The organism is Parafrankia irregularis, assembly GCF_001536285.1.
Classification (GTDB): Bacteria; Actinomycetota; Actinomycetes; order Frankiales; family Frankiaceae; genus Parafrankia; species Parafrankia irregularis.
Window position 1 is genome coordinate 57,672 of the sequence record NZ_FAOZ01000029.1, and the last position, 55,606, is coordinate 113,277.

At 71.6% G+C, this 55,606-nt stretch carries 47 protein-coding genes, 1 tRNA gene and 1 pseudogene (1 of these 49 running past the window's edge); 31 read left to right on the forward strand and 18 right to left on the reverse strand.

Going from position 1 to position 55,606, the window contains the following annotated elements:
- The 12 genes from AWX74_RS30220 to AWX74_RS30280 form a co-directional block, all read left to right on the forward strand.
- Positions 1-55 carry the 3' end of a hypothetical protein gene (locus tag AWX74_RS30220; RefSeq protein ID WP_131799571.1) on the forward strand. It extends 2,522 nt beyond the left edge of the window, so only the last 55 of its 2,577 coding nucleotides appear in the window; its start codon lies off the left edge, out of view; the stop codon is at positions 53-55.
- A 116-nt stretch (positions 56-171) separates the two neighbouring features.
- Positions 172-1,806 carry a phage tail sheath family protein gene (locus AWX74_RS30225; RefSeq protein WP_091283751.1) on the forward strand — a complete coding sequence of 545 codons (1,635 nt, stop codon included), beginning with the start codon at positions 172-174 and terminating at the stop codon, positions 1,804-1,806.
- Between the two features lie 65 nt (positions 1,807-1,871).
- Positions 1,872-2,312: a phage tail protein gene (locus tag AWX74_RS30230; protein WP_006539663.1), complete on the forward strand. Its 441-nt coding sequence runs from the start codon at positions 1,872-1,874 to the stop codon at positions 2,310-2,312.
- The gene (locus AWX74_RS30235; RefSeq protein WP_054564461.1) at positions 2,309-2,698 is read left to right on the forward strand and encodes a hypothetical protein; all 390 of its coding nucleotides are present in this window, start codon (positions 2,309-2,311) and stop codon (positions 2,696-2,698) included. The genes AWX74_RS30230 and AWX74_RS30235 overlap by 4 nt, the downstream gene beginning before the upstream one ends.
- Positions 2,699-5,262: 2,564 nt before the next feature.
- Positions 5,263-5,616 carry a hypothetical protein gene (locus AWX74_RS40280; protein WP_165615836.1) on the forward strand — a complete coding sequence of 118 codons (354 nt, stop codon included), beginning with the start codon at positions 5,263-5,265 and terminating at the stop codon, positions 5,614-5,616.
- Positions 5,617-5,654: 38 nt separating this feature from the next.
- Positions 5,655-6,137: a phage tail protein gene (locus AWX74_RS30250; protein ID WP_054564459.1), complete on the forward strand. Its 483-nt coding sequence runs from the start codon at positions 5,655-5,657 to the stop codon at positions 6,135-6,137.
- Between the two features lie 7 nt (positions 6,138-6,144).
- The gene (locus tag AWX74_RS30255; protein ID WP_242666482.1) at positions 6,145-6,855 is read left to right on the forward strand and encodes a CIS tube protein; all 711 of its coding nucleotides are present in this window, start codon (positions 6,145-6,147) and stop codon (positions 6,853-6,855) included.
- Complete coding sequence (locus AWX74_RS30260; RefSeq protein WP_091283756.1) at positions 6,855-8,591, forward strand: VgrG-related protein; 1,737 nt, start codon at positions 6,855-6,857, stop codon at positions 8,589-8,591. Before AWX74_RS30255 ends, AWX74_RS30260 begins: the two co-directional genes overlap by 1 nt.
- 65 nt (positions 8,592-8,656) lie before the next feature.
- Entirely contained in the window at positions 8,657-9,049 is a 393-nt protein-coding gene (locus AWX74_RS30265) for a PAAR domain-containing protein (protein WP_091283758.1), read from the forward strand.
- Positions 9,046-9,480: a GPW/gp25 family protein gene (locus tag AWX74_RS30270; protein WP_054564456.1), complete on the forward strand. Its 435-nt coding sequence runs from the start codon at positions 9,046-9,048 to the stop codon at positions 9,478-9,480. Before AWX74_RS30265 ends, AWX74_RS30270 begins: the two co-directional genes overlap by 4 nt.
- Entirely contained in the window at positions 9,477-11,495 is a 2,019-nt protein-coding gene (locus AWX74_RS30275; RefSeq protein ID WP_091283760.1) for a putative baseplate assembly protein, read from the forward strand. The genes AWX74_RS30270 and AWX74_RS30275 overlap by 4 nt, the downstream gene beginning before the upstream one ends.
- Positions 11,492-12,010, forward strand: coding sequence for a phage tail protein (locus AWX74_RS30280; RefSeq protein WP_091283762.1), 519 nt, complete (start codon positions 11,492-11,494; stop codon positions 12,008-12,010). Before AWX74_RS30275 ends, AWX74_RS30280 begins: the two co-directional genes overlap by 4 nt.
- A 9-nt stretch (positions 12,011-12,019) precedes the next feature.
- On the opposite strand, the gene AWX74_RS30285 is transcribed toward AWX74_RS30280, so the two are convergent.
- Positions 12,020-15,403 (reverse strand): AfsR/SARP family transcriptional regulator, encoded by a 3,384-nt coding sequence (locus AWX74_RS30285; RefSeq protein ID WP_242666483.1) that lies wholly within the window; start codon positions 15,401-15,403, stop codon positions 12,020-12,022.
- 1,188 nt (positions 15,404-16,591) lie between these two features.
- Between AWX74_RS30285 and AWX74_RS30290 the strand changes: the two genes are divergently transcribed.
- Positions 16,592-16,981 carry a hypothetical protein gene (locus tag AWX74_RS30290; RefSeq protein ID WP_131799572.1) on the forward strand — a complete coding sequence of 130 codons (390 nt, stop codon included), beginning with the start codon at positions 16,592-16,594 and terminating at the stop codon, positions 16,979-16,981.
- A 335-nt stretch (positions 16,982-17,316) separates the two neighbouring features.
- Positions 17,317-18,450 carry a hypothetical protein gene (locus AWX74_RS30295; protein ID WP_091283766.1) on the forward strand — a complete coding sequence of 378 codons (1,134 nt, stop codon included), beginning with the start codon at positions 17,317-17,319 and terminating at the stop codon, positions 18,448-18,450.
- 40 nt (positions 18,451-18,490) lie between these two features.
- Here AWX74_RS30295 and AWX74_RS30300 read toward each other — a convergent pair whose 3' ends face one another.
- Entirely contained in the window at positions 18,491-20,539 is a 2,049-nt protein-coding gene (locus AWX74_RS30300; RefSeq protein WP_091283768.1) for a phosphatase PAP2 family protein, read from the reverse strand.
- 335 nt (positions 20,540-20,874) lie between these two features.
- Between AWX74_RS30300 and AWX74_RS40285 the strand changes: the two genes are divergently transcribed.
- From AWX74_RS40285 to AWX74_RS30320, 4 genes are all read left to right on the forward strand, one after another.
- Entirely contained in the window at positions 20,875-22,722 is a 1,848-nt protein-coding gene (locus AWX74_RS40285; RefSeq protein WP_091283770.1) for a protein kinase family protein, read from the forward strand.
- A 439-nt stretch (positions 22,723-23,161) separates the two neighbouring features.
- Positions 23,162-24,601, forward strand: coding sequence for a PP2C family protein-serine/threonine phosphatase (locus AWX74_RS30310; RefSeq protein ID WP_226931012.1), 1,440 nt, complete (start codon positions 23,162-23,164; stop codon positions 24,599-24,601).
- A 39-nt stretch (positions 24,602-24,640) separates the two neighbouring features.
- The gene (locus AWX74_RS30315; protein WP_311983874.1) at positions 24,641-24,793 is read left to right on the forward strand and encodes a TauD/TfdA family dioxygenase; all 153 of its coding nucleotides are present in this window, start codon (positions 24,641-24,643) and stop codon (positions 24,791-24,793) included.
- A 160-nt stretch (positions 24,794-24,953) separates the two neighbouring features.
- Positions 24,954-25,769, forward strand: a complete 816-nt coding sequence (locus AWX74_RS30320; protein WP_091283775.1) for a DUF3710 domain-containing protein — start codon at positions 24,954-24,956, stop codon at positions 25,767-25,769.
- A gap of 105 nt (positions 25,770-25,874) precedes the next feature.
- Here the strand turns inward: AWX74_RS30320 and AWX74_RS30325 are convergent, their stop codons facing one another.
- Both AWX74_RS30325 and AWX74_RS30330 read right to left on the reverse strand, forming a co-directional pair.
- On the reverse strand, positions 25,875-26,801 hold the full coding sequence (locus tag AWX74_RS30325) for a YihY/virulence factor BrkB family protein (RefSeq protein ID WP_226931011.1): 927 nt from the start codon (positions 26,799-26,801) through the stop codon (positions 25,875-25,877).
- Positions 26,802-26,855: 54 nt separating this feature from the next.
- Positions 26,856-27,329, reverse strand: a complete 474-nt coding sequence (locus tag AWX74_RS30330; protein ID WP_054564445.1) for a PPOX class F420-dependent oxidoreductase — start codon at positions 27,327-27,329, stop codon at positions 26,856-26,858.
- Positions 27,330-27,635: 306 nt separating this feature from the next.
- Here AWX74_RS30330 and AWX74_RS30335 point away from each other — a divergent pair.
- Positions 27,636-27,708, forward strand: a tRNA-Lys gene (locus tag AWX74_RS30335).
- Positions 27,709-28,104: 396 nt separating this feature from the next.
- Here the strand turns inward: AWX74_RS30335 and AWX74_RS30340 are convergent.
- Positions 28,105-28,536: a hypothetical protein gene (locus tag AWX74_RS30340; protein ID WP_207550447.1), complete on the reverse strand. Its 432-nt coding sequence runs from the start codon at positions 28,534-28,536 to the stop codon at positions 28,105-28,107.
- 184 nt (positions 28,537-28,720) lie between these two features.
- Positions 28,721-29,059, reverse strand: a complete 339-nt coding sequence (locus AWX74_RS42695) for an effector-associated domain EAD1-containing protein (protein WP_226931009.1) — start codon at positions 29,057-29,059, stop codon at positions 28,721-28,723.
- Between the two features lie 15 nt (positions 29,060-29,074).
- Between AWX74_RS42695 and AWX74_RS30345 the strand changes: the two genes are divergently transcribed.
- Positions 29,075-29,671 (forward strand): hypothetical protein, encoded by a 597-nt coding sequence (locus AWX74_RS30345; protein WP_165615837.1) that lies wholly within the window; start codon positions 29,075-29,077, stop codon positions 29,669-29,671.
- Between the two features lie 224 nt (positions 29,672-29,895).
- Here the strand turns inward: AWX74_RS30345 and AWX74_RS30350 are convergent, their stop codons facing one another.
- Positions 29,896-30,177 carry a DUF7660 family protein gene (locus AWX74_RS30350; protein WP_091283779.1) on the reverse strand — a complete coding sequence of 94 codons (282 nt, stop codon included), beginning with the start codon at positions 30,175-30,177 and terminating at the stop codon, positions 29,896-29,898.
- A gap of 300 nt (positions 30,178-30,477) precedes the next feature.
- Here AWX74_RS30350 and AWX74_RS30355 point away from each other — a divergent pair, with 300 nt between their 5' ends.
- Positions 30,478-30,963 (forward strand): YxiG-like protein, encoded by a 486-nt coding sequence (locus tag AWX74_RS30355; protein WP_091283781.1) that lies wholly within the window; start codon positions 30,478-30,480, stop codon positions 30,961-30,963.
- A complete protein-coding gene (locus tag AWX74_RS30360; RefSeq protein WP_091283783.1) occupies positions 30,960-31,775 on the forward strand; it encodes a class I SAM-dependent methyltransferase in 816 nt (271 codons plus the stop codon). Before AWX74_RS30355 ends, AWX74_RS30360 begins: the two co-directional genes overlap by 4 nt.
- Before the next feature lie 33 nt (positions 31,776-31,808).
- Here AWX74_RS30360 and AWX74_RS30365 read toward each other — a convergent pair whose 3' ends face one another.
- The 3 genes from AWX74_RS30365 to AWX74_RS30375 all read right to left on the reverse strand — a co-directional run bounded on the left by AWX74_RS30365 (position 31,809) and on the right by AWX74_RS30375 (position 34,985).
- Positions 31,809-33,059: a vWA domain-containing protein gene (locus AWX74_RS30365; protein ID WP_091283785.1), complete on the reverse strand. Its 1,251-nt coding sequence runs from the start codon at positions 33,057-33,059 to the stop codon at positions 31,809-31,811.
- The gene (locus tag AWX74_RS30370; RefSeq protein WP_165615838.1) at positions 33,056-34,381 is read right to left on the reverse strand and encodes an AAA family ATPase; all 1,326 of its coding nucleotides are present in this window, start codon (positions 34,379-34,381) and stop codon (positions 33,056-33,058) included. Before AWX74_RS30370 ends, AWX74_RS30365 begins: the two co-directional genes overlap by 4 nt.
- Positions 34,382-34,475: 94 nt before the next feature.
- Complete coding sequence (locus tag AWX74_RS30375) at positions 34,476-34,985, reverse strand: hypothetical protein (RefSeq protein WP_131799574.1); 510 nt, start codon at positions 34,983-34,985, stop codon at positions 34,476-34,478.
- A 283-nt stretch (positions 34,986-35,268) separates the two neighbouring features.
- On the opposite strand from AWX74_RS30375, the gene AWX74_RS40290 reads away from it, so the two are divergent.
- Together AWX74_RS40290 and AWX74_RS30380 are read left to right on the forward strand one after the other, a co-directional pair.
- Positions 35,269-35,430, forward strand: coding sequence for a hypothetical protein (locus AWX74_RS40290; protein ID WP_165615839.1), 162 nt, complete (start codon positions 35,269-35,271; stop codon positions 35,428-35,430).
- On the forward strand, positions 35,417-36,265 hold the full coding sequence (locus AWX74_RS30380; protein WP_091283791.1) for a DNA polymerase beta superfamily protein: 849 nt from the start codon (positions 35,417-35,419) through the stop codon (positions 36,263-36,265). Before AWX74_RS40290 ends, AWX74_RS30380 begins: the two co-directional genes overlap by 14 nt.
- 29 nt (positions 36,266-36,294) lie before the next feature.
- Here AWX74_RS30380 and AWX74_RS30385 read toward each other — a convergent pair whose 3' ends face one another.
- Complete coding sequence (locus AWX74_RS30385; protein ID WP_091283828.1) at positions 36,295-37,524, reverse strand: YibE/F family protein; 1,230 nt, start codon at positions 37,522-37,524, stop codon at positions 36,295-36,297.
- Positions 37,525-37,958: 434 nt separating this feature from the next.
- Between AWX74_RS30385 and AWX74_RS30390 the strand changes: the two genes are divergently transcribed.
- Complete coding sequence (locus tag AWX74_RS30390) at positions 37,959-38,849, forward strand: hypothetical protein (RefSeq protein ID WP_091283793.1); 891 nt, start codon at positions 37,959-37,961, stop codon at positions 38,847-38,849.
- A gap of 78 nt (positions 38,850-38,927) precedes the next feature.
- Here AWX74_RS30390 and AWX74_RS30395 read toward each other — a convergent pair whose 3' ends face one another.
- Together AWX74_RS30395 and AWX74_RS30400 are read right to left on the reverse strand one after the other, a co-directional pair.
- Positions 38,928-39,227 (reverse strand): hypothetical protein, encoded by a 300-nt coding sequence (locus AWX74_RS30395; RefSeq protein WP_091283795.1) that lies wholly within the window; start codon positions 39,225-39,227, stop codon positions 38,928-38,930.
- Between the two features lie 232 nt (positions 39,228-39,459).
- Complete coding sequence (locus tag AWX74_RS30400) at positions 39,460-40,338, reverse strand: hypothetical protein (protein ID WP_091283797.1); 879 nt, start codon at positions 40,336-40,338, stop codon at positions 39,460-39,462.
- Positions 40,339-40,544: 206 nt separating this feature from the next.
- On the opposite strand from AWX74_RS30400, the gene AWX74_RS30405 reads away from it, so the two are divergent.
- Both AWX74_RS30405 and AWX74_RS30410 read left to right on the forward strand, forming a co-directional pair.
- The gene (locus AWX74_RS30405) at positions 40,545-41,213 is read left to right on the forward strand and encodes a class I SAM-dependent methyltransferase (protein ID WP_091283800.1); all 669 of its coding nucleotides are present in this window, start codon (positions 40,545-40,547) and stop codon (positions 41,211-41,213) included.
- A gap of 149 nt (positions 41,214-41,362) precedes the next feature.
- Positions 41,363-42,940: a P-loop NTPase family protein gene (locus tag AWX74_RS30410; RefSeq protein WP_091283802.1), complete on the forward strand. Its 1,578-nt coding sequence runs from the start codon at positions 41,363-41,365 to the stop codon at positions 42,938-42,940.
- 95 nt (positions 42,941-43,035) lie between these two features.
- Here AWX74_RS30410 and AWX74_RS30415 read toward each other — a convergent pair whose 3' ends face one another.
- A complete protein-coding gene (locus AWX74_RS30415) occupies positions 43,036-43,338 on the reverse strand; it encodes a helix-turn-helix transcriptional regulator (protein ID WP_091283804.1) in 303 nt (100 codons plus the stop codon).
- 70 nt (positions 43,339-43,408) lie between these two features.
- Between AWX74_RS30415 and map the strand changes: the two genes are divergently transcribed.
- Positions 43,409-44,206: a type I methionyl aminopeptidase gene (gene map / locus AWX74_RS30420; RefSeq protein ID WP_091283830.1), complete on the forward strand. Its 798-nt coding sequence runs from the start codon at positions 43,409-43,411 to the stop codon at positions 44,204-44,206.
- Positions 44,207-44,260: 54 nt separating this feature from the next.
- On the opposite strand, the gene AWX74_RS30425 is transcribed toward map, so the two are convergent.
- From AWX74_RS30425 to AWX74_RS30440, 4 genes are all read right to left on the reverse strand, one after another.
- Positions 44,261-45,049, reverse strand: a complete 789-nt coding sequence (locus AWX74_RS30425) for an SDR family NAD(P)-dependent oxidoreductase (protein ID WP_091283806.1) — start codon at positions 45,047-45,049, stop codon at positions 44,261-44,263.
- The gene (locus AWX74_RS30430) at positions 45,046-45,837 is read right to left on the reverse strand and encodes an alpha/beta hydrolase (RefSeq protein WP_091283808.1); all 792 of its coding nucleotides are present in this window, start codon (positions 45,835-45,837) and stop codon (positions 45,046-45,048) included. Before AWX74_RS30430 ends, AWX74_RS30425 begins: the two co-directional genes overlap by 4 nt.
- A gap of 53 nt (positions 45,838-45,890) precedes the next feature.
- A complete protein-coding gene (locus AWX74_RS30435; RefSeq protein WP_165615840.1) occupies positions 45,891-48,824 on the reverse strand; it encodes an ATP-binding protein in 2,934 nt (977 codons plus the stop codon).
- 142 nt (positions 48,825-48,966) lie between these two features.
- Positions 48,967-51,666 (reverse strand): efflux RND transporter permease subunit, encoded by a 2,700-nt coding sequence (locus AWX74_RS30440; protein ID WP_091283832.1) that lies wholly within the window; start codon positions 51,664-51,666, stop codon positions 48,967-48,969.
- Positions 51,667-52,087: 421 nt separating this feature from the next.
- Here AWX74_RS30440 and AWX74_RS30445 point away from each other — a divergent pair, with 421 nt between their 5' ends.
- The 3 genes and pseudogenes from AWX74_RS30445 to AWX74_RS30455 form a co-directional block, all read left to right on the forward strand.
- Positions 52,088-53,431 carry a PucR family transcriptional regulator gene (locus tag AWX74_RS30445; RefSeq protein ID WP_091283812.1) on the forward strand — a complete coding sequence of 448 codons (1,344 nt, stop codon included), beginning with the start codon at positions 52,088-52,090 and terminating at the stop codon, positions 53,429-53,431.
- A gap of 112 nt (positions 53,432-53,543) precedes the next feature.
- Positions 53,544-55,121 (forward strand): long-chain-fatty-acid--CoA ligase, encoded by a 1,578-nt coding sequence (locus AWX74_RS30450; RefSeq protein WP_091283834.1) that lies wholly within the window; start codon positions 53,544-53,546, stop codon positions 55,119-55,121.
- Between the two features lie 117 nt (positions 55,122-55,238).
- Positions 55,239-55,606, forward strand: a pseudogene (locus AWX74_RS30455) (crotonyl-CoA carboxylase/reductase); the annotation flags it as partial.

Sequence of the window (55,606 nt, forward strand, 5' to 3'; positions counted from 1 at the left end):
GTCACTGCCGGTCCCGCCCGAGCCTGCTGCCGAAGGCCTGATAGCTGCGCCATGAGGGCTGCACGATCGGGCGGATTCTGGTTCCCCTGACGGTGCGCCGTCGGACGTTGGCGCAGTCCCCTCCACGGCGGACGATCTATGCATTCCCGGTCAGGTCGAGGAGGGCATGGCATGCCGAACTACCGGTCGCCCGGCGTCTACGTTCAGGAGGTCGAGGCGGGGTCCCGGCCGATCGAGGGCGTCGGCACGGCGGTGGCGGCATTCGTCGGCTTCACCGCGCGCGGGCCGCGTAACACCGCGATCCGCCTGGCCAACTGGGGGCAGTACGTCGAGAACTTCGGCGACTTCGTGCCCGGTGCGTACCTGCCGCTGGCGGTCTTCCAGTACTTCAACAACGGCGGTGGCGCCTGCTACGTGGTGAGCGTCGGCTCGGGCGGCGAGGGCGCCGCCGCCGGGCCGGTCGCGGAGCTGACCAGCGCGAGCAGGCCCGGGGTGGGTGTCTACCGGATCGAGGCGGTCGACCCGGATGTGCGTGGCAGCCTGTCCGTGCAGATCACTCCGGCTGGCCGGCCTGCGCAGGAGACGTCCGCCGGGCCTGACGGTGGCGCGTCCGACGGTGGCGGGAGCGCGGAGGCATCCGGTGCGAACGGCCCCACGGGAGCCGGCTCCAGCGGCAGTGCCGGGGACGCCGGCCGGCATCTCACCGTCACGGTCATCCGGGACGGTGAGCACGTCGAGGTCTTCGAGGACGTCACCACCCGGCGCGGGCGACGCAACCTGGCGACCATCGTCAACGAGGGGTCGGAACTCGTCCGGGTGACCGAGCTCGAAGGCGTCACGGCGCTCGACCGGGCGCCGACGTCCGGTGTGGTGGCGTTGCAGGCGCCCGCACCGTCGCCCGTGCCGCGGGCCGGCGCCGACGACTTCATCGGGAAGGTCGCCGAGCGTACCGGCGTCGCCGGCCTCGCCGCCTGCGACGACGTGACCATGGTGCTGGTGCCGGACCTGTGGTTCGCCTTCCAGCAGCAACAGATCAGCCTGGACGTGGTGCAGGCCGTCCAGCGGGCGGTCATCGACCACTGCGAGAGCGCCGGTGACCGGATGGCCATCCTCGACCCGCCCCCGGGCCTGAACGCCCAGGCCATCCGGGACTGGCGGCGGGAGCAGGCCAACTTCGACTCCAAGTACGCCACCCTGTACTGGCCCTGGGTTTCCGTCTTCGACCCGGTGGAGGGCCGCAGCCGGTTCGTTCCGCCGTCCGGTTCGGCGGCCGGCATCTGGAGCCGCAGCGATGACACCCGCGGTGTGCACAAGGCGCCGGCCAACGAGGTGGTGCGCGGCGCGCTCGGCCTGGAGCTGAACATCACCAAGGTGGAGCACGACGAGCTCAACCCGGTGGGCGTCAACGTGATCCGGGCGTTCCCGGGCCGAGGCATCCGGGTGTGGGGGGCGCGCACCCTCTCCTCGGACCCGGCCTGGCGCTATGTCAACGTCCGGAGGCTGTTCAACTACCTGGAGGCGTCGATTCTCGGCGGCACCCAGTGGGCGGTGTTCGAGCCGAACGACCTCGATCTGTGGCAGCGGCTGCGGCGCACGGTGTCGGCCTTCCTGCTCGGCCTCTGGCGGGACGGTGCGCTCTTCGGAGTCACTCCGGACGAGGCGTTCTACGTCAAGTGCGACGAGGAGACGAACCCGCCGGGAGTCGTCGACTCCGGCCAGGTGATCATCGAGATCGGGGTCGCGCCGGTGAAGCCGGCCGAGTTCGTCGTGTTCAAGGTCGCCCAGATCACCCTCGGCGCCGAATAACCGGCCGCCGCCCGGCCACCTGACCACCCGACGAGTTCACCGGAAACCCGGACAGGAGAGACGTCGTGCCCATCGGCGAGGACGCGCTCGGCAACTACGCCTACCAGATCGAGATCGACGGTGTGGCGATCGCCCAGTTCAAGGAGGTCTCCGGGCTCAGTGCGGAGATCCAGGTGATCGAGCACAAGGAGAACAAGAAGGGCGGTATCCCGGTCATCAAGAAACTGCCCGGGGCCCGCAAATGGGGCGACATCCAGCTCAAGCGCGGCAAGACCGATGACCCGGGCTGGTGGAAGTGGATCAAGCAGGTGCAGGAAGGGAAGATCGACGAGGCGCGCAAGAACGGCTCGGTGGTCCTCTACGACTACACCCGCGGTGAGAAGGCCCGTTTCAACTTCATCAACGCCTGGCCGTCCAAGGTGAGCATCGGCAGCCTGCAGGCCGGCGGCAGCGAGATCACCATCGAGGAGGTCACGCTCGTCCACGAAGGCCTGGAGCTGGCGTGACCACAGGCGCCGCCGGGCTGGTCACCGAGTTCGCCTTCGCGCTGCCGCGCGGCTATCTGGACGCCGACGGCCAGCTACACCGCGAGGGCGTCATGCGGCTCGCGACGGCGCGGGACGAGATCCTCCCGCTGCGTGATCCGCGGGTGCGGGACAACGAGGCGTACCTGACCGTGCTCCTGCTGTCCCGGGTGATCACCCGCCTCGGATCGCTCACCACGATCACCCCGGCGGTCGTCGAGGGGCTGTTCGCCCCTGATCTCGCGTTCCTGCAGGACCTCTACCGCCGGATCAACCAGGAGGGGCACACCCACGCCGCGGTGAGCTGCCCCTCCTGCGAGCACGCCTTCACGGTCGACGTGGCAGGTGGTGCGCCGGGGGAATCCTGACGTACGCGGCCGAGGACCTGCTCGAGGAGGTCGCGTACCTGGCCGCCGGCTACCACTGGTCACTCGCGGACATTCTCGATCTCGAGCATCCCGACCGGCGGTATTTCCTCACCGCGCTGACGAAACTGACCGACGAATCCGGAGGGCTGGACTAGGCGATGCTGGGTTCGGGCCTGGGCGCATGGCTGCGCCGTCGATCGGATCGCCCCTCGTCGGGCGGTGCGGTCGGCGGGGATGGAGACACGGAGGGGGAGACCACCTCCGGCGGCAGCGGCCCGGGAGATGCTTCGGGCGGTGGTGCCCTGCCAGCACCGGCCGCGTGGCGTTCGCTACCGCCGCTCCGCCCCGCGGACCATCCCGTGACCGCCGATGCCACCGGCTTCGCCCGGGGGCTCGGTAGTCGCAGCCCGGCCCCGATCGTCCTGCGTGCCCTGGCCCACGGCGTGGACCCGCGCGCGCCGTCCGGAACGTTCCGGCCCAGCCACATCGGGCCGGCCTCCGCGGCGCGGATCCCCACGCCGCCCGTCGCCGTATCACCGCCGGTCGCCACACCGCCGCCGGTCGCCACACCGCCGCCGGTCGCCGCCCGTCGCGCGGTCGCCCGATCGACGGGCGAGTCGATCGGCAGTACGGCCGTCGGATCGGGCGCCGAGGCGCTGACGTCGGCCGGTCAGGCCTCGTCCGGCTGGCGGCGCGCGCGGCTCGCCCGATCGGTTGGCGACCTTCCGCCGACCGGCGCCCCGCCATCACCGACCGCACCTTCCGCGTCTTCGGCACCTGACGGGGAGCCCGGTGAGGCGGAGGCGGTTGCCGACGGCCTGACGTCGGATGGTGCGGTTCCACCTGCCGCGACTCCGTTCGCCGCGGCTCCGCTGCCGGTGTCGGTACCGGCATCCGTACCTGCTGGTCCCACGCCGCCGCCCCGCCGGCTGGTTGCCAGCGCCGGGTCGGTACAGCCCATGCGTCTTGCCGCCGAGCTGCCGCCCCCGGTGGTCCGTGTGCTGCGCCGGCCGCAGCCAGCCACCGTCGCGGACGGGGACATCATCGGTGCCGGTGCGCGCACTGCGCGGCCTCGGGAAGGCGCGACCGCCGAGAACGACGGCCTGTCGTCAGACATGCCTAGCAGCGGCCGGGGTGACCTCGGTCTCGGCGATCACGGCAGTGACGCCGGCGGGTGGCCGGCCATGCCCGTGGCACGAGCGGCTACGAACCCGCCGCCACCGTCGGCGGCCAGCATGGAGGCGGCGCCGTCCGGCGTGGGATCGCCGGACGGCGCCGCCGGGCGCCGTGGCCTCGGTGTCCCGATCGGGCCGGCACGAGATGATCTGCCGCGGCGGGGTCGGGTCATCGAGACTCCGTCGGTCACCCGTTCCACAGAGGGGACGGGCCCCGGCGGCCGTCCGGCTGGCCGCCGGGCCGGCCTCGGCCTGCCGGTCTCGCGCCGTCCCGTCGTCGATCCCGGACGCGACGACTCCGGAAGCGGCGGCTCTGGAGGCGATGGCCCCGGAAACGAGAGTCCGGGAGGCGGTGGCACTGGCAGGTCTGATTCTCGAGACGGTGGGCGGCAGCCCGGCGCTCCGTCCCCGTCGGGGCTGACCGCATCGCCTGGAGGAACGCCGCCCACGCAGAGCGCGGGCGGCACGTCCGCCGTGTGGCGGGCCGAGCTCCCGGAGCAGCAGCTCCCGTCACCGCCCTCGCGGCCACCCGCCAGGTCGGTGCCACCGGTGAGCCGGGCGACGCGTTCCGCGAACGTCGACCCGTCCTCGGCACCCCTGTCACCGGCCACATCCATACCGGAATCGGTGGGACGACCGCCGGCACCGTCCGTGTCGGCGGAACTGGACGTTCCACCGCTGCCAGGCGTCGCACCGGCGTTGGACGTCCCGGCTGTGCCGCCCCCGGACGCTCCGATGTTCCGGGATACCCCGCCGCTGCCTCCGGGTTTCCCAGCCGTGCCGGGGGCGCCGGCGGTGTCCGACGGCTGGGCGGTGCCGGATGGGCGGGCGGTGTCGGATGGGCGGGCAGCTTCGAGCGTGCCGGCGGGCCTGACGGGAATGGCCGCCAGGGCCACCGGCGGGACGCCGCAGCAGCGAGCCACGTCCTCGTCGAAGGACCATCCGGTGGCACGTGTCGTCCAGCCTCCGCTGGCGGGCCCGGTCCCGCTGGTTCCGCGCGTCCAGCGGGTGGCTCGTGCCGCGGCGCGGGCTGATAGCGGTGTCTCCGATCCGCCCCGTTCCGGCGGCCCGGCCGACACGGTGTGGTCCGCGCCGGCCGAGCTCGGCGGTGGCCCTGGCACGTCGCCTGCGTTCGGATGGGGGGGTGCTGCCTCCGCAGGGTCCGCATCGGACGGTGCCGACGGTGCCGGCCCAACGCCAACCGTGATCGTTCCGGCGTGGGGGCGCCCGCCTGGGCCCGCACAGGCGCCTGCCCCGTTGTCGGCACCGTCCGTGGCACGCCTTGCGGGGGTGGCATCGGATCCGGTCGGGCCGGCGCATCAGCCCCTTCAGCGTCGGCCGCTCCCGGCGTTCCAGCCAGCCCGGTCGCTCCACCCGGAGCAGATCGCCGTGTCGCGGGAGCCCGAGTCGGCCGCCGGTGCGTCCCTGCCGCCGGCGGACGCACCATCCACCCTGGTCACCAGGTTCAGCGCATCCGCGCCGAGCGTGGCCAGGGTGACGGCGGACGAGCAGCAGGCAGCCCCGGAACCTGCCGGAGCCGGAGCCGGAGCCGGAGTCGGAGCCGCGGGCGCCACAGCCGGTACCGGTGCCGGTACCGGTACGGCGAGCGGTGACGGTGGGCGGATTCCGGATGCCGAGATCGCTGGGCTTGCCGAGCGGATCTACGAGTACCTGGCCCGTCGGCTACGCGCCGAGCTGCTCGCCGACCGGGAACGTCGCGGCCTGTTGGCGGACCCGCTGTGAACGCCGCGTCGTCGTCACTGCAGCAGAGGAGGACTCCGATGCCCGTACCGGCCAGACCCGTTCCGGCCAGACCCCGGCCATCCAGGCCCGGGCCGGCCAACGGGCTGCGTTTCGACGTGACCATCGGCGCGTTCGAGCTCGGTGCCTTCACCGCGATCGAGGGCCTGGATGCCAGCTACGAGATCAAGACCTACGACGAGGGCGGCCAGAACGGCTTCCAGCATCAGCTCCTCGGGCGCGTTCACTACCAGAACGTCAAGCTGACCCGGCCGATCGACGCGGACAGCCGCAACCTCAGCGGCTGGTTCAGCACCTTCGCGCGGGAGGGCGACGGGCGGGAGACGACGGCCACGATCACCGCGTTCGATGACAACCTGCGCCGGATCGCCGAGTGGACGATGGTCGGGGTGTGCCCGGTCCGCTATTCGGGGCCGCGTTTCTCCAGCGCCGACGCGAAGGTGGCGACGGAGACCCTGGAGTTCGCCCACCAGGGGTTCCGGGCTCAGTGGCCGGGCCGGTGATCGGGCGGTGAGCCCGGCGCGCGGGAGTTTCGTCAGGGCCCGGCTGTGCGAGCAGGACAACCAGAGCACGCGGGTGACCTTCCATTTCAACCCGTCGACGATCAAGATCGCGAAACGGGCGGAGTACCGGGAGCAGCCCACGCAGGCGGCCCGGGAGTCGCCTCGTCCGGCTTTCCTCGGCGCCCGGGCCGTCGATCTCCAGTTCAACCTCCTGCTCGACGCCGGCCGCGGGCAGGACCGATCGGTGATGGCCGAGATCCAGCAACTGCTGGAGTGGACGAACCCGACCAGGGATTCGCGTGAGGGGACGTCACCGAGCCCGCCGGTGCTGATGTTCACCTGGGGTGAGTTCAAGCTCGGCGCCAGCGGCCAGTTCGTCGGCCTGCTCACCAGCGTCGACGCGACCTGCAACCTGTTCGCGCCGAGCGGGGCGCCCACCAGGGCCGAGGTGGCGCTGGCGATGAAGGCCGCGCCGGAGGAGCCGAAGGGGACCAACCCGACCTCGGGCGGGGTGAGCGCGCGCCGCGCCCACCGGGTGATCGGCGGTGAGACCCTCGCCGGCATCGCGTACCGCACCTACGGCGACGCCGGTTGCTGGCGGGCGATCGCGGAGCTCAACGGCCTCGACGATCCGACCAGGCTGACCCCCGGCGCCCGGCTGCTGCTGCCGGACCGCGCCGACCTCACGCCCGGGCCGGGCCGGCGGGGTGGTCGGTGATGGCGGCGGAGACCTACGGGGCGCTGCCCGTTCTCTATCTCGACTCCGCCAGGGTGCCACCCGCGGTCAGTACCGCGATCCGCCGGGTGGTCATCGACAGCGATCTCGCCGCGCCGGACGCCTGCCGGGTGGTCCTCGACGATCCGGGCCGTCAGCTGCTCACCGTCGGCGGGTTCGACTTCCACAAGACGCTGCGGGTCACCGCGCCGCCGGCAGCCGACCCGACCGGCGCCGCGGCCGAGACGACCCTGTTCGAGGGGCGCGTCTACAGCCTCGGGATCTCCTACGACGAGCTCGGCTCACACACCGTGATCGTCGCGTACGACAGCTCGTACGCGCTGTTCAACGGCGTCCACACCGCGACCTACCACAACGTCACCGACTCCGATCTCGTCTCCATGATCGCCGGGAAGGCCGGGATCGATACCGGGACGATCGCGGCGACCTCCGTCGTGCACGACCATGTCGGGCAGATCAGCGAGACGTACTGGGATTTCCTCACCCGGCGAGCCCGCGAGATCGGCTACGTGCTGCGGGTCCGCGGGAACCGGCTCGAGTTCGACCGGCCGGCCCCGGCCGACGAGGCACCGGGCCCCGGTGGTTTCGACAGCCGGGACCATCTGCAGTTGACCCCGGGTGGTGACCTGGAGGTGTTCACCGCCCGGGTGACCGCGGCCCAGCAGGTCACCGAGGCGGAGGTCCGCGGCTGGGACGACCGGGCCAAGCAGGAGGTGGTGGCGACGGCCCGGGCACGGACGAGTTCGGCACAGCTTCCCGACGAGCCGGCGACGCTCGGCGCGGGGAACGCCAACGCCCGCTTCACCGCCGCGGCAAGGCCGCTGGCGACCCAGGCCGAATGCGACGCGATGGTCGCCGCGCTCGCCGAGCGGATCGCCAGCACCTCGGCGGCCGCGGAGGGGGTGGCCCACGGCGACCCGCGCATCCTCGCCGGTGTGGCGCTCAGCGTCGGGCGCACCGGTGGCCGTTTCGACGGGAAGCTCACGGTCTCGCACGCCGAGCATGTCTTCGACCATTCCGGCTACCGCACCCGTTTCACCGTCGCGGGTGGGCATGATCGTTCGCTGCTCGGCCTGGTCGCCGCGGCGGGCGGCGCACGAGGAGGCAATCCGACGATCCCCGGGGTGGTGCCGGGCATCGTCTCCAACATCAACGATCCGGAGGCGCGGGGCCGGGTCCGGGTCCGCCTGCCCTGGCTGTCCGCCGAGTACGAGACGTACTGGGCGCGGGTCGCGTTCGCCGGCGCCGGCGCGGACCGCGGCCTGCTCATCCCGCCGGAGGTCGACGACGAGGTGCTGGTCGCCTTCGAGCAGGGCGATCCCCGCCGCCCCTTCGTCCTCGCCGGCCTCTACAACGGGGTGGACGCGCCGCCGTTCGAGGGCGGGGTCGACACCGCCACGGGCCTGGCGGTGCGCCGCGGGCTGCGGACCCGCCAGGGCCACGAAATCATGATCAGTGACGCCGACGGTGACGAGCACGTCGAGATCCGCACCCGGGACGGCCGGGTCCGGATCCGTCTCGACCACGACGCCGGTGGGCTGACCATCGAGACGGACTCCGACGTGGAGATCCGGGCCGGGGGAAATCTGCGGATGACCGCCAACGGGGATCTGGAGATCTCCGCGCGTGGCTCGGCATCGCTGTCGGCGGACGGCGGCGTCACGGTGACCAGCAGCGCCGACGTCACGGTGCAGGGCTCCCAGATCAAGTTGAACTGACCTCGCGGGCCACTGACGGCAGGCGAGATGGACGAATCCGAGATCGGCGTGAGGGAGGTGACTCGGTGAGCGCTCCCGTCGTCGTCGCCGGGGACAGGATCACCGGCATGTGCGCGGTCCACCAGATACCGGGGCCCGCCGGTGCCCCGATCCTCTCACCGGCGCCGCTGCCGTTCTCGGCGCCGGTGACCATGGGACTTTCCACCACGGTGTTCGTCGGTGGGCAGCCGGTGGCGCTGGAGTCGTCAACGGGCACGAACCTGCCGCCGCACGTCGGCCTGCATGTCTCCGATCCCTACCTTGTGCCGGCCGCGCAGCAGGGCCGGGTGCTCTCCGGCAGCGGCACCGTCCGCGTCGAGGGGCGCGGCGTGGCCTACTCGGGCTGCCCGGTCACCCAGTGCGCGCAGATGACGGCCATGATCGTCGGTTCGGGCACGACGGTGCTGGTGGGGCCATGACGGTGCAGCCGGTGGGCCCCGCGGCGGGTGGCTTCCTCGGAGCCGGGTGGCGCTGGCCGGTGGCAGTCGACGCGGCCGGCGCGTTCGCGATGACGACGGGCGCCGCCGAGGTGGAGCAGGCCATGTACCTGATCCTCAGCACCACACCGGGAGAACGGCCGATGCGCCCGGAGTTCGGATGCCCGCTCGCCGACCACGTGTTCGCGCCGGCCGACGCGAACACGGCCGGTCTGATCGCCTACGAGGTGCAGCGCTCGCTCACCCGGTGGGAGCCGCGGGTCGAGGTCCTCGAGGTCGTGGTCACGCCGGACGTCGCCGCGTCGACGCTGTGGATCGACATCGCCTACCGGATCCGCGACGACTACGACCGGCGCAACCTCGTCGTCCCGTTCTACGTGATCCCCGACGACGAGACTGAGGCCCTCCGATGACCCTGCCGGCACCGAATCTCGACGACCGCACCTTCCAGCAGCTCGTCGACGACGCCAAGCGCTTCATCGCCGATCGCTGCCCGACGTGGACGAACCACAACGTCAGCGATCCGGGCATCACCCTCGTCGAGACCTTCGCCTGGATGACCGACCTGATGCTGTACCGACTCAACCGGGTCCCCGAGCGCAACTACCTGCGCTTCCTCGACCTCGTCGGGGTCCGGTTGTTCCCGCCGGTCGCCGCGCGGGCCGAGGTGTCGTTCCGGCTGTCCGCGCCGCAGGACGCCACGGTGCGCATCCCGAAGGGGACGGTCGTCTCCACCCGGCGTACCGCCACCGAGCCGGCCATCGAGTTCACCACGATGGCCGACCTCGACGTGGTGCCCGCCCGCTCGGTACGGGTCGGGTCCGTCATCGACGGCCAGACGTGGCGTGACCACACCGAGGAGCTCGGCCTGGGCACCGGGTTCGCCTGTTTCGACCAGCACCCGAAGCCGGGCGACGCGCTGTACATCGGCTTCGACCGGCCGGCCCCGTCGCTGATCGTCCTGCTGCGTTTCGCCTGCACGGTCAGCGGGCACGGCATCGACCCGGACAACCCGCCGCTGCGCTGGGAGGCCTGGGACGGCGAGCGGTGGCGTCGATGCCCGCAGGAACAGGACACCACCAACGGCCTGAACACCTCCGGTGTGATCGAACTCCATCTGCCCCGCGGCCATGCCGTCCGGGACATCGGCGGGCGGTCCGCGGCCTGGGTGCGCTGCCGGGTCGTCGAGCGCCGGGGCGTGCGCGGCTACCGGGATTCACCGAAGATCGTGTCGGTGACCGGTGTGGCCGTCGGCGGAGATGTCGACGCCGTGCACGGGGCGCAGGTGCCCGGTGAGGTCCTCGGGCACGCCGAAGGGGTGGCCGGGCAGGCGTTCACCCTCAGCCAGGCGCCGGTGCCGACGACCTCGGATCCGATCGTCGTCGAGGTCGGTGCCGCCCGGCGGGCCCCGGGCGATGCTCCCGAGGCGCTGCCCGAGCCTGCCCCGGAGCTCGAATGGACGGTGTGGGAAGCCGTCGAGTCGTTCGCGGCCAGCGGCCCCGCCGACCGCCACGTCACCGTGGATCCGACTTCCGGGGAGATCCGCTTCGGGCCGCTGGTCCGGCTGGCCGACGGCACGGTGCGCACGTTCGGCGCGGTGCCGGCGAAGGGCGCCACCGTGCGGGTTCGTCCCTACCAGACCGGCGGCGGGCGCGACGGCAACGTGGTGGCCCGGTCGCTCAACACCCTGCGCACCTCCATCCCCTACGTGGCGGCGGTCTACAACCGGGAGCCGGCCACCGGCGGCCAGGACGGGGAGACCGTGGAGGAGGCCAGGGTTCGCGGCCCACTGACACTGCGCCACCGCGACCGCGCGGTGACCACGGAGGACTACGAGATCCTCGCCCGCCAGGCCGCGCCGGAGATCGCCCGGGCGCGCTGCGTCGTCGACGAGTCCGGCGAGAACGCGGGTGTGGTGCGCGTGCTGCTCGTCCCGCGGGTCGCCGACGTCGCCGCCGACGGCCAGCTCGACCCCACCGGGCTCCTCGTCTCGGACCGCACCGGTGAGGCGGTGCGCCGCTACCTCGACGCCCGCCGGGTCATCGGGGTGCGCCTCGTCGTGGAACCCCCGATCTACCTGGGCTTCACCGTCGCTGCCCGGGTGCGGGCCACCGCCACGGCGGCCCCCGAGCAGGTGCGCGACGAGGCGCTTCGCCTGCTGCACCGGCGCCTGCACCCGGTCACCGGAGGGCCGGACGGCACCGGGTGGCCCTTCGGCCGGGCGGTCACCATCGGCGACATCCACGGTGTGCTCCAGGCGGTGCCCGGTGTCGCCTACCTGGAGGAGGTCCGGCTCTACCGGGCCAATCCGATCGCCCGGGCCAACTCGCCGGCCGCGGAGCAGCGGCCCGTCCGCACAGAGCGGATCGATGTGCCGGCGAACGGCCTGGTGATCGGTTTCGAGCATCAGGTGGATGTCATCCGATGAGGCAGGCCGCCGATCTGCCGACGCCGTTCCCGCTGGCCCGCGGAGTGCCGGGAGTGCTGCTCGACGCCGGTGCGCTCGGGGACCTGCTCGCCGCGTTCGACCAGGTGCTCGCACCGGCACTGGCCACGATCGACAACATCGACGCCTACCTCGACCCGGATCTGACCCCGGCGGACTTCCTCGGCTGGCTTGCCGGCTGGCTCGGCATCGCGGTGGACGACCGGTGGCCAGCGGAGCACGTCCGAAGGGTGCTGCGGCACACCCCGGAGCTGCTGCGTTGGCGGGGCACCGTGCGCGGGGTGCTCGCCGCCGTCAGGGTGCTGGCCGAGGTGGAGGCCGAGGTCATCGACAGCGGAGGGACGCAGTGGTCGCCGCGTCCGTACGGGATCCCGCCGGGCAGCCGGGCGCCGCTGCTGCGGGTGCGGGTGCCGCGCGACGCCGACCTGCGCGCGGTGGAGGCGGCGGTGCGCGGTGCGAAACCCGCGCACGTCCCGCACCGGATCGAGACAGGCTGACGCCGCTGGTCACCGACCGTCGCCGCCGCCGGGCCCGTCTCCGGGCCCGTCGCTGACCCCCAGCTCGGCGAGCATCGAGCGGTAGCGGACCTCGGCCAGTGCGGCCGCGGCCGGTTGCCCGTTTGCGCGCAGGGCGAGTGCCAGCACCTGCCAGAGCCCGTCCCGGTACCGGTCGACGTCGAGCCCGCGCTCGGCGAGCCGAGCGGCCTCCGCGTGCCGACCGGCCTCGGTGAGAAGACGGCTGACCCGCTCGCAGGCGGTGGCGAGCACGACGCGAAGGCGTTCTCGCTCGGTCAGCAACCAGTCCGTCGGCCGGCCGGCGGGGAGCAGCTCACCGCCGTGGCGCTCGATCGCCGTCATCAGGTGGTCGGCCTCGGTTTCGCGGTCGCCGCGTTGGCGGGCCTCGTCCGCCGCGGTGAGCAACTGCCCGAACCGGAGAAGATCGTGGTCGGCGTGGTCGGTGACGACCAGCAGGTACCCCTGGCCCGCGCGGCGCAGCAGCCGGCGCTGTTCCCGCGGTACGTCCGGCTCCAGCAGGCCGCGTAGCGCACTGATGGCCACCTGCAGACTGTGGTTGGCCCGGCTGGGTGATGCGTCCGGCCAGATCAGCTCGGTGAGCCGGTCCCGGGATACGGCACGGTCCGCGTGGACCGCGAGGATGTGGAGAAGCTCGAGGTTGCGTGGCTGCACCCCGTCGAGGCTGATCGCCGTGCCACCGCGGCTGATCTCGAAGCCGCCCAGGCAACGGATGGTCAGCCGGCCGGAGGCCGCGGTCCGCGGGTTCGGCGGCCCGGGCTCGACCGCGGCGCGCTGGCCCGCGGCTGGCTGCTCGGCGGCTGGCTGGTTTCTGGCCGGCCGGTCGGCGGTCGTGTTCGTCGCGGGTGTTGGCGGGCCGACGGCCGGGCGCACGACGTCGGTGGGGGTGCCCCCGTGCTCGTCGTGCGCCCCGGTGAGCCGGCGGAGCAGGGGGCCGATACCGGCGTCGGCCGCGATCCGGGCGGCCATCTCGTCCGCGGAGGCGTGACCGGGCCCGTCGGGCAGGTGACCGGCGCCGCGCGATGGTGCGCTGCCGGCCAGCGCGAGCGCGTACGGAGCTGGGCCGATGCGGGCCGCCGCCCGCACGGTCCGCGCCGTCTCCCGTTCGGGCAGCGCTGTTCCGGTGTGGCGTCCCGCGATCAGTCGCAGGACGCGGGCCCAGGTGGCCAGTGCCGGCGCGGAGAGCTCGTCGAAGTCCCGCGCGGCGGTCTCCAACGTCGCCGCCGCCTGCTGGGCGGCCCACGATCCGGTCGGCCTGGCGCGCATGCGGGCCTGCGCCGTTTCGCCGAGCCCGCCGATGGCCGGGTGGCGCACCGAGGCCGCCAGGGCGAGGGCGGCGAGGGCCTGCTCGCTCGCCGCGTCGGCCCCGTCGCCAGCGCTGGGAGGCGCGGTCAGCGTGACGAGCGCGCCGATCAGGCGGAGTATCGCTGAACCCCACTGGTCATCGGCGACCTCGGCGGCGTTGAGCAGGTGCAGGACGCGGCGGTGCCCGGTAGGCAGGCGCATCGCCCGGATACCGGTCGCGACCCGCAGGAAGGCCGGATAGCCGAGCCGCTCGGCGGCTGCCATCGCCGCGTCGACGACGTCGTCCGGCGTCCTGTCTCCGCGGTCGTCCGGCAGGACTTGTTCGTCCGCCATGAGCATGGCGCAGGCGGCGCTGCCGATCGCGGCGACAGCCTCGACGACCGGGCCTCCACCGGCTCCCCCAGCTCCACCTGCTCCGTCGGCTCCGTCGGTGATCAGGTCGAACCGGCGGCGTGCCAGCGGGATCCGGCCGCCGACGAAGGCGGCGATCCCACTGGCGAGCAGGGCCTGCGGGCTGTCGGTCGGACGGTCGATGTGGGCGCCGGGATCCTCCAGCACCTTCCGGATCATCCCGCTCCAGCTCGTCGTCCGCCGCAGCGCCGGATGGCGCCAGTCGTCGAGGCCGGCCTGCTCCCGGGCAACCCAGACGGGGGCCTGCGGGCCGAAGGCGGCGACGGCGCCCCGGTAGGCGTCGGCCGCGGCGTTCAGTGATCCGTTCGCGGTCAGCCGGCGTGCCACCGCGAGCAGCACCCACGGGTCGGAGTCCCGAATCGACGGCGGAAGCAGCTCGAACCAGTCGGCCGGATCCTCCGCCAGCCGTTCGCCGCCCTGCTCGAGCAGCCGCCGCACCTGTTTCCAGTCGCCGCATCGGCAGTAGCACAGCACTGCCTCGCTCAAAGCTCCGTCACGTTCACACAGGGTGGCCGCCGTGCGGTGTATCTCGTTCGCGCCGGCCTCGCCGAGCTCGTCGACGAGCTGGGCGAGCAGGTGCATCCGCAGGACCTCGTGGTAGCGATAGCTGATCCCGTCATCGTCGACGACGGTGAAAAGCCCGCGGCGTTCCAGGCCGGCGAGCTGGGCGTCGCTGCCCGTGCGGCCGAGCAGGTCATCGCAGCGCCGGTCGGTGAGCCGGTCGAAGACACAGGTCCGGATGAGGAAGTCCCGCTCCTCCGGGCGGACCGTGTCCAGGACGTGGGTGGTCAGGTACTCCCGGACGACTCTGGCCTTGGCCAGCCCGGAGAGGATCCGGGCCCGCTCACGCTGCGGGCGCCCCGACGTGGCCAGGTGAAACAGCTGCAGCCCGGCGGCCCAGCCGGACGTGCTGCGGGTGAGCGCGGCGACCTCGTCGGGACGAAGCCGGACCCCATGGCAGTCCCGGAACAGCTCCTCGACCTCCCAGACGCGGAACCGCAGCGCGTCCGCGTCCAGCTCCAGGATCCGCCCGGCAAGCCGGAGCCGGTGCAGGTCGAGATCGGGACGCCACCGGGCGGAGACGAGCACCCGCACGTGGGACGGCAGGTAGTCGAGGAAGGTCTGCGCCGCGGCCTCGGCCGGCTGGCCCTGAACCGTGTGCAGGTCGTCGAGAACGATCAGCAGATCGCTCCGCAGCCGCTGTTCGAGATCAGTGATCGCCATCTCGATGTCGGTCCAGGGCCGCTCGGTGGCCTGGCCGGCGCGGGTCGTGCCCTCCGCCGACGACGCCCACGTCGCCGGGGTGCGCTGCGCCGCCGGAGCGTGCTGTGCCGCCGGGGAGGCCTGTGACGCTGCCGGCTGGCTCGCGTTCCTGACGGCTGCCTGGAGATGGGCGAGAAACGCACCGCTGGTGCCGATCCGATCATCGAGTGTCAGCCAGGCGGTGGGATGGCGCAGGTGCTGGGCGATCTCGGCCAGGAGTGTGGACTTCCCCGCTCCGGCCGGAGCGACCACGAGGCCGACGCGGTAGGCCGGCGAGCCGGCGAACTCCCTGGTCAGGCGTTCCCGGCGCATTCTCGCGGCCGGCGGTGGACGAAATCGTGCCGGGATGACCCGCGGCGGCGCGCTCTCAGCCGTCACAGCGCCCTCCGACGTTGGCCGGGCCTGAACATCGGCCAGCCGTACCTGCACACGCCCATGCTGCGACGCATCGCCCCCCGCGTTCCTTCAGGCCGACGCTTTCCGCGCCCATACGCCGGCCTGACGCCATTGTCTGCACCGGCGTCCGCGCCGGCCGAGACATCGCTACTATTGCAGTGCTGGTGGTCGCCAGGTGGTCCCTTTCCGTGGATGCGACGTTGCAGGCCGGGTGGGCCGGCCGGCGGGTGATTCTTCGGTGGTTTGCCAGAAGCGGATAAGCAAACCTGTCGAGGCGGCGGACCAGACAGATCATCCGAGGTCGGTGCGGTGTCGAGGGAGCCCGGGTCGGGGGAGCTGTCCGGGTGGGGTGCCGGGCACCGGTGTGGGAAACTTGCTCGTACGCAAGGGTGCTGGTGGTGGATGACGGTTCGGTGAGACCGCGGCACCCCGAGGCCGCGGCCACCAACTCGCACCTTTCGTTCGAACAGTTCGAGAAACACGGTGCTCCTGGTGGCGCAGCGCTGCGCCATCCCGCCCGACATGGTTCCTGGCCGGCGAGGCGTGGACTTCGTCCAATCCCGGCATCCTGGAACAACGCACTATTTCGGATGGATGGTCGGTGCGTGCGGTATACCGTTGCCGATACAAGGTGCGGCCGCCGTCCGGAATGCGCTGTGACGCCGCGCGCACCACTCGTGATTACGGGGGAGATGCCGGATGGGGGCCGACGTCACGGCGAGTGGTCCGCGGGGGGACGACAATGACCGACTTTCGGCGTTGTTCGCTTCCTACCCGGCGGAGGAAGCGGAGGTTGCGCAGGGCTGCGCGGATCCCGGTTCGGAACCGGGCCTCGTGCCTGCGTCCGCTGATTCGCCCCCTGTCCGAACCGCGGCGGGTGGGTCGAGCACTGCGGGCGGGTCGAGCACGGTGGGCGGGCCAACCTGGTCACATCGGCCGGACGGGTCGCCGCAGGAGCGGAACCCCGGAGACCGGCCGTCGGCGCCGTCCCCCGCGCGCTCTCCGAACCGCGCCGGACCGCAGCCAGAGCCGCTGCCGCAGCCGCAGCCGCAGTCGCAGCCGCGGCCGCGGCCGTGCAGCGGACCTCGGTGCCAGCCGTTGTCGGGCGCCCTGCTGGTGGCGCCCGGCACTGGGCGAGCGGTTCGGATCCCGGCCCGCGCCGAGGAACCCGTGCACGCCGTGGTGGCCGGTGCGGTCACCACCTGGCCGCCACCGGAGTCGCAGCTGGCGCTGCGAGGGGATGACGGCCGCGAATACCGGTTCGCCGGGGTCCGTGCGCTGGTCGCGAGCGGTTCCCGGGTCCGCGTCGGGCAGGTGGTCGCGGTGGTGGCAGGTCACAGCGGTGGCGGGCCGTCGAGGCCAGCGGTCCTCGAGGTCGAGGTCACCGGGGCGGACGGCCGTCCGCTGGACGGGTACGGCCTGTTCGCCGGCCTGGCCGACCCGGCGGCGTACGTCGACCTGACGGAGGGCACCGATCCCGAGCTCGTCGCCGTTGACCGACACGACGACCTGCTCTCCGGGTACCGGGGTGCGGTCGGCGGCTGGGGTGTCCTTCGGTGACCACCTGTGCGCACTGCCATCGGGGGAACGACAGCGCGGCCGAGTTCTGCGCCGGGTGCGGTCGGATTCTCTGGTCCGCGCGGGGCGAGGGCTCCCAGCCGCGGGCCGACAGTCCGGGTGCGGTGCGCCTGGCCGGGCGCGCCGCCCGGTCAGGCGAGGGCGGTGGTCCCGCAAATCCGGCGGATGCCGCGAATGCGCGGCATCCTCGGGGGGAGCCGCCGCCCGCCCCCGCCCCGGCTCCTGGTCCTGCTCCGCGCAACCTCCAGCGAGACGGCGGGTGGGCGGGCACCGGGTCCGCTTACGAGGTGAGGCCGGGGCCGGGGCCGGAGACCACAATGTCATCACCTCCGGCCGGCCCCGGCGCCAGTCAGCAGGATCGGTCCCCCTGCCTGCCGGGCGCGCCGGCAGGGGCCTCGCGCACACCGCAGGGGCGTATCCGGATCGGTCGGGGCACACGTCCCGACGGCCTGACACCCATCCCCATCACCCAGCTCCTCGGCACCGACGCCACCGGTGGATCGTCCCTGCACGGGAGTCGTGGTGGGCATCCCGGCGAGGAGACGTCCTCCGCGACGTCCTCCCAGGAGCTGGCCGCCCCACGCGTGCTCCCGAGCGGTTCCGGCCTGGCCGACGCGCCGGTGCGCTGCCACTGCGGGCGAGAGAGCCCGCCGCAGAGCCGCTTCTGCCGCTGCGGCCAGATGCTGGCTCCCGCACAGTCCGACCTGCGGCCGGACGACCCACGGCCCGCCGCCGCGCCCGTCCCGTCACGGGGGCTGGGCTCGAGCCTCGAACGGGCCGGCGAGCGGCGCAGGTTCGACCGGGAGATGCGCCGCGCCGCGACCGGGCGGTCCGGCTACAGCCGACCGCTCGCGCTACGGGTCGTTGCCTTCCGGACGACGCTGGTGGTCGTGCTCATGGTGGTGGCGCTGGCGTCGGCCAGCACCACCACCCGGAGCTGGGCCGCTGACCGGCTCTCGACGGTGCTGCCGGGTTCCTACCGCGAGATCGATGAGTTCGCCTCGGTGCGCGTCGATCCGGAGATGGACGAGCGACCCGGCTACCTGGCTCAACGCGCCGTGGACGGATCCCGCAACCGGGCCTGGATGACGGCCTGGAACCCCACCGCCGAGATCGGTGAGAGCTGCCCGAAGACCGCCGGCCGGAGCGCGACCCTCGTGCTGCGATTCCCCAGCGCGGTTCGTGTCGATCGGGTCTCGATACGGGCCGGCCTGCCCAGGAACGATCCGGAGGCACCGGTCCAGGCACAGCCGAAACAGATCGGGATCCAACTCGACGACCAGTGCTGGACGAAGGATCTCAGCGACAGCGGTGAACCGCAGGTGCTGAAGGGCGTGGCCGGCCGGGATGTCCGCATCGCTCGGGTGTGGATCGTCGACACCTTCGACCATTCGAACGGCTCGGGTACCTTCGTCGCGATCAGCGAGATCGACTTCTCGACCGGCGGATGACACCGGAACGGCCCCGGCCCCGGCCGGGGCCGGGCCCGGCTCAGACCGGGAGCAGCCGCACCGAGACCTCGCGGGCGCCGTGCTCCACGACCGCCCGCGCACCGTCGGCAAGCACTGTCACCTGGGCGAACCGGCCGCGCACCGACGCAGCGGTGAGTACCGGCACCGAGCCTCGCGGCAGCGAACGAACCGCCGGATCCAGCCGGATCGTCAACGTCGCCGCGCCGCCGAGCCGAACCGCCCGCTCGACCCGCAGCGCCGCCTCCCGCCCGGCTCCCGCGGCTCCCACCGTCACCTCCAGCGCGCCGCCGGTCTGCGTGAAGTCGCCCCTGACCTGCACCGTCTTCGTGGCTTCGACCCGCAGTACACCGCCATCCACCCGGACGTCGCCGCGGCCGAGCGCCGCGGCCGAACCGGCGGTGAGGGCGCCGGCCCGAACCGTGGTGGTGCCGGTGAAGCTGTTCGCGCCGGTCAGCGCGAGCGTGCCGCTACCGGTCTTGACCAGCCCGCCGCGCCCGCCGATGTCGTTGCGCCAGGTGTCGTGGGCGTGGAAGCCACCGAGGGAGGCGTCCAGGTCGGCGGACACGTCACCGTCGAAGGCGCCGTAGCCGTCGGCGGCGGTGAACAGGTCGAGCCGGCCCCACTGTTCGGTGCCGTCCAGCAGCGGGTAGCCGCCGGGGAGCGCGGTGCTGCGCAGCACCGCGCGGCGCTGGTCCGCGCTCAGGTATGGCAGCCGGGTCTCCAGCAGCACCTCGGCGCCCTTCGGGACGACCAGCGGCCGGTCCGGCCCGCCGCGGCGCAGCATGTACGTGTAGAACGGGGCGATCCTGCGGGCGTTGGCCTCCCGGCTCGCGTAGGCATCGGTGCCGGTGCCGGTGCCGGTGCCGGTGCCGGTGCCGGTGCCGGGCGCCGCCGCGTGCGCGTAGGTGAACAGGGTGTCGGCGGTCGTGCCGGTCCGTCCGGTGAAGTACTGCGTGGCCTGGGCTCGTGCGGCCACCTTGAGCGCCGCGTTGGCCGGGTCGCCGAGCGTCGCCGCGGCGAGTGCGGTCGCCAGGATCCGCCCGCCGATCACGTCGACGGGGGAGTGCATACCGGCGAGGATCCGGGTGTTGCTCAGCTCGTACGCCCGGGCCACCAGCTCCTGGAACCGCTCGGGCACGGCGTAGGCGAGGGCGAGCGCGGCCAGGTGGAAGGCGTTCGTGTGCCCACTGGGGAAACCGCCGTCCTCGGCGGGCACCGTGGAACGCTGGCGCAACAGCTGCGCGGCGACCGTCACCTCCGAGCGGTACACCGGGAATCCCAGGTCATCGACGGCGCCGGTGTCGACGACCTCGCTGCGCTCGGTCATCCGCCACGGGCGCGGGTACAGGTAGCTGAACTTGCTCGGATTACTGGACGCGAACGGTCCGCGCACCGTGTTCACAAGGGTGACGACGTTGCCCAGCGCGGAGCTCACCGAACCGGCCCCGATCGCCGAACCGGCCGGCGCGCCCGCGGGGACGGCGTCGTCGATCTTCGCGGGTGGGGTGCCGTCCGGCGCAGAGGTGATGCTGGTGACGGCCAGCGCCCCCTCCTTGTACAGCGCGGCCAGCGGGCCGAGCGCGGCGATCACGGCGTAGCTCTGGTGCTGCCGGTCGTAGATGAACGCGTCGCGGGCCTGCGCGTCGGTGCGCCGGCGGGTCACCTCGGCGGTGTAGCGCATGTTCTCGCGCAGGACGTCCGGCCGCAGCGGGCTGCCGGTGTTCCAGGCCGTCCCGGTCTGCCACAGCTTCGCCATCCCGTCGAGGATCCGCACGGCCGCGTTGCCCGCCGCGGTCAGGTCCGCGGTCGTGTTCGTCCGGTAGGCGTCGACGAACGCGGCGGCCGCGCTCCCACCGGCTGTGCCTTCGGCGGCGGCGGTCGTGGTGGAGGCGGCCGCGGCGGTGCCGGCGGATGCCGTGAGCCAGGCCGGTGCCATCAGCGTTCCGAGGGCGGCCGCCGCGGATCCGCGCAGAACGCTCCGCCGGTCGAGTGCCCGCAGGCCGTCCGCTGCCACCCTGCCCGCCGCCACCCTGCCCGCCGCCGCTGCGTCGTGCTTTTCCTCGTGCATGAAAGAAGCGCTCCACCGGCCGGTTCGGAGAAGGGGACGCGCCGCCGGCCCCGTGCTCGCCCCATCCGCAGCTGGCAGTATGCAGATGATCTGCGACGGCGGCTGGAACGAAACGTTGTTGCGACATGAACGGAAGCCGTCACTGTTTCGGTTCCCCGTGAGGACCGGGGATTCTGGTGGGCAGTGACCGGTGCACCCGCTCGACTATCGATGACTTTCGCTAATCGCCGCTTTCACCGAAAGCGGCGACGGTAGAGTCCGCTGGCGACAGTTCGTGTTGTGCCGGGAGTAGCCGGGCTCGGTGAAGCCGGTGAAATCGGCGAGGGGGTGCGGCCGTGGACCTTCCGGCGGGGGGCGGGCCCGTCGACTTCCAGGTTCACCGGTCCCGGCTCGGCGTCGAGGGCGGCCGGGCCGCGTTCGAGCGGATGGTGACCTCACTCGTCGACCGCCTGCACGGCCCGGCGCACGGCGTCGCCCCGATCCAGGGCGACCGGGGCGTCGATGTCTTCCTCGGCGATCTCACCAGCCAGGTCCGGATCTGGCAGGTCCGCTACGTCATCGACCGCCTGGCCGCCGACCAGCTGCGCAACGTCGAGCACTCCTTCGCACGGGCCTGCCGGGCGGCGCGCGAGAACGGCTACGGGATCGAAAGCTGGGTGCTGTGCGTCCCGGTGAGCCTTCCGCCGGAAGCCCGCCGGCGTTGGACGGCCTGGCGCGACGGCCGCCAGCGGGAGACGAACATCGCCATCGAGCTGTGGGACGAGACGCGCCTGCGCTCCCTGCTGATGCGTCCCGACACCGACGACATCCGCCGTGCGTACTACGACGACGACGTCCAGGCCGAGCGGCGGACGTCAACTGGCGAGCGGCAGCCGGCGACCGGCGAGACACAGCCGGCGACCGGCGAGGTACGGCCCGTGGCCGGTACCGGCGAGGGGTGGCCGTCGACCGGTGGGAGGCGGCTCCCGACCGGGCAGCCGCGGTTGCGTGCCCGCCACGACGACGAGGCGCTCGACGCGACTGATCCGGCGGCCGGTCGCTGGTACGGGGGAGCGGAGGTCCGCCTCGGCCACGCCTGCTATCTCCTGCATGATCCGGTCACCGAGACCGTCGCGCCGGACCGGTCCTGGGCGCAGTACGACGCCGACGCCCGAGAGCTGGTGCCGACGGCCCGGCCGGTGCGGATCAGGCACCTGCAGGTACATCGCCCGACAGCGGAAGCCGAGGCCCGCCGCAACGGCCTACGTGCCCAGGCCGACCTGCTGGACCAGTTCGCCGGCGCGGCCGGTCTGCCACGCACGCTCACCCGGCACGGCCTGGCCGGCAACGGTGACGACAGCGGCAGCGGCAGCGGCAGCGACAACGGCGAGGGCAGCGGCCCCGGCCCCGGCCCCGGCCCCGGGCGGGGGCAGGAACACGAGTACGAACAGGAGCACAGGTACCGGCAGGCGCTCACCCGGTGCGACACGGCGACGCTGGTGCTGTCGGCGCCGACCGGCCGGTCCTGGCGCGACGTCCACACCCCCGGGTCAAGCCTCTCCCGCCTCTCCCGTTCCGCGGTCTCCCGCGGCGGCCCGGCCCGTACCCGTCCCGTCCCAGGCGGGTTCGGTGTGCGCGGATTCGGCGCGGGCGGGCCGGTCGGCGGGCTGGACCGCATCGCCGCCGCGGGGGCGCTCGCCGCGGCGGCCGAACTCTGCCTCGTCCTGCAGACACTGCACCAGCAGGGGCAGGCGCACCGCTGCCTGACCCTCGACGCGATCGTCATCACCGCCCCGGGCCGCGGCCGGCGGGCCGTCGCGCTGCGCGATCTCGGCCTGCTCGGCCTGACCGAGGTCCCCGGCGAGGGCGGCCCCTGGCAGGCACCCGAGCAACGTCACCAGGGGCTCGGCCGCTGGCACCATTCCGTGCCGGCGGGCGGCAGCCTGGCCCCGCGTCCCATCCGGGGCCTGGGGGCTCGTCCCGGGCCACCGGCGGACGTCCACCAGGTCGCGGCGCTGGTCCGGGAGACTCTCGGTGGGCTCGCATCCGCGCCGGACGTGCCGCTGCCGGGCCATTCGGCCGAGTTCAACGATCTGCTGGCGCGCGCCCTGCACCCGGACCCGGCCCGGCGCCCACCCGTCGGCGCTCTCGCCGTCGGCCTGCGCGCCGAGCGCCAGCGACTCTCCCTCGGGGGACGTCCGTGACGTCGTCCCGCCGCCTGTTCGTGATGCCTGACATGGGTGATACCTGACAAGCACGATGCCTGAGAGACACGATGCCTGACATGGGCGACTTCTGGTCAGCCGTCAAGAATGCCCGGGGCAGGTGATACGGGTGACCCTCCGTTCAGGTGCCCCTGCGGCGGTGAACTTCGGTCGGTTCGCGAATTGGGCTACTCCCGCCGCCCCTTTTCCGTTCCGGAGATCATTACAAGGGCCCATGCCGGCGGCGCATCACTCTCCCGGTCGAGGTGGCTTCGTCCGGTAACCCCTTTTCTGGTGCCGCGGTGGGGTCAACCGGCATTCCCCCGGGTGCTCGCTCGTTCCCCTGAGGAGAGCACGGACGGCTGCCGGCTGGGGCCGTCTCGTCCACGGAGGGATGTTTCGACAAATGGGGCAACCGGTGCAGGTGCAGGTGCCGGGGATGGCAGACAGGCACGAGTCCGTGCCGACCCTGGGCGCGGCGCTGGATGACGCGGGCAGGTGCCGCGGTGGCCGATCGCTGTCGCCGCTGGAGGCATCCCTGGAACTGCTCGACTTCACCGACGGGCTCAGCACGGCACTGACCGTGGAGGACGTTGCCCGGGTCGCCTTCCAGACAGTCACCCGCCTCGGTGTCACCTTCGCCGGCATGGTGCTGTTCGAGGAGGACGGCGACCTCGGCCCACGCGGCGGCCCGCCGGGCGCGCCGCTGCGGACGAGGGTCATCACCTGGCCCCGCCCACCCGCCGTCGACCGTGCCTGGGCCGCTCCGGGCAGCTGGGGCCCCGCCGTCGCGACCCAGGTCATGCAGACCGGCCGCGCCCGCTTCGACGCCTCGGCGGCACGCTACCTGCGCGACTTTCCCGACCGTGCCGAGGTCTTCGCCGAGCTCGGCATCGAGGCCTGCGCCAGCCTCCCGGTCGTCGCCGACGGCGGCGACGGCCCGCTCGGGGTGCTGCTGCTCGCCTGGCCCGAGCCCAGGCGGTTCGGGCCGGACTGCCAGGCCTTCCTCCACGCGATGGCCTCCGCCTACGGGCGGGCGATCGGGCGTGCCCGTCGCTACGAACGCCAGATGTGCACCGTGGAGACCCTGCAGCGCGCCATCCTGCCGCAGCAGCTGCCGGTCGTGCCCGGCGTCCAGCTCACCGCCCGCTACCTGCCCGCCGGCCGCGACGTCGGCCTCGGCGGCGACTGGTACGACGCGACCGTCCTGCCCGACGGGACGCTGGCCCTCGCCGTCGGCGACGTCGGCGGCCACGGGCTGCGCGCCACAGCGCTCATGGCGGAGCTCAGCCACTCGGCCCGGGCCTACGCGCTGCACGGCCTGTCGCCCGCGGCGATCACCACCCAGCTGTCGGCCAACCTGGCCAGCTCCGGCAGCGAGATCCTGGCCACCGCGGTGATCGCCCAGCTCGATCCGGCCACCGGGCGTTTCAGCTGGTCGTGCGCGGGCCATCCACCGCCGCTGCACCTCGCGGGGGAGGGCGGCCGCCCGCGCTACCTGTCCGAGGTCCACGGCCCGATGCTCGGCGTGCTGTCCGACCACCGGTACGGGCAGAGCGGGCTGCGGCTGACCGGCCCGGGCCTGCTGCTGTACACCGACGGGCTCGTCGAGCGCCGTGACGTCTCCATCTCCCAGCGCCTCGAGGCCTTGGCCGCGAGCGCCACCCGGGTGGCCGGACGAGACTCGTCGGGACGGGCGCCGTCGGGTCGAAAGCCGTCGGGACGGGTGCCGTCCGAGCGGGTGCTCGATCGGGCGGACATCGCCGCTGCCGCCGCCAGCACCGACCTCGACCAGCTGTGCGACGCGCTGCTGGCCGAGATCGCCGGGCCGGGCGAGCGAGAGGACGACGTCTGCGTCCTCGGCGTCACCCTGATCTGAGCCCGAAGGCGCGCAAACCGCCGGTATATCCCCAGGCGGGTGAGACTCAGCTGGTCCGCCGGTGATGTCGCGCTCTGGGACAACCGCGTTCTGCTGCACTACGGAGTCCGTGACTACGGCGACTCCCCGCGGGAGCTGGAACGTGTGCTCGTCGCCGCGCGGCCGCAGGACTTCATCGAGGAACTGATCTGAGGAACTGATCCGAGGAACTGCGCTGAGGGCAGGGCACCGGCCGGAGTCCGGTGGCCGACAGGCCTTCACGCCTTGCAGGCCTGGGACGTCCCGCGTGACACTCCCTGTGAGCTCACGATTCGGTTGTGACCATCACGGTCCGGCACGGCGGAGGTTGCTGATGTTCGGTCATCGCAGGTCCGCGAGCGACAGAGCCGCCGACCCGGGCCCGCCGGCCGCGCCGCCCATGCCCGGCCCCGGCCCCTACGACGAGGCCGACGCACCGGACCTCGGCCTGCCCGAGTGGGACTGGCCGCCGCTGGTCGACTACGGCGCGCTGCGCGTCGCCGTGCCGGATGCCGTGACGGCCGAGATCCAGCCGGCCCCCGGCAGGCCCGACGTCCAGGAACTCGTCCTGCGGGCCGATCGGCTGACGATTCGGCTGGCCGCCTTCGCCGCTCCGAAGAGCCGCGGCACCTGGGACGGATTCCGCGCCGACCTGGCCGCCGCGACTGCCGAGACCGACGCGCCCAGCGCAGCTGACGTGCCCAGCGCAGCCGACGTGCCCAGCACTGCCGTACCCGCCTGCGCCACCCCGGTCGGCACGCCGACCGTCACCTCCGGCCGGTATGGGCCGGAGTTCAGCAGCGGCGGCAGCAGGCTGATCGGGATCTCAGGCCCGCGCTGGTACCTGCGGATCGTCATCACCCCGGCCGGGGAGGGCGAGGCCGCGGACGCCGGTACCTCGCTGCCCGTTCTGGACGTGATCCTGCGCGGCACGGTGGTCGTGCGCGGAACGGGCGCCATGCCGGCCGGAGCAGCCCTCCCACTGGGCCACCGTCAGCCCGCCGGCGCGCACCGCGTCGCGGTGTCCGATCTGTGGACGGACGAGCCGACCACGGCCGGCACCGGCACCCTCGAACGCCGGCGCGACGTCTACGAGTCCACCGGTGCCTTCACCGGCTCCCTGAGCCGCAACCTCTCCACCTGGGGCTGACCTTGCCGCCTGCGGCTCCACCTGTGGCTCGCGTCCGCACCTGAGGCTCGCGTCCGCACCTGAGGCTGGCGTCCGCGGTGCCCGGCTCGGCCCGGGCCCGCCGGATCAGGGTTCTCGATGTCTCTGCCGGGCCGCCTGGCCGTGCCGCGGCCGGCTGTCGGTCGAAATCCGCTTCAGGACGTCGATGACCGAAACCCCCGCCTCGACGTACCAGCTGCCGACCACCGCGCCGCCGATCATCACCACACCGAACCCGATCAGCCAGGACAGGATGGTGAACACGACACCGATCGGCCCGTAGGTGCTTTCGTTCGACACGATCGTCGCCGAGAACGTCAGCCGGCTGAACCCGCCCAGCCCGGTCAGCCCGATCGTCGTGAAGAAGGCCACCGGCCAGGCCGAGCGCCAGCTCAGCCGGCCCATCGTGAGCACCCGGGCACCCGCCCACAGGAACATCGCCGTCATCACGACGACGACCAGTGCGTAGCCGACCTGACCGACCGCGGTGCCGGTAAGCACCGCTCCGAGCGCCGTCGAACCGGCCAGGAACACGAGCAGCCCAGACAGCCAGATGACCTGATGGCGTAGACCGCGCAGACCCGCCGGGCTCAGCCGAAACACCCGCTCGTACACCACCTGAATGGACGCGGCCAGGCTCACCCCGCCCAGTACCAGCCAGAGCACGCCCAGCACGGACCAACCGGAGACCGTCGTCCCACTCCGCGGTGTGAAAAGCCGCTCGACGGCCATCGCCGCATCGTGGTTCAGGCCCATTCGCCTGATGATGATGTCCGCCGCCCCGCCGGCACCCAGAGGCGATGCCGCCGCCAACGCGATCACGAACGGGAAGAACATCATCAGAATCAGCGCGGCAAGGTTCATCGCCCCGTTGATCAGATCCGCCGCACGGAGCCGCGAAGCCAGATCGCCGCGCAGCGCCCGCCGCATCCGCCGCCGCGCCACACCGAGGCGAAGCGTGTCGCGAAGCCTCGCACCGACGCGCCCGAAAGGCCCGAAGCGGTTCGACGTCATTCCTGGACGGCTTCTGGACGGCGTTCCGCGGCCACCGGGACGGATACCCGGAGGTCAGTTCGTCCCGGCGAGCAGGTGAGGCGGGAAGCCGCCGCGGCTGATCGGCCCCCAGCGGTCGATCCGCAGCCGCAGCAGCACCTTGCCCTGGCGCCGCATCGCCTCGCGGTACTCCTCCCAGTCCGGATGCTCCCCGCTGATGCAGCGGTAGTACTCGACGAGCTCCTCCACCGCCGCCGGCTGATCCACCACCGTGATGCTTCCGTCGACCTGCACCCAGTCACCGCTGAACTCGTCCGACAGCACACAGACCGACGCCCGTTCGTCCCGGCGTGCGTTACGTGCCTTGGCGCGATCGGGATAGGTCGAGATGACGATGTCGTCGGCCCTGTCCACACCCATGGTCACGGGCGACAGCTGCGGCCTTCCGTCACTTCGGGTGGTGACGAGAATGCCATGGTGCCGAGGACGGACGAACTCGAGCAGAGCGGTCCGGTCGACAACGAGATCACGTGCGGCGGTCGGGCTCACGCGCCCGATGCTAACGCCGCCACCAGGCACCTCCCGCCAACCCGCGACCGCCCGCTCGCCCCCCGCACCTCGTCCCAGCTGTCCCGCACCCGGGGAGTCGCCTTGGGGGCCGCCTGCCGCTACGCATGTCCAGGCCCTCAACGATCGGCCAACCCCGGCGACACGCCGCACCGGGGCTGCACCCGGGCCGGATCCGAGGCGCCCGGGCCTCGGATCGACCGCCGACAAAATTGGTTGCCCCCTCGGCGTCAAACGCCCTACGGGCCTGGTATGGTTGTCCACGTCGCCGCGGAAACGCGGAGGCAGGCGCCGCTAGCTCAATTGGCAGAGCAGCGGACTCTTAATCCGCGGGTTCGGGGTTCAAGTCCCTGGCGGCGCACCCGTAGCCCCTGGTCAGGGCGCATTTCGCAAGATGGATGGTCTCGATTCTATCGAGGCTATCCCGCTTATACCCCGCATTTCACGGACAGTCGTGGGTGTTTTCTCGTTTGCCTTCACGGCTGTTGTGAGCGGCAGTGGACGGCGGCCAGGGCGGCAGCCAAGCCCGCGAACATCAACGGACGGTCACGGATTCGGCGAACGAGATTAAGCCCGTGACCGGCGTCGGCGGACATCCACGGACACCGGCACCAGGCATGATCGTCGCGCTGCGAGTGTCCGCCGATCGCATTCGCCCGCTGCTGGCGGAGGCTACGACGCCGACCGGCGACGGACCGTTGTGGCGGCCCTGGCGCACGGCGAGGACTGACGAGGCGCCACATGGGCCCGCCCGGCGTCACTGCGATCGGGACGTGGCGGTGACTGCCTCGCGGACCGCGCGCTGGTATTGGTGCTGGTGGAACACGAAGGGCCCGAAGCCCTCGTAGTCGCGGCCAGGGCGGTACGGCTGGATGAAGCCGCGCCACGTCACCAGGTCTCCGTCGGTAACCACGTGGGCCTCGAGCGGCCAACAGCCCACTTCGCCGCAGTCGCAACCGAGCAACGCGACCACGCCTCTCTTGGCCCAGTAGGGGGAATCCGGTCGCCCGGTGAGGTAGCTGGCTAGGTCGCCGAAGTTGAAGAAGTCAAGGATGATCCCGGCATATGCGCCAGGCACGTCGTGGCCGGTGGCATGTTCGAAATCCGAAACCAGGTCCACCAGGCTCACATCGTCGACGTACGGCAGCAGCTCACGGGCAGACTCCGGCCCTTCGCCCCACGGACGCACGTGGAAACGAACCTCGCTGATTCGCGGTCGAGTCGACACAGGCCAAGTCTGCCGTAGGCCGCCCTGTGCTCACGCGGTCCGCGTCCGGGGACAAGGCACCGCCGTCCACCCGCAAGCCCGCCCGCCGCAGCGCGCGCCAGGTGGCGGAAGAACGAGTAGTGGATGGCAGCCAGAGCGGCCCGATCTAACTCCGCCAGTCCTCCTGCCCGCGCCGCCGGGCCGAGTCTGCGGATGATCGACCACAGCACCGATCTCTTGCCCGCGCCTGGTCGCGCCAACGACGAGGATGCGTCCCCCGGTCCGCCACCGACCACCAGAACAGCACCGCGTTCGACGCACCCCACGGAAACCGACTCGCCGGAAACCCCGCCTGCTCCAGTACCGACCGCGCTGGCCGTTCATCCGAGAACAGGTCGGCCAGCGCATGCACCTGCTCACCGCTCAGACCCTCGACCACCGGCCAACCCCGCCAAGCCCCACCAGGACGATATGAACCGTCACCCAGACGAACATCGTCCCTCATCGGCTCGTGCTCGCCGTGTCAAGAAGCCACCAGGGAAGGGCCGCGCCGCGCGACGGCTGCGCGCGGCGCTGGCGCGCCGTGCTCGCCGGTGCATCCCAGGCTGCCACCATCGCATCGGGCCGCCGGTTGACTGGCTGCAATGATGTGCAGGTGATGTCGGCCCGGGTGCTGCCTGCAGAGAACGCGGCACAAGTGTTGCTTGCCAAGGTCGAGGCACAGAGAACAGCCGCCCACGAACTCGCCGTGCGGCAGGCGTGGGCCGCGTTCCTGGATTTCGCTGCTGTCCGCTTCGACGTCCCAGACGAGCCGAACGCCGATGGTCTGCTCTACCAGTTTGGGATCTTTGACTTCGGCGGCGGACCCGCGTTCTACCTCGATCCCGTTCGGCAGTTCGCCCGCTTCGACGATGACGAATACATCCAAGTGCACCTTGAGATTCAGTTCTCCCCTAGTAACGATCTCGCCGCCCTCGGCGAGCACTCCGAGTGGTGGTTCTCCGACGGCAGCATCGAGTTGAGCGACTGGACGCAGGTCATCTCGCGTCGATCGGAATGGGTGATCCTGAACGAGCTCATTCCGATCAGCGTCAACGTCTACCAAGACGGGACCTGAGCCGGCTACATCCGGCCGCAGCCCCACCGTAGTACAGCCATCCGTACCGGCACCACACTTGATCAAGTGTCGGCAGCCGGAGTGGCCGCCAAGCCGGACCGCCGTCCCCGCTGCCATCCGCCACCAGAACGCTAGCCGAGTGCTCGCCGCCCGTACGCCGAAGCGCAGACAGAACGGGCAGCGCTCAGCGTGCCTTCAGGCATCAATACCGGGCCGCGCCACGCCTACTCGTAGCCGGTGGCCTTGACCAGCATTTCGGCCAGCAATCTCCAGGTGGGTCCGTCCGGGAGATGCGCACCGCGGCTGGCACCAGTGGAGGGAAGCGACTCCAAGCAAGCACCGAGTGCATCGAGATACTGGTCCAGGGTCGGGTTCGCCCATGCCCCTGGATCGTCCCGGAGATCTGCGAGCATCTGGTTGACGATGGCCATAACGTCAGCGTGAGTGGTGACCTGGTCCAGGCCAGTGACCTCGGCGAAGCGGCCGGTGTCGTAGAAACTGCTCATCTGCTCAGTCTGGTCCCGGTCCCTGCACGTGCCGCCAGGACGTCGGTTCCGCTGATTCGTACGGAGTCCCCTGCCAGGACCAATGCCAGCATCCGGGGTGGCGCAACGGGCCAGGCCCGATCAGCGACGGCCGTCAAGCATCAGGCGGGACCGACATGTCAAGCATCACCCGGGATCGGATAAGACCCGAGCTGCGCGCGGCGCTGACGCGCCGTGCTCCCCGGCGCGTCGCGTTCCTGCATCCAGCCGACGACTCCAATGGCATGAGGCAAGGCGACTACCCAGGTGTACAACCGAGGGATGGATGTTGTCGCCATCCGGCGTGCCCTCGATGACGTGTTCGACGACGCCATCGTCTATCACGCCTTCACCGATTACATGCGCGACTACGAGATGATCGTGTACGTCGGTGCCGACCCACGCACCGCCATCCCGCCGACGCACCTGCGCTACCTGTTCCGTTACTGCGTTGAGGTCGATGTTCGGACCGCTGTCACGTCGGAGACCTGGAAGAGGTCACTCAGTGACCAACTCGTCGACTACGAGACCGGGAAGGATCTCGATGGATACGTCTGGGGTGTCAGGTGGCAGCCCCTGTATCCCGGCGCAGTCGTCGTCGACGATTCCCCGCGTGCCCGAGCCTGGTCCAACGCGCTCGGGATCGATTTTCACGAAGTCCACATCGACAGCAATGGGCACAACCTGAAACTCGTGTTCAGTGATCTGACGGTGACGGAGGTTCCGGCCGGCTATGCGCCTTTCAGGATCGACGAGACCACGCTGTGAGTGAGGCGCTGGAGCTGAACCGGGCGCGGTGGGACGAGCTGGCTCGTCTGCACGGGCAGGACGACTACTACGACGTCGAAGGTTTCCTCGCCGGGCGGTGCGCGCTGTCCGCCCGAGAGCGGGACGAGGTGACGGTGGCCGTCGGGGCGCTGTCCGATGTCGATCTGCTCCATGTGCAATGTCACTTCGGGCTGGGCACCTTGTCCTGGGCCCGGCTCGGTGCCCGCGTGACGGGGCTGGACTTCTCCGGTGTCGCGGTGGAGCGCGCCCGCGCCCTGGCCGCCGCGGCCGGGCTGGACGCACGGTTCGTCCAGGCGGACGTGCAGCGGCTGCCCAGCGACCTCGCCGCGTCGTTTGACCTGGTGGTCGCCTCCTACGGGGTGCTTCCCTGGATCTCGGACGTGGCCGCCTGGGTGAAGAGCGCGGCCACGGCTCTGCGCCCCGGTGGGGTCATGGTGCTGATCGACGGGCATCCGCTGACCCAGATGGTCGACACCGTGGAGCCGGTCCGGTTCGACTTTCCCTATCAGGGTGGCGCAGCGCACCGCCTGCCCTCGACGACGTTCTACGCCAACAGCGCGACCCGCCTGCGGACCATGCACACCGTGCAGTACCCCCACGGGATGGGGGAGATCGTGACAGCCGCCGCGGCGGCCGGGCTGCGTGTCACCAGGCTCTCCGAGTACCTCGACGCCGAAGGCCCTCAGGGACGTCAGGAACTGATGGTCCAGGGGTCGGACGGCCGGTGGCGGCTGTTCCTCGGCGGGCAGGCGATCCCGGTGGAATACGCCCTGCACGCTCGATTGCCCTGACCGGTGCCGCGGAGGGTTGGAGATCATTGGAGATCATCTGCCGGGTTGGTCGCCGATCTGGATGAGGCGGGCCCAGGCTGGCGGCGCCTCGGGCACGTACTCGCTGTCCTCGGACCAGGTTCCGGGCCGGTCGAAGAGGCCGATCACCGTCCGGCTGGGCGGGCGGCGCGGCCAGGGTGTCTGGCCGTCGGTGAGCGCGACGATGACGTCTGGCCGGTGCCGGAGTGCCGCGGCGAAGCCGGCTCGCAGGTCCGTCCCGCCGCCGCCTACGAGCGGGAGATCCTCTCCGCGGCACAGCGTCGTGACCGGGCCGGCCGCGGCGTCGCAGGGCACGACCAGGACGCTGTCGCGCCGCCCGCCGACGGCTCGGCCGATCGCGGCGATCTCGAGCAGCGCGCTGCCCAGTTCGGTGTCGCTGACGGAGCCGGAGGTGTCCACGACGACGGCCACCCGGGGCGGCACCCGGCGCAGGCTCGGCGCGATGACTCCTGGCAGCGCGGCGGCGCGCCGGGAGGGACGGGTGTAGGTGTAGTCGTCGCCGGCGCCCGCGCTGGAGATGGCTGCCCGTAGCGCCGCGCCGAGGAGGGCCCGCCAGGGCTGGGGCGGGTGTGTGACCCGTTCGGCCCAGCGCCGCCACCCCGCCGGCACCGTACCTGGCGCGCCGATGACGCCGCGGGCGACTCGATGACGGACGAGGTCGCGTTCCTGTTCGCTCAGGCTGTGTGCGCCGTCCGGGCCGAGTTCCCAGGGGCGGTCGAGCCCGTCGGCGCCGGAGCCGCATTCCAGCCAGGCGAGGGTCCGGCTGTAGGTGGTCAGCCGGAAGCCGGCGAGGTACTCCTCCATCAGCTGGCCCGGCGGGCGTTGCAGCCAGGTCGGGTCGACGCTGCCCACGGGTCGGGCGAGGCCGTCGCCGTAGATGTCGTCGTTGATCTCACAGTCGGCGGCGATGTTCATCCGCAGCCGCTCGGCCGGGCTGTCCTCGCCGTGTTCGGCGATGTAACGGTCGCTGCGGCCGTGGTGGTCGCGCAGCAGGTGGGAGACCTCGTGCACCCAGACACCGGCGAGCTGGTCCACCGGCGTCTCGGTGACGAAACGCGGGGAGACGTAGCAGCGCCAGTGCCGGTCGACGCCCATTGTCGGAACTCGCCAGGACGGCACGGGGCAGAGCGCGAAGAGCGCCGTCGCGAGGTAGGGCCGTACCTGGGCGGCGTGCAGCCTGGCGGCGAAGAGCTTCTCGCCGTCGATGACCGCGGCGGGGTCCGGGACGGGGTGCGGGGCGCTCATCGGCGTCCCCGGGTGAGGGAGTCGGCGGGGGAGTCGGCGAGGGAGCCGGCGCGCCGGCGCAGCGCGACGACCCCGCTGAAGCGGTCGATCGCCTCGGGCAGGTCCCAGTCGGGCCGGCGTAGCGCGGCGAGGGTCGAGGCGGGGACGACGAGCAGGTCCGGGGCGCCGGTGTCCAGCGCGTGGGCGAGCACCGCCCAGGCTGCGTCCCAGCGGCTCCTGTCTGGTTGGCGCCGGACGGCGTCGACGACGGCGTCGAGCACGGCCTGCCGCAGGTCGCCCCGTTCGGGCAGGTCAGCCGCGGTCGGGTCGGCGAGCAGTGTCTCCGGGTCGGGAAGGTCGAGCCGGTCGAGACTGGCGAGCAGCTCCAGCCCAGGACCGTCACCGACGGTGCCGCGGACCAGTAGCGAGAGCGCGTCTCGGGAGGCGTTGGCGGCGGTGGCGAAGGCGACGAGGCGCAGCGTCATCTCCCAGCTGCGTGGCGACGGCCAGGCCCCGCCGCGCCGAGTCTCACCGTCCGGGAGTTTGTGGACGAGCTTCGGGCGGGTGGTCAGCAGGCCGCATACGGCGCGACGGGCGTAGGCCACCGCGCCGGGGAGCAGGCCTGGGTCGAGTCGCGGGAGGACCGCGCGTGGCCAGGTGCCGCCGAGGCCGCGGACGACGACACCGGCGTCGTGGACCCAGGGCAGGTGGACGAACCGGTTGCCGAGCGGCGCGCTGAGATCCCAGCCGTCGGCCGCGGACGCCCTCGGGTTGGCTGCCGCGATGATCCGCACCCCCTGGGGCAGCCTCAGCGCGCCGACCCTGCGCTCCAGCACGAGGCGCAGCAGCGCGGCCTGTACGGCCGGCGGGGCGGTCGAGAGCTCGTCGAGGAACAGCAGGCCGCGGCCCTCCCGGACAAGCCGCACCGCCCAGTCCGGCGGCGCCAGCGGCACTCCTTGGACGGCCGGGTCGTCGCCTATGACCGGCAGCCCGGCGAAGTCCGACGGCTCGTGCACGCTGGCGATCACCGTGGTCAGCGGCAGGTCGAGGGCCTCGGCAAGCTGGGTGATCGCCGAGGTCTTGCCGATCCCCGGCTCACCCCAGAGCAGGACCGGCAGATCCGCGGCGACGGCGAGCATCAGCGCCTCGAGCTGGGGGTCGGGGCGCGGTTCGGTGGATGTTTCGGACAGGAAGGCGATTAGTTCGTCGGCCACCGCGAGCGGGTCGGGCGTTCGGGTCGGCGCGCTGTCGCGCACGGCATCGAAGGGCAGCGTGGTCAGCGGGAAGCGGGGTGCGTTGCCGTCGGGCTTGTTCTCATCGGGCAGGGTGGCGGTCATGGGCATGCGTCATCACCTGGCGGGTGTGCGGGCGCGGCTGTCGGCCGCGCGAAGCTCATAAGGGGTCGCGGGCAGTGGCCCGCCGTGCGGTGACCTGCGGTCAGCGGGAAGGCCGGGCGTGTGCCCGGCGGTCGGGGCGGGCCCGGCGGTCGGGGCGCCCGTGCATGCTCGATGACCAGGATCTGCCGGTGACCCTCCAGGTCGCTGGGCGCGGGAGGGAAGCGGGCGGCGCCGCGCCGAACAGGTCGGCGCCGTCCGGAGCGGCGTCCGGCGGATTATCCGGAACGCCGTCGGCAGGGACTGCCAGACGAAGCGCCTGGTCGAGCACCCGGACGCACGGCAGCGGCGCGCCGGTCAGCTCGGCGAGGAGCCGTTCGCGGCGGAGTTCCGCCGGACCATGATCGAGCGCGACCAGCAAACCGTCTACCAGGCCGATCAGGTGCGGGGCGCCTCGGCAGTCCACGTGCCAGACAGTCCCCGAGGCTGGACCGAGGTGCTCCTCGGCGCCCTCGCGGGCATTCGCGATATCGACGGGGGGCGGCGGCGCGGAACGGTCACGCGCGGGCCGCGAGCGATCGGACTGGAAGGTGTCGGTCACCGTTGAGTGCATCAGCACTCACCTTCGGTGAACCGGACCCCCAATTCGTACTTGGAGGTAATCATCGCGGCGTAGCGTACCGCCAGCCCTGCGGCGGCCGTCAAGACCCCGCCTTCGGCCGGTTCCGCTCGGGATCCGGCCACAGTTGAGACGAGAACGGTCTCCGCGACGATGACGGAAACGTTGGTGAGCCGATCGGAGGCCGTTTCTGGCCGTCGTGACAGGCCACCTTGCCTAGTCGTCTGCGGAGGGAAACTCATTCGACCGTCCGCCTACCCCATGGCAGGCTGCACCCATGGCGATCTTCTACACAGCGGATCTCCAGTTCGGTCACCGCGGGCTTGTCGTGCGTCGCTACCGCCGCTACCGGCCGTGGGAGACCGTCGACGAACACGACGCCCCCGAAGCGACGATCGCTCTGCCACTGAACGGAAACGCTGACGATGGTCCGCTCTGACGCCCGTCCGAACGTCGACTACGGCCCCGGGGAGGTCGCCCGCGAGCACGAGATCCTCCGCAGCCTGGTCGGCTCCACCCTTCACGGCACCGCGCTGGACGGCCAGGACGACCGGGACGAGATGGGGATCTCGATCGAACCCCCGGAGTACGCCCTCGGCCTGCACGCCGTGGATGTGCACAACGGGTCGACCGACGACTCGTTCACCCGCTACGTGTTCCGCACCCAACCGGAAGGCGCCCGCTCGGGACCCGGCGACACCGATCTGGTGATCTACAGCCTGCGGCAGTGGCTGAGCCTCGCCGTCTCCGGGAACCCGTCGGTGCTTCTGTTGTTCTGGGTGCCCGACGACGCCCTGATCGTCCGCACCGAGGAGGGGGACCGGCTGCGCGCACTCGCCCCCGCGGTGGTGTCGCAGCAGGCCGGCGAGCGCTTTCTCCGCTACCTGAGGAACCAGGCCGAACGCATGGACGGCCTGGGCAGGCGCAACCGGGTTCCGAACCGTCCGGAGCTCGTCGCCGCCCACGGATACGACACGAAATACGCCGCGCAGGCCCTCCGCCTGGGCCTGCAGGGGTTCGAGCTGATGACCACCGGCATGCTGTCCCTGCCCATGCGGGACGAGAACCGTGAGCAGGTGATGGCCATCCGCCGCGGCGACGTGGACAAGGTCACCGCCCGCGAAATGATCGACGTGGCGGCGCGAGACCTCGCCGACCTGCTCGACGGCCCGGATCTCCCCGCGTCGTCCCCGCTTCCCCTACGGCCGGACCTCGACGCGGTCAACGACTACCTCGCCCAGGCACATCGCCGGGCCTGGGGATGGGCCGCCTGAGCCCGCTTCTCGGCGGCCTGGACGACCACTCATCGATGGCGGGTGAGGGGCTGGGTGTCGGCATCGAGGTAACCGCCGCCGGCCGGGTCAGCTGTATCCGCGTCGGTCGGCGGTGGGGATTCCGGGCTTGGCGGTAGCGGGCGTCGTGATGCGGCGAGGGCGGCGATGGCGGTGGTGAGGGGTACCGAGGCGACCAGGGCGACGGTGCCGGCGGCGGTTCGCACGATCTCGGCCCCGACGAGATCGGTGCCGGCCAGGTCGGCGCTGCTGCGGTCGGCGAGGGTGAACAGGAGCAGGGTCGGGAGGGCGGCACCGGCGTAGGCGAGCACCAGGGTGTAGACGCTGGAGGCGATGTGGTCGCGTCCGACCCGCATCCCGGAGCGGTACAGGTGCCGCAGCGAGGCGTGCGGGGCCGCCTCGGAGACCTCCCAGACCGCGGCCGCCTGCGTGATCGTCATGTCGTTGATCAGGCCAAGTGAGCCGATGATGACACTGGCGAGCACGAGGCCTGGGAGGCTCAGCTGCCCGGCGAACGCCTTGAGCATCACGTCCTCGTCGGAACCGAGCCCGGTGATGTGGGCGAACCTGATCGCCAGTGCGCCGAAGGCACCGGCCAGGGCCATGCTGGCCAGGGTTCCCAGCAGTGCGGCGGTCGTGCGGGCCGAGACACCGTGGGCGAGGTAGAGCAGGACGATGACCAGGGCGGCGCCGGTGGTCAGGGCGACCGCGACGGGAGGATGCCCGTCGAGCAGGGATGGCAACGTGAACCTGACGATCACGAGATAGCTGAGGACGAGGCCGGCGAGTGCCGCCAGCCCGCGCCAACGGGCGACCGCGACGACCACGGCGGCGGCGAGGAACGCGATCCAGCCGATGGGGGCGGAGCGTTGGAAGTCCGCGACATAGTAGGTCGCCTGGCCGGCGATGTTCGTCGTGGCGGCGAGACGGACCTCGTCCCCGGCTTTCAGGACCGGGCCGGTGGGGTCGACGAGGGTGTCGAGATGGACCCGGGCTTCGGCTTCCGGCGCGTCGTCCAGGACGACGTCGATCTGGTCGCAGGTTCCCTGCGGCGCCCCCGTACCGGCCAGGTCGGGGCAGGGCCCCCGGCCGGCGCGTTCGATGGTGGCGTCGACGAGCTGGCCGGAGCCACCCACCAGACCGCGGAGATCCTCCGGTGTCTCGTGGGCGTCGCCAGACGGCCAGAGCAGCACCACTCCGGCCCCGGTGAGGAGCAGGAACAGTGCGACCGCCACTGCCATGACGATCGTGGCCGGCCGCGACGTCTCGCCGGTTCCGGCTCCGCCACCTCCGCCGCCGCCGTGGTGATGCCCGTGTCCCATAGGTCCGAGTGTGGCCCTTGAGCCCAGCCGCCCCACTGCCCGGTGGGCGGTGGCCAGGCTGTTCTGCGAGGCCAGGTGTATCAAAAGGATCGCCTGGTCAGCGGCTTGGTCGAGTGAAGATCGGTGACCGGCTGTGGGATGACACGGGGCGGGAGTGGCGTCGCGACCGGGGGGCCGAGGCCCACGCTCCGTGGCGATGAGCAGCTTCTGGGGTCCGATGCGGGAGGTCATCCGAGCGTGCCTCGCGCCCCGGCGAAGCTCGCGGAGCTCCTCCACCATCGCCAGGGTCTCGCTACCCGTGGGACTCTCCCACTGATGCCTGCCAACGACAGCCTGCGCGGAGACCGGCCCCGGTGAGCGCCACCCCCGGTCTCCCCGGCACACAGCTGGTTCTGCTCTACCGGCGGGCGGGAGGCCTGAACACCGAGATCGACCCACGCGAGAACGCCCTGCGGGTCGACTCGCGATGGCTGCTACACCCCGGCATGGTTTTCGGCTTCGGTCGGGCTCCTGCCGGCGTCGACCTCGCGGCCACGCTGCTGACCCCGGAGGGCTCCATCGAGCCGTCCATGCCTCGGCTGGCGGGACGGATCAGCCAGGCAGGCGGTGGGTGGGCGGTGACCAACTGCTCGACCACCGCCACGAAGCTTCTGCTGACAGCACCCGGGATGTATCGGGAGATCACCCGGTTCAGCCCGCCGGAGCTGCTTCCCCGCTCCCGTCAGTGGCTGACGCTGAGTTCCCCCGACGGGGATGTGGAACATCGTTTCCAGCTGATCGTGCAGTGGGCCGCGCCATCCCGGACACCGATCTCCCCGGGGATGCGTTCTGAGCCGTCGGGACCCGGCGACGATGCGGCCTCCCCTGTCACGGCAGTCGCCCCAGCCGTCGGCGTGATCGCCGGTACCACCGCCACGACGACCGCCGGGGCACCTGATCCGGACTGGTCGGCGGGCGATGTCCGTACCCTCGCCGCCTACTGCTACCCCGAGCTGCGGGGGCTGCCGCCCCGGCCGCGGGACCGCACCCACCAGACCCTGCGTCTACTGGACCGGCCGTCCGACCGGACGAACGAGAAGTGGCTTGAACGGCAGCTCGGTCGTCTGCGGCGGGACGCGGGGCAGCGAATCGGGGCGGACCTATGCGGCGAGCACCACACACCGGTATTCGTCAACTACGTGGTGGAGCATCGGATGCTGTTGGGTTCCGCGCTGCACTCCCTGGAGGACCGCGGCCGAAACTGAGACCGTCGGTGCGGCGTAGCCGCTATGAGGGTTGCGCCGCACCGTCCGCTGGTATCTCCGTTCAGCCCGTGAGAGGGCTCAGCCCACGCGGGTTCCGGTGAAGGACATCCCGGGCATGATGCCGGGCTTCGCCTTGCCCGTCATCGTGTCGCCGCTGACGGTGGCCGTCGACTTGAGGGTGAGCTTCATCGGAGAGGTGACCGCGACCGACCAGGAGATTTTGTCACCGTCGACCCGGCCGTCGGTGATCTCGAGTGTCGTGCCGTCCTGAACCATGGAGCCCGTGAATCCGGAGCCGGTGCTCCTGATCGTGAGCTCACCCTTCTGCTCGCCGATCGGTGATGAAAGAATGATTTCCCAGCGTCCGTCGATGCTCATGCGCGCCCGCTCCTTCGCCGTTGGAACAGCTGACAGCGCTTTATATCGCCTTCGGTTGGGCGCGCGCCCAAATCGGCACCTGAATAGCCGGGAATCGGCTGGCCGGCCGGCCGGGTGGTACCCGGATAATCCCTCCGCGGCTCCGCGGCTCCGCGGCTCCGCGGCTCCGCGGCTCCGCGGCTCCGCGGCTCCGCGGCGACGTGCTCGGGACGTCGCCGCGGAGCCACCGCGGTCAGTCCTTGCCGAGCTGGGGCTCCGCGGCGCGTCTGTTCGCCGCGCCGTCGAGAAGGTCGGCCACCGTCCGCCGCGGTGCGTCGGAGGCGGCGGGAGCGTTCTCGGCCCCGAACCGGCGCAGCAGCTCGCCGCGGACCGCCGCCGGGTTGCCGGTGACGACGCGCTGCAGCAGCTGGTCCTTCTCCGCGGCGGGTAGCCCCGTCACCCAGGCCTCGAGTCGCTCGGAGCCCGCGCCACCCGTCGCCTCGGCGGGAGCCGGGCTCGCCTCGGCGGAGACCGCGAGCAGGTCGTCGTCGAGGCGGAGGAAGGCCACCAGCTCACGCTGCGGGGCGGTGAGGCTGCCCAGCCCGGCGGGGACGGGTGGTTCGAGCTCGTCCTCCGCGTCGTCGTCGAAGGCGTTCTCGTCGCGCTCCCAGGATCCGTACGCCGCCAGCCAGGCCAGGTACAGCGCCCGGTGGTCGCCGGCGGCGAGCTCGTCGCGAAGGCCGGCGAACGGTGCCAGCGACCATTCCGCCGCGGACTCCTCGCTGTCGGCTTCATCTTCGCTCGACAGCTCGAGGATCAGGTGTTCGTCCGTCGTCCAGGCGCCGACCTGACCGTCAACGAAGTAGGGCTCCGCCGCGTCGAAGGGCAGCAGCTTGGTCGGCAGCCTGAGCAGCAGCCGCCGTGAACCCCAGTCCGCGTAGTACAGATGGGCGTCGTAGTAGGCCTCGACCAGTTCGTCGGGCTGGCCGCTGAAGTCGCCCCCGTCGTACTCGTCGACGAAGCTGGTGGCCGTGATCTGTGCCCGCTTCGACAGCGCGCGCACCTCGTCCTGCGCGTCGGTGTCGAGCGGCTCGTCGACGGCGAGGAACTCGTAGTACTGATACTCGCTCAACGCGCACCTCGCTGGCCGGTGGTTGGTGGTGTGGTGGTCGTGGTGGTGTGGTGGACGTGATGTGAACGGGGTTACCGATCCCTGCGCCCGCCTATGGGACGTCTACCACGTCCACGGCCGCGGCTCGGCAGCGGGAGTCGCTGTGGTCGTCGGCGGCCGACCGTGATCATCCTGGCGGGGGATGGGCGGCGATATCCTTGCCGGCCATGGACTCTTCCGCCGCGGAGCGTCACTGGGTTGGTTGGCATCGTCGCTACGACCTGCCGGGCTCGTCGTTGAGCCGGCGGCTGGCCCTCGTCCAACGGCGGCTGCGGGAGGCACTGGACGAACAGCCCGCCGGAGAGATCCGAGTGCTGAGCATGTGCGCCGGGCAGGGGCGCGACATCCTCGGTGTGCTGCCGGATCACGCCCGCCGCGGGGATGTGCGGGCCAGGCTCGTCGAGCTCGACCCCGACCTCGCCGCCGACGCCGAGCGCGCGGCCCTCGCCGCCGGGCTGGGCGGGGTGGAGGTCGTGCACGGCGACGCCTCGGTCACCGCCGTGTACGAGCCGGTCGCGCCGGTGCACATCGCCCTGGTCTGCGGGGTGTTCGGCAACATCGCCGATGCCGATGTGCGGCACACCGTCGAACAGCTGCCGCGGCTGTGCCGGCCCGCCGCGACCGTGATCTGGACCCGGCACCGCCGCCCACCCGATCTCACGCCCACCATCCGCTCCTGGTTCGCCGGCGCCGGTTTCGCGGAGAAGGGATTCGACGGCGAGGACGGATTCCTCATGGGGGTGGGCACCCACCGGCTGGTGGGGCAGCCGCTGCCCTACCAGCGGGATGTCCGGCTGTTCGACTTCGTCGGCGACGGCGAGGACGCCCACCGGTAGCCGACCGCACCGGGGCAGCGGCCCGGCCGGCAGGCAGCGGCCCGGCCGGCAGGCAGCGGCCCGGCCGGCAGGCGACGGCCAGATCATCACACGTAGGGTGGTGTGCGGAGCACGCGCTGCTCGCTGGCATGCGGAGGGAGGGCGCGCGGATGGCACGCCGTTTCAACACCGCCGGTCCGTGCGATCCGATCCGCCACCACATGATCCCGGCGCTGTCACGGCTGCCGGAGGCGCCCGGGCTGGTAGCGCAGGAGGCGTTCTTCGTCGTTCACGCTCCCCGGCAGACGGGCAAGACGACGGCCCTGCGAGTGCTCGCGCACGAGCTGACGGCCCGGGGCCGGTTCGCCGCGCTGCACTTCTCCTGCGAGACGGCCGAGGCCGCGGGCGACGACTACGACGCGGCGGCCCGCGACATCCTCTTCCAGATCCGGGTCCGTGCCGAGGACAATCTTCCGGCGGAGCTGCGACCGCCTGCCTGGCCCGCGGCGCCCGCGGGCTCCCAGCTCTCGGCCGCGTTGCGGGCGTGGGCCCAGGCCTGCCCCCGACCACTGGTGCTGTTCTTCGACGAGGTCGACGCGGTCCGCGGGCAGAGCCTGGTCAGCGTGCTTCCCCAGCTACGGGCGGGCTTTCCCGACCGGCCGCGGGACTTTCCCGCCTCGGCGGTGCTCTGTGGCCTGCGCGACGTGAGCGAGTACAAGGCCCTCGCAGGCGGCGACCCGTCCCGACTCGGGACGGCCAGCCCGTTCAACGTCAAGCTGAAGTCGCTGCGGCTGGGTGACTTCAGCCCGGACGAGGTGGCCGAGCTCTACAGCCAGCACACGGCCGAGACGGGCCAGGAGTTCAGCCCGGCCGCGCTGGCCCGGGCCTACGAGCTGACGGGTGGCCAGCCGTGGCTGGTCAACGCCCTGGCCCGCGAGGTCGTCGAGGAGATCGCGGTGCCGACCTCCGAGACGATCACGGCCAGGCACCTGGACGAGGCCAAGGAGCGGCTGATCCTGGCTCGGGCCACCCACCTGGACTCGCTCGCGTCGAAGCTCGCCGAGCCCCGGGTGCAGCGGATCCTGAGCCCGGTGCTCGCCGGCGGCTCGCTGCCGCTGGAGCCCTACGACGATGACGTCGCCTACGTGCGTGACCTCGGTCTGATCGCGCCCAACCCGCCGGTCCGGATCGCGAACCCGATCTACCGGGAGGTGATCGCGCGGGTGCTGTCGAGCAGCATTCAGGAGAGTGTGACGGCCAGCCCGCGGTCGTTCATCCGCTCCGATAACTCGTTCGACTTCCGGAAGGTGCTCGTCGAGTTCGCCGGCTGGTGGACGGAGAACGGTGAGTTCCTCACCCGCCGCGGCTACTACGACGAAGCGGCTCCACAGCTCATCTTCATGGGATACCTGCAGCGCGTCGTGAATGGCGGCGGTTACGTCGAAAGGGAGTTCGCCGTCGGTTCAGGCCGCGTCGACCTGCACGTCCGCTGGCCCTACACCACCCCCGGCGGCGAGCGGTGTGAGCAGCGTGAGGCCGTCGAGCTCAAGACCTGGCGCGAGGGCCGGGGCAATCCGCTGAAAGCCGGTCTCCGGCAGCTCGACCAGTACCTCGACCGCCTCCATCTTTCCACCGGCACGCTCATGATCTTCGACCAGCGTCCCGCCGCGCCGCCCATCGACGAGCGCACCGCCATCACCACCACAACCAGTCCCGCCGGCCGCACGGTGACCGTGCTGAACGGCTGATCATCTGATCCCGCGTCCGACCGCCCGAGTTTCGCGGCTTCCGCGTCATCGGATACAGGTGCCGCACCGGTGGCCCTGGCGGCGCGGAGGCCTTGCTACGAGGCCAGCCGCTCGCGTGGGTCGCGATCCGATCCGGCCGGATCGGACGTGGTGGCCGGCTGGTTGATCTCGGCCCACACCTCGTCGAGGGAGAGGCGCAGGACGTCGGCGATCGCCGCGATGGTCGGGAAGGAGGGGGTGGCCACCCGGCCGGACTCGATCTTTCGGAGTGTCTCCGGTGAGACGCCCGCCGCCAGGGCGATGGTGAGCATCGAGCGCTCACCGCGGGCTCGCCGGAGGAGGGCGCCGAGGCGCTGACCGCGCTCGACCTCGGCGGCAGTGAGCGGCAACCTGACCACGGGACCGATTGTAATACCGGTATAGTATGGCCGGGATAATTATTGGGGATGTGTGGGAGGGGTGCCGCGCGTGATCGAGATCCTGGACCCCGCCAGACTGGCCCGGGCGAAGGAGACAGGCGCGCTGGTCGCCGAGATCCTTCAGACGCTGAAGAGCCGGACCGTGGTGGGTACGAGCCTCCTGGACATCGACCGCTGGACGAAGGCGATGATCGTCGAGGCCGGCGCGGAGTCCTGCTACGTCGACTACGCGCCGTCGTTCGGGCGTGGGCCGTTCGGCCACTACATCTGCACGGGAGTCAACGACGCCGTGCTCCACGGGCTGCCCCACGACTACCGGCTCGCCGACGGCGACCTGCTGTCGCTCGACCTCGCCGTCTCGAAGAACGGTGTCGCCGCGGACTCCGCCATCAGCTTCATCGTGGGTGACTCAAAGCCCGCGGAGAGCGTCGCGCTGATCGACGCGACCGAACGCGCGCTGCACGCGGGGATCGCCGCCGCCGGCCCCGGGGCGCGCATCGGCGACATCGCCCATGCCATCGGCTCCGTCCTCAGCGCGGCCGGGTATCTGATCAACACCGAGTTCGGCGGTCATGGCATCGGCTCGACGATGCACCAGGACCCGCACGTCCCGAACACCGGGCGGCCCGGCCGTGGCTACAAGCTGCGCCCCGGCCTGATGCTGGCCCTGGAGCCCTGGATCATGGCGGACACCGCCGAGCTCGTCATCGATGCCGACGGCTGGACGCTGCGCAGCGCGACCGGCTGCCGGACGGCACACAGCGAGCACACGATCGCCATCACCGATGACGGAGCCGACATCCTCACCCTGCCGAAGCTCACCGTGCCGGGGCACACGCGGCCGTGAGCCCTGGCGGACGTCCTGGCGGACGTCCCGGCGAAGCCGTGCCGGAACAGGTGATCAGATCGTTGTGACCATGCCGCCGTCGATGACCACATCGGTTCCGGTGACGTTGCCGGCGGTCCCGGACGCGAGGAACAGCACGACCTCGGCGACCTCCTCGGGGCGGGTGAAGCGCTCGGTCGGCGTTCCGGCGACCGCGGCGGCCCGCACGGCGGCGGGATCGATCGCCTGCGCCCGCCCCACCGTCTCGGCGACGCCGCCGGGGCCGAGCCACAGCGCGGTTTCGACCGGCCCGGGGCTGACCGTGTTGACCCGCACCCCACGCGGGCCGAACTCCTTCGACAGGGACTTGCAGAAGCTTCGCAGTGCCGCCTTGGCCGCGCTGTAGTCGATGACGTCGGGATCGGGCAGCGAGGCGTTCACCGAAGCGATCGTGACGATCGTGGACGGGGCGCTGCGGAGCAGGTGCGGGAGGGCCGCGCGGGTCGCGCGCACGGCCGAGAACAGGTTCATCTCGATCGCCCACTGCCAGTCCTCGTCGGCGACGCCGAGGAATCCTTCGGTTCGGGGATGGACTCCGCCGACGTTGTTGACGAGCACGTCGACCCCGCCGAAGCGGGCCACGGCCGCGTCGACCAGGGCCTGGCATCCGGCCGCGGTGGTCAGGTCACCCAGAACGACCATCACGTCGCCCTGGTCGGCGAGGGCCGCCAGTTCGGGGGAGCCGGCCCGCGCTCCCGCCGCGACCCGGGCTCCCTCCCGGACCAGGCCCTGCACCACCGCGAGCCCGATTCCGCGGCTGGCTCCCGTGACGATGACGGCCTTGCCGGCCAGCCCGAGATTCACAGCGACTGCCGCCGCAGCCAGGCGAGGCAGGCCTCGGCGACCTCACGCCAGCCGGAATCGATGGTCAGCGAATGCGACCGGTCGGCGAACTCCAGGATGTCGGTGACGGCCGAGGAGTGGCGGTACTGCTTGAGGGTCGCGCGGGTGACCGTCTCCGGGACGGTGTTGTCCTTGCCACCCGCGATCAACAGCAGCGGGCCGCGGTTCTCGTTGCCCGTCGCGACCTGAGCCGGCGAATGCGGGCTGAAGTTCGCGGCCGCCGCCTCGAACAGCGGCCGCCCCGGTGCCGGGATCGCCCAGTGCTCGAAGAGGTCCTCGGATTCCTCCGCGGACACGGCGCTGGCGAACGCGAACCGGAACTGCTCCGCGGTCAGGGAGACCGTGCGGTTCCTGTTGGCCGGATTCTTGAACACCGGCAGCGTCGCCTTCAACGAGGACAGCGGCACCGGCAGGACGCCCTTGATCTGCGCCGCGTCGATCGCGATGGCGGCCAGCGCCCGATCCTGCCCGAGCAGCTTCTGCGCGATCATCCCGCCGAAGGAGTGCCCGATCAGGATGGGCGGCGACGGCAGCTTGTCGATGATGGCGGCGAAGTGTTCGGTGACGTCGTCGATCCCGTGGCCGGCGATCGGCTCGGGATCGGCCCGGGTCGCCTCGACCGTCTCGCCGTCGCCGGGCCAGCCCGGCGCCTGCGGGTCGTACCCGGCGTCCCGGAACAGGTGCAGCCAGGGCTCCCAGGAGCTCGCATGCAGCCACAGGCCGTGGATGAACAGCACCGGCGTCGCCATCGTTCACTCCCTCATCGCGTGCTCGGCGGCCGACGCCGAGCCTCGGCGTGACCCTAGAGCGATTCGGGCAGGTACGGCTTCGGTCTCGGACCGGGTCGCTTCACCGGTGGAGACACGGGGACGTCCGGCTGGCTAGCGTCATCTGACTGCATCTGATCCGGGCGAGCGCGGCTGCGCGTTGGGCGCCGGCTTGGCGATGCTGATGGCGCGGTCCTGTTGGATCGCGCGGTTTCGCCGGGTGGCGCGGTGCCGCTGGCCAGCGCGGCCCGCAGCTGTGCCCGCGAGGTGATGCCGAGCTTCGGGAAGATGCGGTAGAGGTGCGAGCCGATCGTCCGGTGGGACAGGTACAGGCGCTGCGCGATCTCCCGGTTCGACAGGCCCTGCGCGGCCAGCTCGGCGATCTGGGCCTCCTGCGGTGACAGCAGGTCACCCGGGCCGACGGTGGGAAGCCAGCCCTTCTCGCCGGTCGCGCGAAGCTCCTGGTCGGCGCGTTCGGCCCAGGCTCGGGCACCCAGCGTGTCGAAGGCGTCGCGAGCCGCCCGCAGCATCGTCCGGGACTCGACGAGCCGGCGGTGCCGGCGCAGCCACGAGCCATAGGCCAGCTCCGCGCGGGCCCGATGCCAGGGCAGGCGGCGCCCGCCGCCGTCGAGGGCCTGCTGGAACAGCACCTCGGCGGTCGTGTCGTCGGCCAGAACCGCGCGGGAGTACTCCAGGGCGATCCTCGCCGCGGGCGAGGGATCACTCCCGGCGACGCGCTCGATGGCGACCAGCAGGGCGCGTCCCTCGTCCTGGCGACCGGTGTGGACGGCGGCTTCGGCCAGATAGCTCAGCGTCCAGACCTGTTGGGCGCGTTGGAAGGCCGGATCCTCGGGGTCGAACACCCGTCGCAGCTGCCCGTAGGCCTGTTCGTAGCGGGCCGCACCCAGCTCGGCCAGGCCGCGGGCGAACTGCACACCCGCGAGCAGGGACGACGTGGCGATCGGCGTGCGAACAGCCACCCGCTCAGCGGCGGTGAGCAGTTCCGCGTCCGGGCCATGGCTGCCGCGGATCGCTCCGATGGCGGCGATCGCGATCCGTGCCGTCGCCGCCCACAGGGTCTGGCCGGTCTCGTCGGCCAGCCGCATCGCCTCGTCGGCCGTGCGCGCCAGCTCGAAACCGCCGAGGTAGATCGCGGCCCAGGCGCGGATCGCGAGGGCCTCGGCGAGCAGGCTCAACCGGCCCTGGGCGCGCAGCGCGTCGACCGGTGTGGAGAGGAACTCGACCGCGCGGGCGAAGTCACCCGTGCAGAACGCGGCGATACCGAGCAGGCCAGCTGCCTCCGGCCGGCCGTGCGCGTCCGAAGGCCAGTCGGCGAGCTGGCCGATGACGAAGGATCCGCGTTCGTTCGATTCGGCGAGCGCGCAGACGGCCAGCAGGCGCGGATCGTCCTCCGGCAGCGGCACCTGCTGCGCCATGCGGACGATCTCCTGACGGACGTCCGCGCCAGGGTCGCTCCACCACACCCGCCGGGCGGCGCCGACCAGAAGCTGCATGGCGAGGTCCGGATCGCTGGTGTGCAGGGCCTGCTCGGCCAGCCGGCTCAGCCGCCGCACCTCCGCCGATTCGCCCGAGCAGCCGTCGTCGAAGACGCCCTCCAACCATGCCAGTCTCGACTGGTCCCGCGGGCGAAGCGCCATCCCGGCGACCTGCCTCCTGATCTGTTCGACCTGGCTGAAACGGCCCAGCTCGAACGCGATCTCCGCCGCGTCGAGCAGACGCGCCCCCCGCGCCGACTGATCGGGGCTGAGTGCTGCCGCCCGTCGCAGCCAGGACACGGCTGATACCAGCGCGCCACGCCGGAAGGCGTTGCGGGCCGCCTGCTCGAGCTCGGCGGCGATCCGCTCGTCGGCCGACGTGATCGAAGACGCCCGATGCCAGGTGGCCCGGTCAGGATGCGGGCCGGAAAGGACACTGGCCAGCGCGGCATGACCCGCCTGCCGCCGCGCGAGCGGCGTCGTGTGCCACAGCGCCGAGCGGACGAGGGGATGCCGGAAGTGGGTGACCGCGCCGTCGGAGATCAGCAGGCCCTCGTCGAACGCCGGCTGGCTGGCCTCGAGACCAACGGTGGCACCCGCGACGATGCTCGCCGCGGCCAGCATCTCCGCCAGATCCGTGCCGTCGTCCAGCGCGGCGACCATCAGCAGCGTCCGCGTCGCGGCGGGCAGGTGCGCGACCCGGGACACGAACGCGCGTTCCAGTCGGGTCGTCATCGGCAGCTCGTCGGACAGCTCGGTCCACCCGAACCGGCCGGATCGCATCGCCACCGGGAACTCCTGCAGCGCCAGGGGATTGCCCTGGGCCGCCCGCAACACCCGCTCGCGCAGTGCCGGCGTCAGGTCCGGTGCGTGCTCGTCGACGAGGGCCGAGGCCGCCGAGGCGTCGAGGCCGGCGACAGTCATCCATTCCATCGACGGGTCGTCCGTGAACGACGCGGAGCCGGCCCGTACCGAAGCCAGCACCATGACCCGCTCGCTCTCGACGCGCCGGGCCACGAACGCCGCCACGTCGACCGACGGCTCGTCCATCCAGTGCAGGTCGTCGAGCGACATGAGGACGGGCGCCTGCCGGGCCGCGTCCACCACGAGCTCCAGCACGGCGAGCGCGATCAGGAACGGGTCCGGCGACGTCACCTCGCTCATACCGAACCCGGACAGCAGGGCGTCCCGCTGCCGCGCCGGCAGGGTGGCGCTGCGTGCGAGTACCGGCCGCAGTACCTGATGAAGGCTCGCGAACGGCAGGTGGGTCTCCGCCTCGCTGCCCCGCGCCGTCAGCACCGTGAACCCACGCGCGCGGGCGTCCGCGACGACGGCGGCCTGCAACGCGCTCTTTCCCACGCCGGCCTCGCCGACCAGGCCGACCCCGCAGCCCCGCGACTCGATGCGGCTCAGGCGATCGCGCAGGTCGCCGAGTTCCTTCTCCCGGCCCACCAACAAGCCCCCGCCTGCCATCACCCCAGCATGATGGCCCAGCGGCGATGATCGCTGCTCCGGTGGCGAGCAGGCCGGTCTCCGGGGCCCGTCCACCGCCGACGGCACCGCACGGACCGGCCCCGAAGGGCGGCCCATGCGGTGGCCCAGGGGATGCCGATGCCTAGACGGATGTTCCCTTGCCGGCCTCCGCCGGCTCTCCCGCCTGCTCCTTCGTCTCCGTGGCGTCCTCGTCCTCGTCGGCGTCCTCGTCGTCGGTGTCCGTGGTGTCCCCGTCTGCCTCGGCCACGTCGTCGTCCGTCCCGGCTGCTGCCGTGGCGGTGTCGTCCGTCGCGCTGTCGGGAGCCCCGGTGGGAGCCGCGGAAACCGACACGACGGGCGGACCGGCCGCCGGGGTCGCCGCGCGGTAGATCCAGCCCTGCTCGTCCGCCCACAGCAGCAGGGGCGGCAGCACGATCAGGGCGGAGAGCAGCGCGACGCCGACGTTCAGAGCCACCACGAGCCCGAAGCCGCGCAGCAGCGGCAGTTCGCTGAACGCCAGCACCAGGATTCCGATGACCGCGGCCAGTGCCGAGACCATGAAGGCACGGCCGGTTCTGGTCGCGGCCTCGTCGATCGCGGCCTGTGGGCTGCGGCCGCGTTCACGTTCCTCGAGGTGCCGGATGACGATCAGCGTGGTGAACTCCGTACACAGCGCGATCACCAGTGGTCCGCCGACGGCGGTCAGCGGGCTGAGCTCGAAGCCGGCGGCCCAGGAGATGAGCCCGGTGAGGCCGACCGCGATCAGCACCGGAACCATCGACACCAGTGCCCGGACGAGGTTCAGGTGGCGGATCAGCAGGACGATGAACACCGCGATGAGCGCGTAGTAGGTGAGCTCGGCGCGGTTCTTCTCGAAGTTCTCCAGCAGGCCGGTGCCGACGACGGCCAGGCCTGACGGGGTGGCCCGCACGCCATCGGGTGGCGCCACGGTGTCGCGGATGTCGTTGACGACGACGGCCCGCTGCTCCAGTGACCCCGGGCCGGTCCGGAAGATCAGGTTGAGCGATTTTCCGTCCAGGTTGACGGTGCTCTTCTTGATTGCTTCCGGCGCCACCTTGTAGGCGCGCTCGATGTCGGCGCCGGTCGGCGCCACCAGTGTGGTGTCGGGGATCTCCATGAGGAAGCTGACCGTCGTCACCAGGCTGGACGCGGTGACCAGATCCCCGGGGTGCTCCTCGAGCTGCTGGTAGGCGAAGTCGTGGACGAACTTCACCGTCTTGTCGTCGAAGACGTCGCCGGACTGGATGTAGATGCCCAGCTCGCTGCTGGAGCCGGTGCGCGCCTTCAGCGTCTGGATGTCCTTCACGACCTGGGAGTCCTGGTTGACCCACTTCTCCGGGTCGGTCTGGACCTTCAGATTGCCGTCGGCGAACACCCCGCCGACGAAGACCCCGACCGCGGCGACGACGAGGGGGATGGCGGTGAACCGGGGGAGGGAGCCGAGGACGAGCACGGTCCGACCGAGCGGCCCGTGGGAGTAGTCCTTCGGCGGGGTGGGCCTGCGGCGCTCCCGGAAGCCGAGCGAGGCGGCCAACAGCAGCACTGTCGCGACGACGATGACCGGCAGGCCGATCGCGAGCAGAACGCCGAAGTCGCGGATCATCGGCACCTGGCTGAACTCCAGGGCGAGGAAGGAGACGACGCCGGCGACGGCGGCGAGCACCAGGGCGGGCATCAGCCGGCCGAGGGCCTCGGCCACCGGATGCCCGGCCCGGTCGAGCTGTGCCTCCTCCTCGACCCGGCTGTGCAGCTGGACCGCGAAGTCGATGCCGACGCCGAGCAGCACGGGCAGGCCGGCGATCGTGACGATCGACAGCGGCACGTCGAGGTAACCGGCGAGCCCGAAGGCCCAGACGAGCCCGACGCCCACCACCCCGAGCGGCAGCAGCCGCCAGCGCACCGCGAACGCGACGACCAGCAGGACGGCCATCAGCAGCAGCGAGATGCCGCCGAGGGTGAGGAAGCCGCCGCGCAGGTAGTCGTTGATGTCGCGGAGCAGCGCGGCGGCGCCGGTGGTGACCACCTCGGCGTTGTCGAACGTGAGCTCCTTGGTGGCCGCTTCGGCCGCCGACGCGCCCTCACCCTCGTCCGCGATCGAGGCGTTGCCCTGCAGCCGCACCACCATCTGCGCGGTGCTGTCGCTCGGGAAGAACGGTCGCAGCGACTTGCGGATGGCGCCGGTGTTGTCGTGCAGGAGGAAGTCGACCCACTCCGGATCGTCGAAGACGCGCCGCTCCGCGGGGATCTCGTTGATCCGTTGCAGCGTCTTCAACGAGTCCTGCAGCCGGCGGTCCGCGGACGCCGGGTCGGGGTCGCGGTCGCGGGCACCGAGCAGGATCTGCCCGGCCGCGCTGTTGATCGGGTTCCCGTCGTCGCTGGTGACGAGGTTGTGGGTGAACTCCAGCGCGGTCAGCGGAGTGACCACGGCGGTGATGCGCGGGTCCTTCTCCAGCTTCGCGGACAGCGCGCGGAACTTCTCGACGTTGCCGGTGGTGAACAGATCCTTCAGCTCGTGGCCGGACTTGACGGTGAACAGGCTGATCATGGCCTGGCCACCGAAGAGATCCTGGTAGGCGACGTTGTCCTTGGCGACCTGGGAGTCAGAGTTGAGGTAGTTCTCCTGGCCGGTGGTGAACTCCAGGCGCGGTAACCCGAGACCCAGGACGATGGTGACCACTGCCACAACCGCCGCGACGATGCTCGTCCGTCGGCTCAGTGTCTGCCCGATGCCCGACCAGAAGGGTCCGGTCGGACCGGGGACAGGGCCAGGTCCGGTGTCTGGGGGCGCGGTGGACTCGGAGGGCACTTGCGCGCTCGACATCAGCATGCTCCGCAGATGTGGTAGTGGGCCAGGGCTCGACGGGGAGTGTCTGTCGTTCGTTGTACAGGGCTGTATAGCGCAGATCACATCAAGTTAGCTACTCGTCGGTAGTGTTGACTTTCGTATTGATCTGTGAGTGTCGGCGGAAATGGCTGGTCGGGCGCGGTGGCCCGTCGAAAGAAGTTGGTTGGAGTCGTCGGACCGTCGGTCGTGGTGTGGCCCTCGGGGTGCCCATGAAAGTTACCGGCAGGTAGCCTATGGGCGCGCCTACTGGCGAGTAGCAACGTCCGTGTGGCGCCGCCGCGGCGTGTCCGAGCGGCCGAGCGGCCGAGCGTGCGTGTGGCCGAGCGTGCGTGCGGCCGAGCGTGCGTGCGGCCTCGGTGCGGCGGAAGTGCGGTGGCAGCGAGGGGAGGGGCCGTCCATGGGGGCACTACCGGAGCGGCCGCCAGCCGCGCTCGCCCGCGCGTCGCGCCGAGTCGGCCGGGCGCCGGACGAGCCTGGCCTGACCGGCGTGCTTGCCACGGCCGAGAACCTGCTCGGACAGCTGGTGGCGCACGCGGTCGACGCGATCTGGGCGCAGGTCCCGGCCTACCGCACGAGCACGGATGGGCAGCTGCGCGAGGACGTGACCGCGCATGTGGAGGCTGTGTTCCGAGTGTTGCTGGCCAGCGTGGCGGAGCAGCGGCCGACCCGGGCGGAGGATCTCGCGCCCACCCGGGCGCAGTCGCGTCGCCGGGCCAGACAGGAGATTCCGCTCGCCGACCTCCTGCAGGCGTTCCTCGTCGGCCAGCTCACGCTCTGGGAGAGATTGGTGGCGGCCACCCACGCCGACTCCGGTGCCCGCGCCGCGACGCTCGCACTCGCCGCCGATGTCATGCGCCTCACCGAGGCCGGGACCGCGGCGGCGGCCGAGTCCTATCTGGATGAGCAGCAGTTCCAGCTCGCGGACAGCGAACGCCTGCGCCGGGACGTCCTTGAGGATCTGCTGGCCGCGCGCGAGCTGCCGGACGGCCCGAAACGGTCCCTGCTCCGCTCGGTCGGCCTGGGAGCGCGGACCAGGATGGTGGCCCTGTCCGCGGTGCCCGTGGCCCCGTTGTCGGCTGACCAGCAGTTGCAGGACGCCGCTTCGGCCCTGCGCAGAGCGGTGGTCCGCGGCAGCGCCGGTCTGGTCGTGGTGCGGCAGGCGGAGATCGTCGCGGTGTCGCCCGTCCCTGCCTGCGCGGCGGAGGTGGTGGAGCGCCTCGAGGCGTTGGTGGATGCCCTCGGCCGGGACGGGGTGCGCCTCGCGGTGGGTGTCAGCGCCGTGCATGACCAGCTCGTCGAGCTACCCGAAGCCTATTCGGAGGCCTGCCTCGCCCGAAGAAGCCTGGGTGAGTACGGCGGGGTGGTGGTGCTGCCCCTGCTGTCCAGTTTCGACTATCTGCTGATGCGGGACGACTCCCTGGCGCGCCAGCTCGTGCGACCGGCGGTGCGGCGATTCGTCGAAGAGGACTCGGCGTGCGGCTCAAGGCTGATAAAGACGTTTCTCGCATACACCGCCAGCAATCTCAACGCGAAGACCGCGGCCGAGCTGCTGCATCTGCACGCCAATACGGCGTACTACCGGCTGGAGCGCATTGCCGAGCGCACGGGATGTGACCTGCGTTCCGTCGAGGACGTGATCGAACTGATCGTGGCCATCCGCCTGCTCGCGCCCGGCGGTGTGGTGCGGCGGCCGGAGCGGCTCGGCGGGCAGTTTGTGGACGAGTCACAGCCGACTTCGTGACCCGGTCACTAGCTCGCCGGACAGGTGAAGGAACAGAGTGGTTACGGGAACAGAGTGGTTACCGAAACAGAGTGGTTACGCGCCCCACACACACGGTCCCACGGAGGTGCTCGTGCTCAACTTAGCCGTGTTGCTCGAGGACAGCGCACGCGCGGTTCCGGATCGGACCGCCATAGTCTTCGACGATCGCCGCTGGACGTATCACGAGGTGAACGCGATGGCGAACCTCGTGGCCAGCGCACTGGTGGACCGCGGCATCAAAGCGGGGGACCGGGTCGCGTTGAGCTGCCCCAACCTGCCGTACTTCCCGGTCGTCTACTACGGGATCCTCAAGGCGGGCGCGGTCGTGGTACCGCTGTCCATCCTGCTCACCGAGCGGGAGATCTCCTACCATCTGAGCGATTCCGGTGCGCGGGCCTTCTTCTGTTTCGAGGGGGCCGACGACCTTCCCATGGGCGAGCGCGGGCTGGCCGCATTTGATTCCACGCCGGGATGTGACCTCTTTGTTCTCCTCGCGGCGGACCTGGCGGCGCAGGCCGGCCGGGTGCCCGGCGAGACGCTCCTGCAGTTCGCCCAGACCGGCTCGCCCGACTTCAGCACCCGGCACACCGCCGAAACCGACACCGCGGTCGTGCTGTACACCAGTGGAACCACGGGGAGCCCGAAGGGCGTCGAGCTCACCCACAGCAACCTGGTGCACAACGCCTTGATGTGCGGCCGGCTCTTCAACGTCCAGGCGGATGATATCCAGCTGGTGGCCCTGCCGCTGTTCCACACCTTCGGGCAGACCGTTCACATGAACTGCGGATTCGCCACCGGCGCGACCCTGGTACTGCTGCCCAGGTTCACCGCGGAGAAGGCGTTGGATCTCCTCGAGCGGGAGAATGCCACCGTCTTCGTCGGTGTTCCCACCATGTACTGGGCTCTGCTGAACCACGTGGCCGCCACCGGGTACGACGTCGCGGGGGTCTGCGCCAACCTCCGGCTCGCCGTGGCCGGCGGCTCGTCGCTGCCCATGGAGGTCCTCACCTCGTTCGAGGAGCGCTTCGGGGTTCCGGTTCTGGAGGGCTACGGCCTGTCCGAGACCAGCCCGGTCGCCACGTTCAACCGCCTGGACCGGCCGCGCCGGCCCGGTTCGATCGGCCTGCCGGTCTGGGGTGTCGAGATCCGTGTCAGCCGGGACGACGGCACCGAGGCGGCGGTCGACGAGCCCGGCGAGATCTGCGTCCGCGGGCACAACGTGATGAAGGGCTACCTCAACCGCCCGGAGGCCACCGCGGAGGCGATCGACCCGCAGCAGTGGTTTCACACCGGAGATATCGGAACCAGGGATGCCGACGGCTACATCTACGTGGTCGACCGCAAGAAGGACATGATCATCCGGGGTGGTTTCAACGTCTACCCGCGGGAGGTCGAGGAGGTCCTTCTCACCCATCCCGCGGTCAGCCTGGCGGCGGTGATCGGCGTTCCTCACCCCAGCCACGGCGAGGAGGTGAAAGCCTTCGTCGTCCTGCGGGCCGAGGCCGAGGCGACGGAGAAGGAGCTGGTCGACTGGTGCCGCGAGGTCATGGCAGCGTACAAGTACCCGCGGACCATCGAGTTCATGGAGTCGCTGCCCATGACCGCCACCGGCAAGATTCTGAAGCGAGCCCTGACGCCAGGTAAGCCGCATACCGGCACACGGTGCTGAGTTCATTTCTGATTTCGTTGAGCCTTTTCCGTCTCACGTCTGTCCGGCCTGTGGCCGCCGGCCGGTGCCGACGACGGAAAGGCTCATTTCTCCGGAACGGGGCTGGGTGAATCGATGATGAAGCACATCCTGGACGCGATCATGACGGGCGGGCGGCGGTCGCCGGAGCGACAGGCGGAGTTCGCGTCGCTGGCGGTGCCGGAGTCGTATCGGGGTGTGGTGGTGCGGAAGGACGAGGTGGGGTTGTTCGAGGGGCGGGTGTCGCGGGACAAGGATCCGCGGGAGTCGTTGCATGTGGATGAGGTGGCGACGCCGGAGTTGGGGCCGGGTGAGGCGTTGGTGGCGGTGATGGCGTCGTCGGTGAACTACAACACGGTGTGGACGTCGATTTTCGAGCCGTTGTCGACGTTCGGTTTCCTGGAGCGGTATGGGCGGACGTCGCCGTTGGCGCGGCGGCATGATCTGCCGTATCACGTGGTGGGGTC

Excerpts from the sequence above, each read along its gene's own strand:
- AWX74_RS30225 (WP_091283751.1), top strand. The coding sequence starts at position 172 with ATGCCGAACTACCGGTCGCCCGGCGTCTACGTTCAGGAGGTCGAGGCG.
- AWX74_RS30250 (WP_054564459.1), top strand. The coding sequence starts at position 5,655 with ATGCCCGTACCGGCCAGACCCGTTCCGGCCAGACCCCGGCCATCCAGG.
- AWX74_RS30260 (WP_091283756.1), top strand. The coding sequence starts at position 6,855 with ATGGCGGCGGAGACCTACGGGGCGCTGCCCGTTCTCTATCTCGACTCC.
- AWX74_RS30270 (WP_054564456.1), top strand. The coding sequence starts at position 9,046 with ATGACGGTGCAGCCGGTGGGCCCCGCGGCGGGTGGCTTCCTCGGAGCC.
- AWX74_RS30275 (WP_091283760.1), top strand. The coding sequence starts at position 9,477 with ATGACCCTGCCGGCACCGAATCTCGACGACCGCACCTTCCAGCAGCTC.
- AWX74_RS30280 (WP_091283762.1), top strand. The coding sequence starts at position 11,492 with ATGAGGCAGGCCGCCGATCTGCCGACGCCGTTCCCGCTGGCCCGCGGA.
- AWX74_RS30295 (WP_091283766.1), top strand. The coding sequence starts at position 17,317 with ATGTCATCACCTCCGGCCGGCCCCGGCGCCAGTCAGCAGGATCGGTCC.
- AWX74_RS30300 (WP_091283768.1), bottom strand. The coding sequence starts at position 20,539 with ATGCACGAGGAAAAGCACGACGCAGCGGCGGCGGGCAGGGTGGCGGCG.
- AWX74_RS30310 (WP_226931012.1), top strand. The coding sequence starts at position 23,162 with ATGGCAGACAGGCACGAGTCCGTGCCGACCCTGGGCGCGGCGCTGGAT.
- AWX74_RS30320 (WP_091283775.1), top strand. The coding sequence starts at position 24,954 with ATGTTCGGTCATCGCAGGTCCGCGAGCGACAGAGCCGCCGACCCGGGC.
- AWX74_RS30325 (WP_226931011.1), bottom strand. The coding sequence starts at position 26,801 with ATGACGTCGAACCGCTTCGGGCCTTTCGGGCGCGTCGGTGCGAGGCTT.
- AWX74_RS42695 (WP_226931009.1), bottom strand. The coding sequence starts at position 29,059 with ATGAGGGACGATGTTCGTCTGGGTGACGGTTCATATCGTCCTGGTGGG.
- AWX74_RS30350 (WP_091283779.1), bottom strand. The coding sequence starts at position 30,177 with ATGAGCAGTTTCTACGACACCGGCCGCTTCGCCGAGGTCACTGGCCTG.
- AWX74_RS30355 (WP_091283781.1), top strand. The coding sequence starts at position 30,478 with ATGGATGTTGTCGCCATCCGGCGTGCCCTCGATGACGTGTTCGACGAC.
- AWX74_RS30365 (WP_091283785.1), bottom strand. The coding sequence starts at position 33,059 with ATGAGCGCCCCGCACCCCGTCCCGGACCCCGCCGCGGTCATCGACGGC.
- AWX74_RS30370 (WP_165615838.1), bottom strand. The coding sequence starts at position 34,381 with ATGCCCATGACCGCCACCCTGCCCGATGAGAACAAGCCCGACGGCAAC.
- AWX74_RS30375 (WP_131799574.1), bottom strand. The coding sequence starts at position 34,985 with ATGCACTCAACGGTGACCGACACCTTCCAGTCCGATCGCTCGCGGCCC.
- AWX74_RS40290 (WP_165615839.1), top strand. The coding sequence starts at position 35,269 with ATGGCGATCTTCTACACAGCGGATCTCCAGTTCGGTCACCGCGGGCTT.
- AWX74_RS30380 (WP_091283791.1), top strand. The coding sequence starts at position 35,417 with ATGGTCCGCTCTGACGCCCGTCCGAACGTCGACTACGGCCCCGGGGAG.
- AWX74_RS30385 (WP_091283828.1), bottom strand. The coding sequence starts at position 37,524 with ATGGCAGTGGCGGTCGCACTGTTCCTGCTCCTCACCGGGGCCGGAGTG.
- AWX74_RS30395 (WP_091283795.1), bottom strand. The coding sequence starts at position 39,227 with ATGAGCATCGACGGACGCTGGGAAATCATTCTTTCATCACCGATCGGC.
- AWX74_RS30405 (WP_091283800.1), top strand. The coding sequence starts at position 40,545 with ATGGACTCTTCCGCCGCGGAGCGTCACTGGGTTGGTTGGCATCGTCGC.
- AWX74_RS30410 (WP_091283802.1), top strand. The coding sequence starts at position 41,363 with ATGGCACGCCGTTTCAACACCGCCGGTCCGTGCGATCCGATCCGCCAC.
- AWX74_RS30430 (WP_091283808.1), bottom strand. The coding sequence starts at position 45,837 with ATGGCGACGCCGGTGCTGTTCATCCACGGCCTGTGGCTGCATGCGAGC.
- AWX74_RS30435 (WP_165615840.1), bottom strand. The coding sequence starts at position 48,824 with ATGGCAGGCGGGGGCTTGTTGGTGGGCCGGGAGAAGGAACTCGGCGAC.
- AWX74_RS30440 (WP_091283832.1), bottom strand. The coding sequence starts at position 51,666 with ATGTCGAGCGCGCAAGTGCCCTCCGAGTCCACCGCGCCCCCAGACACC.
- AWX74_RS30445 (WP_091283812.1), top strand. The coding sequence starts at position 52,088 with ATGGGGGCACTACCGGAGCGGCCGCCAGCCGCGCTCGCCCGCGCGTCG.